Source organism: Corynebacterium sp. HMSC069E04 (assembly GCF_001813175.1).
In the GTDB taxonomy this organism is placed as follows: domain Bacteria; phylum Actinomycetota; class Actinomycetes; order Mycobacteriales; family Mycobacteriaceae; genus Corynebacterium; species Corynebacterium aurimucosum.
Genome location: NZ_KV811696.1, coordinates 173,736 through 230,855 on the forward strand (window position 1 = coordinate 173,736; position 57,120 = coordinate 230,855).

Genomic DNA, 57,120 nt, shown 5'->3' on the forward strand with positions numbered 1-57,120 from the left:
AAGGAAGAGCCCAAGGCTGAGGAGAAGAAGCCTGCTGCTTCCCAGTCCTCCGAGCCGAAGACTTCTGAGACTTCCACCAAGGTCAACAACGGCGATAACGTCCCGTACGTGACCCCGCTGGTGCGCAAGCTGGCTGAGAAGCACGGCGTTGACCTGTCCACCGTCTCCGGCACTGGCGTCGGCGGCCGCATCCGCAAGCAGGACGTCCTGGCCGCTGCTGGCGAGGGCGAGGCACCGGCTTCCTCCGCTAGCGCTTCCTCCAGCAACCCGCGTGCTCGCTGGTCCACCAAGTCCGTGGATCCGGAGAAGCAGGAGCTCATCGGCACCACCCAGAAGGTCAACCGTATCCGCGAGATCACGGCGTCCAAGATGGTTGAGGCCCTCCAGATCTCCGCTCAGCTGACCCACGTCCAGGAAGTCGATATGACCGCCATCTGGGATATGCGCAAGCAGTCCAAGCAGGCGTTCATTGACAAGTACGAGGCCAACCTCTCCTTCCTGCCGTTCATCGTGAAGGCAACCGTCGAGGCTCTGGTCTCCCACCCGAACGTCAACGCGTCCTACAACCCGGAGACCAAGGAGATGACCTACCACGCTGACGTCAACGTGGCCATCGCCGTAGATACTCCGCGCGGCCTGCTGACCCCGGTCATCCACAAGGCTCAGGAGCTGACGCTGCCGGAGATTGCCCAGAAGATCGCCGAGCTGGCTGACAAGGCACGCAACAACAAGCTCAAGCCGAACGATCTGACCGGTGCAACCTTCACCGTGACCAACATCGGCTCCGAGGGCGCCCTGCTGGATACCCCGATTCTGGTTCCGCCGCAGGCCGGCATCCTGGGCACCGCCGCTATTACCAAGCGCGCGGTCGTCGTCACCGAGGACGGCCAGGACGCGATTGCTATCCGCCAGATGTGCTACCTGCCGTTCACCTACGACCACCAGGTGGTCGACGGTGCCGACGCTGGTCGCTTCATCACCACCATCAAGGACCGCCTCGAGACCGCTGATTTCGAAGCCGACCTTGACCTCTAAGTCTTTACAAGGCTCCAACTCTTAAGAGGCTGCTCCCCCGCCACTGCGGCGGGGGAGCTTCGTCGTTGTGCGCGCTGCTTCTCTCCTCCAACGCCGCACAGCGGCCCAGGGCGGCCCAGCGACAAGCGCTCTCATGCCAGCACCCCGCCTACCTGACGAAAGTTGCCGCAGATGCTGCGGCGAGTTCAATAACTTTGGCAGATAGGCGCCTTCCGAGCCCCGCTGCTCCATTTCCATGCCTAACTGTGACTCAGCACACTAGACTGTGGCGCATGGTTTCTCAGAAGTGGTTCCGCGTCGCTTTAGGCATGTTCCTCGTCGCGTGCGGCGCCAATCTTTTCGCCCCTATGGTCGTGGTCTACCAAGTCACCACGGATCTGGGAGTTCTGCAGACGACCTTCCTCTTTGGCATTTATGCCCTCGGCATCATGGTGGCTCTCTTCATTGGCGGCCCGCTTTCGGATTCGCTGGGGCGCCGCGCCGTCATGCGCCCAGCCGTCCTCACCACCACTGCTGGCTCACTGGTCTTCCTCGCTGGCGCAGGCGGCGCCTTCCTCCCCTTGTTGATTGGCCGCCTGTGTGCCGGGGCTGCGGTGGGACTGGCCATGTCTTCCGGCGCTGCGTGGATCAAGGAGCTCAGCACCCACCTCAGCGTGGGCGCCAAGCGTTCATCCGTCGCTCTGTCGGCCGGCTTCGCCTCCGCGCCTGGAGTCGCTGGCATCGCCGCGGAATTCCTTCCCTGGCCCACCGTCCTGCCTTATCTATTACACATCGCACTTGCCCTCGTCGTGGTCCCACTCGTGTGGACGGTGCCCGAAAAGCGAACCAGAACACCGCAGACGCAGCGGCGCGCCTTCATACCGACAAGCCTGATTACTCCTAGCTACCTACCCGTCGTGGCCTACGCGCCGTGGGTCTTCGGCTCCGCCACCACCGCTTTCGTGTTCCTGCCCGCACAGCTCAGTGAGCATCTGCGCCACCCCATTCTCATCGCCGGATTGTGTGCGCTGCTCACCATGGGCAGCGGCGTGGTCATCCAACAGCTGGCGGGACGTATCCGGGTTAACGCCTTCCACGGCATGGTGCTGGCCGCACTAGGCATGGTGCTGTGTCTCATCGTCGTCGTGTCAGCACACCACGGCTGGGCAGTATTCCTCCTGCCTCTCGCAGCCATTATCATGGGTAGCTCCTATGGAATTGGCATGCTCAGCGGGCTCGCAGAAACCCAAGCCATCGCCGACCCAGCGGAGCTCGGGGCAGCAACGGGGGTGTTTTATTCGCTAACTTATCTAGGCTTCTTTGCCCCCTTCATCCTCTCCCTTTTGGGCCCTATCACAGGCTATTCCACCGCCTTCATCATTGGACTCGCGGTCGCGGCGCTGACTGCCGTGCCGCTGCATCTCCGAATCAGGGGTAACCGGGGTTAATGTCATGGCATACGCCTTATACTTGGGGCAGTTTAGGTCACACAAACTAACGCCACGAAGGAGATTCACCATATGGATTTCATCTCTCGTCACCTCGGCCCGGATGCAGCCGAGCGTGAGACGATGCTCAAGGCAGTGGGCTACGACAGCGTGGACGCGCTTGTCGATGCTGCCCTACCGACCTCCATCCGCGCCACCGAGGCGCTCAACCTCCCGGAGGCTTTGAGCGAAGATGATGCGCAGGCGAAGCTACGCGAGTACGCCTCCCAGAACGTCGTGCTGAAGTCCTTCTATGGCCAGGGCTACTCCGATACCCTCACCCCGGCGGTCATTCGCCGCGGCCTGCTGGAGGATGCCGGCTGGTACACCGCCTACACGCCCTACCAGCCGGAGATTTCGCAGGGTCGTCTCGAAGCCCTGCTGAACTTCCAGACCATGATTGAGTCCCTGACCGGCCTTCCTATCGCCAACGCCTCGCTTCTCGACGAAGCCTCTGCCACCGCCGAAGCCGTCGGCCTGATGGCCCGCGCGGTCAAGAAGGGCCGCCGCGTGCTGTTGGATTCGCGCTTGCACCCGCAGGTGCTGGCCGTGGCCGCCGAGCGCGCCCGGGCCATCGAGCTGGAGGTCGAGATTGCTGATGTCCGCGATGGCATCGTCGGCGAAGACCTCGTCGGTGCAGTTCTGGCCTACACGGGAACCGAGGGCGATATCGTCGACCCTCGCGCCGCCATCGAGGAGCTGCACACCCGCGGCGCCCTAGCTGCCGTCGTGGCTGACCCGCTGTCGCTGCTCCTTCTGGAAGCCCCGGGGTCGATGGGGGCAGATGTTGTCCTCGGCTCCTCGCAGCGCTTCGGTGTCCCACTCTTCTTCGGCGGCCCGCACGCAGCCTTCATGTCCGTCACGGATAAGCTCAAGCGCCAGCTGCCGGGCCGCATCGTGGGCGTGTCCAAGGACGCTGCCGGCCGCCCCGCTTACCGCCTGGCGCTGCAGACCCGCGAGCAGCACATCCGCCGCGAGCGCGCCACCTCCAATATCTGTACTGCCCAGGCCCTCCTGGCCAACGTGGCCTCCATGTACGCGGTCTACCATGGCCCGAAGGGGCTGAAGGAAATTGCCCAGCGCGTGCATGACCGCGCTTCTGCTTTCGCCGCGGCAGTCACCGGCGCAGGCAAGGAGATTGTCTCCCGCGACTTCTTCGACACCGTCACCGTCACCGGCGTGGATGCCGCCGCTATCAAGACCCAGCTGCAGGAACAGGGCTACCTGGTGCGCGTCATCGGAGCGGATAATGTTTCTGTTTCCTTCGGCGAGTCCGCCACCCTTGAGGACGTCAACACCTTGGCCGCTGCCTTCGACGCCGCGGACTCCGCTGCGGCGACCGCCGCCTCTTTCGAGATTCCGTCCTCCGTCCAGCGCTCCGAGGAGCCGCTGCAGCACGAGATCTTCAACTCCATCCACTCCGAGACCCAGATGCTGCGCTACCTGCGCACCCTGGCGGATAAGGACTTAGCACTCGACCGCACGATGATCCCGCTGGGCTCGTGCACGATGAAGCTCAACCCCACCTCCGCCATGGAACCCATCTCTTGGCCGGAGTTCGCGGGCATTCACCCCTATGCCCCGGAGGAAACCACCGCTGGCTGGCGCGCGCTGATCGACGAGCTCGAGTCCTGGCTCGCCGAAATCACCGGCTACGCACAGGTTTCCATCCAGCCCAATGCTGGTTCCCAAGGCGAGCTGGCAGGCCTGTTGGCCATCCGCCGCTACCACGTGGCCAACGGCGACCACGGCCGCGATGTCATCCTCATCCCGGCCTCGGCACACGGCACCAACGCCGCGTCGGCGACGTTGGCCAACCTGCGCGTTGTAGTGGTCAAGACCGCTGACGATGGCTCCATTGATGTTGCTGATCTCGATGCCAAGCTCGAGCAGCACGGTGAGCACGTCGCCGGCATCATGATTACCTACCCCTCCACCCACGGCGTCTTCGACCCGGAAGTGCGCGAGGTCTGCGACAAGGTCCACGCGGCAGGCGGCCAGGTCTACATCGACGGCGCGAACATGAACGCGCTGGCCGGTTGGGCCCGTCCGGGTGCTTTCGGTGGCGATGTCTCCCACCTCAACCTGCACAAGACTTTCACCATCCCGCACGGCGGAGGTGGCCCGGGCGTGGGCCCGGTGGGCGTCGCCAAGCACTTGGTACCTTTCCTGCCGACGGATGCCAACGATCCCCAGCTGGACCCCACACAGCCGGCCGCAGAAGGCACCGGCGTGCCGTCCACCGCATCGCGCTACGGCTCGGCCGGCGTGCTGCCGATTTCCTGGTCTTATCTGGCCATGGTGGGCTCGCAAGGACTCACGGAGGCCACGAGCCATGCCATCCTCGGCGCGAACTACCTAGCGCAGAGCCTGAAGGATTCCTTCCCCGTTCTCTACACGGGTAATGCCGGCCTGGTGGCGCATGAATGCATCTTTGACCTGCGCGAGCTGACCGACGCCTCCGGCGTCACCGCCGCTGATGTGGCCAAGCGCCTCGTGGACTACGGCTTCCACGCGCCGACCCTGTCCTTCCCGGTGGCCGGCACCCTCATGGTGGAGCCGACCGAGTCCGAGGACCTAGGTGAGCTGGACCGCTTCATCGAAGCCATGCGTTCCATCCGCGCCGAAATCCAGGAGATCATCGACGGCAAGGTGGCCTACGAGGACTCCGTCATCCACCACGCGCCGTTCAACGCCGAATCCGTCGCTGCCGACGAGTGGAACTATGCCTTTAGCCGCCAGCAGGCTGCCTACCCGGTGACCTCCCTGCGCGCTAATAAGTACTTCCCGCCGGTACGCCGCATCGACGAGGCTTACGGTGACCGCAACCTGGTGTGCACCTGCCCGCCGCCAGAGGCTTTTGACTACTCCGACGACAACCAGGAGGTTTAATCAATGACTGACTACCTGCACTCCCCGTTGCATGCCGAGCACGAGAAGCTCGGCGCTACCTTCACGCCCTTCGGGCCGTGGGAGATGCCGCTGAAGTATGACAACGAGCTTGAGGAGCACCGCGCGGTGCGTAATGCCGCTGGTCTCTTCGACCTCTCCCACATGGGTGAAATCTGGGTCAACGGCCCGGACGCCGCCGATTTCCTCTCCTACTGCTTCATCTCCAACCTCGCCACCCTCAAGGAGGGCAAGGCAAAGTACTCCATGATCTGTGCTGAGGATGGCGGCATCATCGATGACCTCATCACCTACCGTTTGGAGGAAACCAAGTTCCTCGTCGTGCCCAATGCCGGCAACGCCGACACCGTGTGGGAGGCGCTTAACCAGCGCGCAGAGGGCTTCGACGTGGACTTAAAAAACGAGTCCCGCGACGTGGCGATGATTGCTGTCCAGGGGCCGAAGGCGCTGGAGATCCTCGTCCCGTTGGTGGAGGACACCAAGCAGCAGGCCGTGATGGACCTGCCCTACTACGCCGCGATGACCGGCAAGGTGGCCCGTAAGTATGCCTTCATCTGCCGCACCGGCTACACCGGCGAGGATGGTTTCGAGCTCATCGTCTACAACTCCGATGCCCCGGAGCTGTGGGAAGAGCTGCTCAAGGCCGGCGAGGAATACGGCATCAAGCCCTGCGGCTTGGCAGCGCGCGACTCCCTGCGCTTGGAGGCTGGCATGCCGCTCTACGGCAACGAGCTCACCCGCGATGTCACCCCAGTGGAGGCCGGAATGTCCCGTGCCTTTGCCAAGAAGGAGCAGGATTTCGTGGGCGCTGAGGTGCTGCGCCAGCGCGCTGAGGAGGGCCCGCAGGCCGTTATCACCGGACTTGTCTCCTCCCAGCGCCGCGCCGCCCGTGCCGGCTCCGAGGTCTACGTGGGTGAGAACAAGGTGGGCACGGTGACATCTGGCCAGCCCTCCCCCACCCTGGGGCACCCGGTAGCACTCGCGCTCATCGATACCGCCGCTGGACTCGAGCCGGGTGCGGCCGTCGAGGTGGACATCCGCGGCAAGCGCTACCCCTTCGAAGTCTCCGCGCTGCCCTTCTACAAGCGCGATAAGTAAACTCCACTACTGAAGTCAACTACCGAAAGGACACCCCTTCTCATGGCTAATCTTCCTTCCGATTTCTCCTACTCCGAGGACCACGAGTGGATTAACGCCACCGCTGACTCCGTCGTTGGTTCTACCGTCCGTATCGGCATCACCTCCGTGGCCACCGACCGCCTGGGGGAGGTCGTCTTCGCTGAGCTGCCTGCCGTGGGCGATACCGTCGAGCACGGCGAGACCTGCGGCGAGGTCGAGTCCACCAAGTCCGTGTCTGACCTCTACTCCCCGGTCACCGGCACCGTGACCGCCGTCAATGAGGGCGTGCACGATGACTACGCAGTCATCAACAACGATCCCTTCGGTGAGGGCTGGCTCTTCGAGGTCGAGGTCACCGAGGCCGGCGAGCTGATGACCGCCGACGAGTACGCCTCCGCCAACGGCGTCGATTAAAACAACGCTTGAGCAGCGCACACTCAGCCCCTTTCTGGCTGAATCTTCGCGGGGTTTAGGATTGGGTTCATGACTGCTCCCCGCGAACCTTTCTTTCCCGCTGATCGCTCCATCCGCGCGTCCGATAAGCCACTGGAGATCCGCCGCTTGGGCCGCATGGGCTACCAAGAGGCCTGGGATCTGCAGGCCGAGCTCGCGGCGGCGCGGGCGGCGGGTACGCAGGGTGATGTCATCCTCGTGGTGGAGCACCCCAACGTCTACACCGCCGGCAAGCGCACGCAGCCGGAGGATATGCCTGATAATGGCCTACCGGTCATTGATGTAGACCGTGGCGGGCGCATCACCTGGCACGGCGAGGGCCAGTTGGTGGTCTACCCCATTATCAAGCTGGCCGAGCCGGTAGACGTTGTCGATTACGTCCGCCGCCTTGAGGAGGCCATCATCCAAGCCGTCCGCGAACTCGGTGTGAGCACCGCTGGGCGCATCGATGGTCGCTCTGGCGTATGGGTTCCTTCCACCACCCAGGCTGCCGACCCAGCCGCCCCGAAGCGCGACCGTAAGCTCGGTGCGTTGGGTATTCGTGTGACCCGCGGCGTGACCATGCACGGCCTAGCGCTCAACTGCACCAACACCTTGGAGTACTACGAGCACATCGTGGCCTGTGGCATCGATGATGCGGATGTATCCACGCTGTCGCTTGAGCTGGGCCGCCCGGTGTCTATGGAGGAGGCAGAAGCGCCGCTTCTCGACGCCCTCCTCAAAGCCCTCTCCGGCGAACTCACCGTGGCCGACCACACCTTTGCCTCGGCCCCTGATCCCATCAAAGTGGCCAACGAGAAGGCCCGCAAAGCCGCGCAAGAAAAATAGCGGCTACCCTCGGTGGAATAAAGCAACCACCCGCAGGGCTTGTATTAGAAAGAGCTAGTTCAACACCTAAAGTGAGGTTTCGTGACTGTTAAGCCTGAAGGACGCAAGATGCTCCGCATTGAGAAGAAGAATGCGGAGTCTCCCATCGAACAGAAGCCGCGTTGGATCCGCAACCAGGTTCGCACCGGCCCTGGGTATGAGGACATGAAATCTCGCGTGTCTGGTGCTTCCCTGCACACCGTGTGTCAGGAGGCTGGCTGCCCCAATATTCATGAATGCTGGGAATCGCGTGAGGCTACCTTCCTCATCGGCGGCGACAAGTGCACTCGCCGCTGTGATTTCTGCGATATCGCTACTGGCAAGCCGGCGGAATTGGACCGCGACGAGCCGCGTCGTGTGGCAGAGAGCATCCAAGAAATGGATCTCAACTACACCACCATTACGGGTGTTACCCGCGATGATCTGCCTGACGAGGGCGCCTGGCTCTACGCCGAGGTGGTGCGCAAGATTCATGAGCTCAACCCGCACACGGGCGTGGAGAACCTCACCCCGGACTTCTCAGGTAAGCCTGACCTGCTCCAGGAGGTCTTTGAGGCCCGCCCCGAGGTCTTCGCTCACAACCTGGAAACCGTGCCGCGCATCTTCAAGCGCATCCGCCCGGCCTTCCGCTATGAGCGTTCACTCGACGTCATCCGCCAGGCCCACGACTTTGGCTTGATCACCAAGTCCAACCTCATCCTGGGCATGGGCGAAACCGCAGAGGAGATCGAGGAAGCACTGCGCGACCTGCGCTCGGCAGGCTGCGACATCATCACGATTACCCAGTACCTGCGCCCTGGTCCGCGCTTCCACCCGATCGAGCGCTGGGTGCGTCCAGAGGAGTTCGTGGAGCACTCCAAGCTGGCCAAGGAGCTCGGCTTCGGCGGCGTCATGTCTGGCCCGCTGGTCCGCTCCTCCTACCGTGCTGGCCGCCTCTACGTGCAAGCCATGGAGGCACGCGGTCTCGAGCTTCCGGAGAACCTGAAGCACCTGGCGGAGACTTCCCAGGGCGCTACCGCCCAAGAAGCTTCCACTCTGCTGGAGAAGTACGGCCCCTCCGAGGAGACCCCAGTGACGACCCGCATGGTCAAGACCCCAGCCGGTGCAGCGAACCGGAACTCGGCGGCGTCCACCATTCGCTAGTTCGATTCTCTTTTTCACCCTCTGACCTCTAAAGTAGGAGCCATGGCTAACGACGACAAGGCATCGCTCAAGGAAGCGAAGAAGCAAGAGCGGGCAGCCAAGCGCGCCCAGCGCAAGCAGAACTGGTCACAGATGTGGCAAGCGTTCAACATGCAGCGCAAGCAGGACAAGGCTCTCATCCCCATCATGCTGGCTGCATTCTTGGGTGTGGGCTTGCTCTTCTTCCTTATCGGCCTGCTCTTCAACGGCCAGTGGTTCATGCTCATCATCGGCTTGGGCCTTGGCGCAATGCTCGCTATGTTCCTGTTCACTCGCCGCCTCGAGCGCGACATGTACAAGAAGGTGGAGGACCAGCCTGGTGTCGCCGGCTGGGCTTTGGAGCAACAGCTGCGCAACACCGTGGGCGTGGTGTGGAAGGTCAAGCCGGGCGTGGCGGCGACCCGCCAGCAGGATCTGGTGCACCGCGTGATTGGTAACTCGGGCGTCATCTTCGTCGTCGAAGGTGACCGCAAGCGCGTCGCCCCTACTCTCAACCGTTTGAAGAAGCGCGTTGACCGCCTAGCTGGCGGCGTGCCGGTCTACGAGGTCTTCGTGGGCAGCGGTGAGGATGAGGTGCCGGTGTCCAAGCTGCGCACTCACATCATGAAGCTGCCGCGCAACTACAATAAAAACGAGACCTACGAGAACATTCGCCGCATCGAGGCCATGGATGATCTGCCGGGTACTACTCCGGGTCTGCCGAAGGGCCCGATGCCCCGCCAGGCTCAGAACATGGCGGGCATGAACCGCCGCATGCGCCGCATGCAGGAGCGCAAGGGCGGCAAGTAAGCATCCCCGCTCCATGCTAAAGGGGTCCCTTCCGAGATTCTCGGAAGGGACCCCTTTTTTTTTCATTGGCTTTAAGGACGTCCCTGGGCCTTGTTCCCTGCATTGGCCACAGCAGAATCTTCTGCTCAGCAAGCACCTTCTACTTGGCATCTCCCAAACGGCGTCTTTAGCCCTGAAAACGCCATTTGTACAGCCTAAATGGCGTTTTTAATCCTAAAAACGCCATACAACAGATGCCTTTTGCCAGACGCCTTTTACCAGGTGCCATTTGCCAGATACCGTTCGCTGAAAGCCATCTGACCCCATACCCCGCGCGCAGCTTGTAGTGGATACGACCGGCTGGCGCTGAACAAGCTTTAGGCCATGATGACGGCGGTGCCGGTGGCGCGGTCGTGGAGGCCGCGGCCGTCGGCATCGACCATCGCTGCGGGGAAGAGCACAGCAGTCAGCAGCGTGCGGACCGCGGCCCGCCACAAACCGACAGAGGTACCCGGCACGTCGAGGCGGGCCACGCCCATACCCAGCATGGCCATTCCCGGGGTGCGAGCGAAGAGCCATCCGCACACGATGCCCATGACTACCCACACTGCATAACCCAAGAAGGCTGGGCCGCCGAGCGAATCCGTAAAGAGCTCAAGAAGATTGGCAATGATCATCGCCAAGATCCAGTCAATGAGCACGCCAAGAGTGCGCCGCATTACAGAAGCCAGGGCACCTGGCCCCTCCTTGGGCAAGCCCATTGTTTGCCCAGGCCACTGCCCGTGCTCAAAGCCGTCGTTGTTATCTGCCATGTTCACCAATCTAGCCGTCGGCTCCGCGAAGCAGAAAATTTACATCTAGGTGCCCCAGGCACCCCAGTGAAGCAGCCAATACCTGTAAACTAGTCGGGAGTACTACACGTCAACCAACAGGAGACCACCGTGTCCTTTGAGACAATCCAGGACGTCATCACATTCATCAAGGAAGAGGACGTCAAGTTCGTTGACATCCGGTTTACGGACGTCCCCGGCACTGAGCACCACTTCTCTATTCCGGCCGAGGAATTTACTGAGGACGCAGCTGCCGAGGGCCTCGCCTTCGACGGCTCTTCCATCCGCGGATTCACCACCATCGATGAGTCCGATATGACGCTGCTGCCGGATCCGAAGACCGCCTTCGTGGATCCTTTCCGCACCGCGAAGACCCTGAACATCAAGTTCTTCGTCCACGACCCGTTCACCCTGGAGCCTTTCAGCCGCGACCCGCGCAACATCGCGCGCAAGGCTGAGGAGTACCTCGCCTCCACCGGCATCGCGGATACCTGTAACTTCGGCGCCGAGGCTGAGTTCTACATCTTCGACTCGGTTCGCTACGGCACCGACGTACATAATGGCTTCTACGAGGTTGATACCGATGAGGGATGGTGGAACCGCGGTTCTGAGACCAACTTCGACGGCACTCCGAACACCGGCTTTAAGACCCGTGTGAAGGGCGGCTACTTCCCTACGGCACCCGTCGACAAGCACGGCGAGGTCCGCGATGCCATGGTGGAGCAGCTGCAGAAGGCAGGCTTTGTTATCGAGCGCTTCCACCACGAGGTGGGTAGCGGCCAGAACGAGATCAACTACCGCTTCAAATCCCTGCTGCACGCGGCTGATGATATTCAGACCTTCAAGTACATCATCAAGAACACCGCTGAACAGTTCGGTAAGTCCGTAACCTTCATGCCGAAGCCGCTGGCCGGCGATAATGGTTCCGGTATGCACGCCCACATGTCCCTGTGGCAGGACGGCAAGCCGCTCTTCCACGATGAGGCTGGCTACGCCGGTCTGTCTGATATGGCTCGCTACTACATCGGCGGCATCTTGACCCACGCACCGGCTGTGCTGGCGTTCACTAACCCCACTCTGAACTCCTACCACCGTCTGGTTCCGGGCTTTGAGGCACCGATTAACCTGGTGTACTCGCAGCGCAACCGCTCGGCTGCTATCCGTATCCCGATTACCGGTTCTAACCCGAAGGCCAAGCGCATTGAGTTCCGCGCGCCGGATCCGTCGGGCAACCCCTACTTCGGCTTCGCTGCCATGATGATGGCAGGCCTCGACGGCATCAAGAACCGCATTGAGCCGCACGCTCCGGTGGACAAGGACCTCTACGAGCTGCCGCCGGCAGAAGCTGCGTCCATCCCGCAGGCGCCGACCTCCCTGGAGGCCTCCATCGCAGCGCTTGAGGAGGACAACGAGTTCCTCACCGAGGGTGATGTCTTCTCCGAGGACCTCATCGAGACCTACATCAACTACAAGCGCGAGAACGAGATTGCGCCGGTCCGCCTGCGCCCAACGCCGCAGGAATTTGAGATGTACTACGACTGCTAAAGGATTTTTGGGTTTCTGACCTCTTCTTTTAGCACTCAGTACAAAGAAACAACCCACGGTTTCCTTCACGGATTCCGTGGGTTGTGTCATGTTGAGCCCGGCGCGCGGGAGCCCAATGGCGCAGCTTCTGAAACTAGCTAAAGGGGCTACCGGCTACGCAGGCTAATGCAGGCTAATGTTCCACCGACTAATGAAGGCGCCCTAATTCAGCGAAGATACCCGAATTAAAGTTGAAAGCCCGCTCTGCCTCCGAGAGCATAGCTTCACGCTGTTCAACGTTTAGCTCCAGGCTATCCACGCGCTCGCGGTATCCCGTACGATAAGGCGGGATTTTTCCAATCGAAGTGAAGTCATAGAAGTTCAGTGCCTCAGGAGGAACTCCGTAATGGGCTCCCAAACGCGCTGCAATCACCTGCCCACCGGAAATATCACCGAGATAGCGCACGTAGTGATGGGCTACCACTTCTACTGGCTTGCCCACAATTTCTTCTAAGCGCGCGCTATAAGTCCTCGTCGCTGGAAGAATGCGAATCTCCTCACGCCAGGTTTCGCCGACGAGCACCTTTAGATCTACCTCCAGAGCTTGACGACGTTCCAGCCGTGGATCCGCTACCGCACCGGCAATGGGAGTAGTCGCCACGCTGCGAACGGCGTTCTCGAGAGCTCCATATACAAACCACAATTGGCCGGCCAAATCAGCCACGGCTGACTTGTCGAGCTCCCCTGACAACAGGCGCTGCATGAATGCCGAATTCTCCGCATGCTCATGCGCACGCGCAGTCGCCTCACGCAACGCAACGGACAAAGGTTTATTGAGAGTGGTACTCACTGTTCTTCTCCACGGTGTTATTTAAAAACTACAAATCAGTTGAGGTTAGAAAAACTCAAAATCGAAAATTAAGGGGATTAGGCCGACGTGGGTGTGCGGCACCAATTCTTATCGGCACCCCACACCCGTTACGTCGCTCTTGAACTGTCAGCGGTGTGCTTTAGCGCTTATCGCTGAAAGAAGGCACGGGCACTGTCAAAAGCACCGGACTTAACAAATGCTTGCCACAGAATTGCGATCATGCTGCCAATAGCCGCAATGCCTAGGAAGTAGTTCCAGAAGTTGGTGGTCTTCGAGCTAGAAGAGGAGCTCTCACCCGAGCTAAGGTTCTTATCTTCCGAAGGCGTCTGGGGCTTCGGCTTCTCCCCCTCGGACGGATCCTTGCCATTGTCCTTCTTCTGGCCACAGCCCGGGGCGAGCTTGAGGGTCAGCTGCGCGCTATCCACCTCGGGGTTGTAGTCATGGCTGTACATACCCATGAACAGGAAGTCAACGCCCTCGACGTCACCAGAATCGTTCGTTCCGGGCTGCCGCTCGTACATAACGTCGGAAGCCGAAAGCGTGAGAGTATCCCCGTCCTTGTTCCACTGTGCCTTACCGTGACCGAATGCCCCTTCACCTGTGCGCTTGTTGGCCTCAACGCGGTCCTCCGGGGTGTACTGCGTCATGTGCTTGCCTTCAACAAAGTAGGCCTCGTAGCCGGAGCCGAGCTGGGCCTTATCGCCTTCGGTCTGCACGAATGGGTTGGTCATCTTGGAGTACAGTGCTCCGTGGTGGCCAGTGAACGTAATCGAAGAATCTTTAGCCTTGATCTTCGATGCAGTCACATTTCCTGCCTCGTCCACCGAGACTGTGGACGCTTCCGGATCGACTTCGAAACCGAAGGTGAAATCACCGCCCGTAGGGTCTCCGTTTTCCTTCACCGCTCCGGTCGTCTCCCAGCCACCGTTAGCAATTCGTCCCTTGATGTAGGAGCGCCAGGAGTGCTTGACACCCCAATTGAAATTGCCGGATTCGATGGTGCAGGATTCTGCTTCTGCCGCGGTAGCCTGCGGCACGGTAATCGCCGTCGCTGCGATAGCGGTCACCAGGATTTTTTTAAACATGGAAGTCCTCCAGTTGATGCGAGAAAAGTGGATTGATTGTGGGCGTGGCGCGCTGCGGTTGCACCTGCAGCTCGTTGACGGAGATTGGCCAGCCGTACACCTCAGACAAGGTGGCGCCGGTAAAAACCTCCGCCACGCGCCCTTGAGCTGCGATCCCCCCGCATGAGACGCACACGATGTGATCGCAATATGCAGCTGCCGCGTTCAGGTCATGGAGCACCACAACTGCGGTTACTCCTGCCTCACGGGACAGGGCTTTTACAGAGCCCAGGAGCTGTTCTTGGTGGCGGATGTCGAGGGCCGCTGTCGGTTCATCCAACAGAACTATCGGTGCATTCTGCGCAAGGACACGTGCAAAGGCCACCCGCGCGCGTTCACCACCGGAAAGCGTGCTGATATCTCTTCCTGCAAGATGAGCAACGCCCGCTGTTTCGAGGGCGGCTTCGATAAACTGATCGTCGAGTTTGGCCTGGGGCGTTCCGCCCCACGGGCGTCGCCCCATCGCTACGACATCGCGTACCAGAAATTCGAAGGACACCGCGACATCCTGAAGCATCACCGCACGTTGACGTGCAAGCTCACGGGGTGGGGCTTTAGGCGACAGACCACCGATGCGAATTTCACCGGAGAAGTCGATATCACCCGCGACCGCACCGAGGACCGTTGACTTCCCTGCACCATTCGGGCCAATCAGACCGGTAACCTCGCCTGGTTGGGCTTTAAAGGTCACGCTGTCAACGAGGGTATGTCCATCCACGTGGACAGTGAGGTTGTCTACGCTCAGCATCAGTGCACCCCCTTTCGCATCATGCGCCGCAACAAGACAAAGAAGGTCGGTCCACCAACGAGAGCGGTAAAAATACCGATTGGGAGGTCTGCAAAGGGAATCAAGGTTCGTGCTGCCACATCCGCAAAGCCGATGAGCACCGCGCCGCCTAGGGCGGATGCAGGAATAAGGATATGGTTTTGCGGTCCCACGATGCTGCGCAACAAATGGGGAACGATGAGCCCGACAAAGCCGATGAGACCAGCGAAGGAGACAGCCGCTGCGGTAAGCACTGCGGATGTCACAATTGCCACTATGCGCAACATAGGCACATCTACTCCAGTGTGTGCAGCGGCGCGTTCGCCCAGCGCAAGAATGTCAAGCTGCCTTCCTAAACACAGGGCTACCGCAAGACCAACGAGGACGACGGGAAGAACTACCCATACGTGCTTCCACTGGGAGCCGTTGAAGGAACCCATCTGCCAGAAAATGATGGCTTCCCGGTTGGCGGTCGGTGCTAGATACACCATGAAGGAGATGATGGCATTGCACACGGCATTAATGGCGATACCCGTGAGGATCAGGTTAACCACCGTGACGCGGCCATTGTGGCGTGCAAGCTGGTAGATGATGAAGGTAACTAGTAACGCACTTAAGAAAGCCAACGCTGGCGCAGTGAAAGTTCCCGCGAAGGTGAGGTTGAAGACGATCGCTACAGCCGCCCCCACACCTGCACCGGAGGTCACACCGATGATGGATGGCTCCGCCAAAGGATTGGCAAAGATGGCTTGCATCAATGTGCCCGCGACGCCTAGAGCAGCACCTACGAGTAGCCCCAGAACTAACCGCGGTAGGCGAATACTCCAGACCACGCTGGCTGTGAGGGACTCTTGGCTCGGCCCAAAAGCGAGAATCGGGAACAGATCAGAAAGTGCAATGTAGTACTGTCCGAGGACGATCGAGATGAGCCCTGCTAGAACAGCAAGCACTGCTAAAAGTATGAAAACTGATATCCGCTGAGTACGGCGCCGTGTGAAGACGTCGCTATGCATTATCTGGGTCATAGACAGCCTTTGCGAGTTTGACCAACGTCTGACCGGTCATAGGGCCGAAGGCCAAGGATTGACCGTCGGGGATGGTGACGATGCGCTGCTTTTGGCCAGCGATGGTCTGAGCCACACCAGGGCGTTCCAGCAGACCGTCAATTCCCCCTGTGGATTTCAATCCATCGGTCATCATGATGATGACCTCCGGGTTGATGCGGGCCAGCGCTTCTGCATTAGCAGGTTCGGCATAAGAAAGGTTGTTCTCCGCAGCGAGGTCGACGCCCCCAATTCCTTCGATGAGGTCTTGGGCGCCGGTGCCCTCCCCCATGATGAAGAACACGCCACCGTTCCCACGGGCGTAGAGGAAGGCCATACGCATTGGTTCCTCAGGGGCAATGGTCTTAATGGCTTCCTTCGACTCATCAATTTCCTTGATGGAGCGCTCCGCCAGCTTGCGTGCTTCATCTGGGAGCCCCAGGGTGTCACCCAGCGTGATGATGTCTTCGCCCACCGAGTCAATGGTCCGCTGCGGTTCCATGACCACAGTTGTCACACCTGCTTCACGGATCTGATCGATCGCATCACGGGGCCCAATGGAGTGGTCCACGATAACGAGCGTCGGATTAAGCTCTAGAACTGCTTCAACATTGATATTGTGGCCGCCTTCAGTCACGACGGGACGGTCCGCCAGATTCGGCTCAGTGGAAGAGACGGTGCGACCAACGATATTGTCCGCGAGCCCCAAACCGCTCAGCGTTTTGGTATAGGTCCCGTAAATATCCAGCGCTAGAATCCGCGAGACGTCCGTGACGGTGACGTCATAACCATCGGCGTCAGTAAGTTCCACTGGAAGTGCAGGCTGGACTTTAGAGCTTACGGGCTCGATATCGGCGAAGTCACTGACCTCGGTAACACCTTCGAAGGAGCGCGGGTCGGAGAGGTCCTGCGGGTCCGGTAGCTGGTCTGTATAGCTTCCTTGCACGCCACAGGCAGTCAAGCCCACGATGCACAGAAGCGGGATAAGGAAACGTAGGAGTAGTTTCACGGCCATCTTTCTAGGAGTTGTTCATAATGAGGCGGCTGGTGGAGCCTCCGGCGATAATGAGCCCGGCGATGAACAGGAGGAGGTAGGTAACTGGGTCATCTGTGGTGCCGTTCGCGGAGCTCGCGGACTTGATCTGGAATTTCTTTGAGCCATCTTCATAGCCCTGCGAGGAGTCACTGGCTAGTGCGTTTTCCACAGCGTCGGAGTTGACGCCACCGTTGCTCTTCGCCCCAGAGCCGGCACTATCTCCCGCGCTGGACGAGCCTCCGCTGCTAGTGCTGCCGTTAGCGTCGTTGCAATCAGCGTTTCCGCCCAGGCTGGCGTTGAAACTTAGCGGATCGAGCTGGGTTCCAGGCTCATAGAATTCGGCGAATGCCTTGGAGCCAACGTCAGTCAGGGATACTGTTGCTTCACCCGATACGGCATCTGTTCCCACATCCAGAGACGTGAAATTCAAGTCGGCGATGGCGGTGCGTCCGAAGTCCTTCTTCTCGCCTTCCATGTTGGAGGAGCGCACGTCGCCGATTAGTTTTCCGGTTTTACCGTTGAAGGAGATTTCTAGGTTCGCAATATTGAGGTCGAGCTTGCCGTGGTGGCCGGTGAACTGGATGCTTCCGCCGTAGCGCACGGAACCCGCGCCGTCCTTAACTGCGCCTGAGTTGCCGGAAAACTGGAATCTACTATTGCTGTATCCGACTCCCGAGAGTTCCCATTTTCCTTGCGCAATGGAGCCGGTGATATAGGACTGGAATGACTTCTTCACTCCCCACTGCGCCGTAGCTTGGGTCACACCGGTGGCTTGGCAGGTTTCGTTGGCTGCACCGGATGCTCCAGACGAAGAGTCCGCCGAGCCCGTCGCACCCGTAGCGCCGGAGTTCGACGCGCCAGCTGTTGATGCTCCACTACTGTTTCCGCTGCCAGCTGCCACTGTTTCTGGAAGGTCGTTGCCGCTGAGGCCCGAAGTAGTGGTGCTACCAGTGGTGGAGGTTCCAGATGATGCGCTAGCCGACGCTCCGGAAGCCGCCGAGTTGGTGTCGCCCCGCTTCTTGAATGAGTCCAACTCATCCAAGAAAGCCTGAGTATTGCCCATAAACGTGGTGATACCGTTCATGGTGTCATTGGTTTCGGACAAAATAGCCATGGCTTCCTTGTTGAAGCCCGTAAAGGTGCCGGTAATAGAGTTCAGCTTCCGTTTCGAGCCAGATCCATTGCCGCCTGAGCCGCCAGAACCAGAGCAGGATCCATCCAACGCAATGGTGCCTGAGGAAGGATCGAGTTTTTCACCCTGCTCATAGAAGCCCGTGAAAAGCTTGACTCCCCCGGCACTAAGGGACGTGGTTCCTGCCAGGTTCACTGCCGAGCCGTTGTCTTTGACAGGCTCCTGCAGATTAATGGTGGCGATGACCTCATCGTCGCCTTGAATCTGGGCCCCGCGGGTGTAGTTGCTTCGGTTCAGTTCATAAGAAACGTAATCAACCGTCACTTTTGCTTGGTCACCGGAAGCAATGACCTTGAAGTCCGACAATGTCATGTCGAGAACCCCGTCATGTCCTGTGAAGTTCAGCGTGCCTTGGAACGGGATGGTGACTGTACCGCCAGAGGACGTGGGCGCGCTTGCTTGGAACACAAAAGCACCGTTGCCTTTTTCATCACCGCTAAAGCCGATACCGCTGGCTCCCCAGCCGCCGCGGGCGATATTGCCCTTGATGTAGCTTCGGAAGGATTGCTTGATCCCCCAGTTCCACGTGCAGGAAGTCTCTGCGTGGGCTACTGGGACAGTGTTAAAAAATGGAACGGCACCGAGAGCGAGGGGAGCTGCGATTATCACACCGCATGCTGAGCGCCAGAGATTGCGAATCATGTTGAGAACCTTGTTTCATCCAGATAAAGCTATAGGCTAGGCTTACCTTGGTTAGGTAATCCTGGCCTAAAGTAACAGGTTTGTCAACAAATCAACCAAACGGGAGAAAACAGCATGCACAGCCACCCCCACACAGCTATCTTCAGGAGCATCTACCCAGACGTAGATCCGACCCAAAAGTTCCCCCCTACCTTGTCGGAACGCGTGGCTTTAGCATTCGCCGTCGGCGTTTTCATGTTCGGCGGAGTGAAGGGAGACCTACTCATCGCTGGCGCAGGGCTGGTGTTTGTTGTCGGCTGCGTTTGGGCGCTTTCCCGAAAAACTCCCCGGCGCATCCGTACCGAAGCGCGTAGCCGGTTCCCCCAAGAACCATGGGCGGAAAACCCTAGCCCCCTTATCCCCGCTTTATGGCTCGTGCTCGGTGTACTCGCTGTAACCGCATGGTGGTTTACCCCAGATGAGTTTCTCACATGGAGCGCTTCCACAGTGGCTATCCTGGCAGCCGCTGTAACGTGGTACATGCCGGCTATACAGGCCCGACGCGCGGATGTGCCTGAAGGACCTGACTCAAACCTATAACAAACCCAAGCTTCCGTAACCCCGCGAGCCCGATCCTCAAAGCTAGCAGGCATATACGGGCAGGTTGCCCACCCCACAAGAGACCGATTCCGCAAAGTTCAGCACAGCAATAGGACAGTAGTTGGTGGATGCAGCTACCATGCCAGCTGTGACTGAGAAATTCCGCCAACTGCCACCGCCCGGCCCCGCGTGGGGCGGCAGCCTCATGGGCACCTCCATCGTCTCCCGGCTGCTCGTTGAGGAAGGCATGCTGACAGGTTCTACTATCTTCGCAGCACTGTCCTGCGTCATCCTCCTCATGCTGACAGTAGGTTTCGCGGTCTACCGCCAGCCCAGCTTTGCCCGGACCTCCATGGCGGAATGGTCCATGTACTTCATCGGCATCCTGGCGCTCGGCGCAGCACTGTCGGGTTTGACGGATATCGGAACCTTCCGCCTAGTCGGCTTTTGGATAGGCGGCCCCGTCACCGCCATCACCTGGGCTATTCAGCTCACCCGCTTCGACGGCCAGCCGCGGTTTACCTGGGGCCTGCCGCTGGTTGGCCCCATGATTTCCTCCTCCGTAGCCGGCTTCCTCGCCTTGGACTATGGCCATGCATACCACGTCATGGGCACGGTTCTTTTTGTCATGTCGCTTTCTACGGCGGTCCCCATCTTCATCCGCGTGTACTGGGCCGCCTGGCAGGGCAAGGTCAATCTCACCGGCGCCAACTCCGCGACGGCCTGGGTTCCGCTGGGCGTGGTGGGCCAATCCACTACCGCGATGCAGATCCTCTATCCCGGTAGCTTCTCTGTCTATTACGGGCTGACCGCCATGGTGATCGCCATTCCCCTCGCGTTCTATGCCATGGTCACCTTCTATCCCAATGTTGCTCGCTGGGTGGACTACTCGCCCGCGTGGTGGGCGTGCACCTTCCCACCGGGAACAATCAGCATGGGCGGGCACCAGGTAGCGCTGGTGAATGGCTCTGAGCTCCTAGACCTCATCGCGCTCAGCATCCCGGTACTCCTCATCACGCACTGGTCTGCCTGCTCCTGCCGCTTCATTAGCTGGCTCATCGAAGGCCGGCGCGCACAGCGAAGCGGGGCCAGCCCAGTCTCGGACTAGCCCCGCCACGCGAAAATCTGGATGCTTAGGAAGCCTTAGTTCTCGGTCTTCTCAAACTGAATGACCTGGCCCTGGCTGCCCAGCGCAAAGGTATTGCCCTCTACGGGGATGACCACTGGCTTGGCGGAGAGGATGGCGTTGAGCGCATCGGCATCAGCCATCTCATCCGGGCCGCAGGCACGCATCGTAGAATTCAGGTTCTCCACCACGATGGCATCGGTCTGATCCAGCGTGTAGCTACCACCACCGGAATTGCAGCCATCGTTGAAGTTCAGCGTGCCATCCTCATTGAAGGTCACGGAGATATCCGGGTTCTTCTTTGCGGTGAAAGTACCGTTGAGAACCTTCTGGGCCTCGTCAGCCGGCAGCTTCTCCTGCAGGCCGTCAACGTCTTCGTACTTCTCAATCAAGCCAGAGCCTTCCGGTGCTTCCGAATCCTTGGAGGAGGAGAAGGAGTCACCGAACAGACGCGAGCTCAGCTCCTGAATCTGGCTGTTCTTCACGGAGTCGACGGAGGACATCTCTTGCGCACCGGCGGTACCGGCACCCAGGACGCCGCCGGCGAGAGCGACGAACGCGGTTGCAGTGGTTACTTTCTTCAGTGTGCGTGAAATCATGGCTCCGAAGCTATCGAGCATCACCGGCAGCATCAACCCATATCATGCGTTTCTGATGATATTTTACGGCAACTCCAACACTCTAAACCCACAGGCAAGCTCCTCAGAAAACGGCACTGCGCTGGAGTTTAAGTGCGCTTAACGTAGCCCATCCGCGGGCGGAAGCCCTGCGGGTGCTTCATCTGCGCCACTGCATCCCCGATGATCATGCGGTGGCGGGCGCTGACGGACGTCGGCATCTGCGCCACGGAGAACCACTGCGCGGCAAGGTTTTCTTCGTCGGAGATGACCGGCTCTGCATCATCCGGCACGGAAACGCGAATGGCGGTATCCATGAACATGCAATTGTCCCCATTGGGGTAAGTCACTGGGCCCACCTGCCCCACCCCAAGAAGCGCTTCGATGCGCCCGTCAAGACCAATCTCTTCTTTAACTTCACGCAGTGCGGTCGCCGTAATCTCCTCACCCGGCTCACAGATACCGGAGATAGGACCCCACGCACCAGTATCGGCACGCTGAGCAAGCAGGACCGATGGCAGCTCCCAGATCGCGGAGCCGGTAGGCACGGCCCGCACAATAACCGCGGTCACGCCGGGTAAAAAGAGCTGCTCGTGGCCGATTTTCTCACGCAGGGACACAATATAATCAGGAGTGGGCATGGGCTTTATCTTAGCGTCTTAGAGCTGCGCCAGAATCTCCGGCAGGAGCGCCTCAATGTCAGAGGCGGGAGTAAAAGACATCTCTGCCTCCGAGCCGTGCACGCACCCCTCGCTACCCGCGGCCGCTTCCGTCGTACCGGACAGAACTCCCACAATCACGCCTTCATAGGGGCTGCCCGGCGCGCCAAAGACCGGTGCGCCGGAATCACCGTGTGTGGAGCAGACGTGGGCGCGCGCAGAGATAGTATCCACAGTGCGCTCACCAAACTGGAGTTTCCCGTTCCCCTCTCCGTGTGTGAGCGGGCCGCAGGTCTCACCAGTGATGCGCCCCAGCTTGCACACCTCATCGGGAAGTTCCTCCTGCTCGGCCGCGACCACGCTGGTGGGCATGTCCTGGGGAACATAGAACTCAGCCTGCCGCGTTATCTCCACCAAGGCGAAATCAAGCTGGTGCGTGTCCGGTGCGCTGAGGTCGGAGTAGATGATGCTGCCAACGGGCTCGGCCGGGTATATAAATTCCCCGTCCGCGGCACCCGCCCACACCGTATCCCCGGGCTCACCGCAGTGGGAGGCGGTAACGGCGATGGTGCGGCCGTCGTCAAGCACAAAGCTCCACGCCACTGTGCAGAGGTTGAAGTCGAAGGCTTCGCCGGGAACGGGCTGCATGCTAGAGATATCCAATGCTGCCCCCGGCGGCACCGGAGACGCACCCGGAGTGTGTGTTTGCGGCGGGGGCGGCTCAATAGTGGCGTTCTCGGAGGTGTTCGAGGCGGCCTCGGGAACGGGCTCAACGCCCGTGTGCACCGTGCACCCAGCCGTCGCCAGAGCTGCTGTGCTGAATGCCCCAAGCAGGAGAAACCTAGGCATCCTCTTCTGGTGCAGCCTCACCCGCGTTCGCCTTATTCTCCTTATTTTCCTTCTCCATCTCCGCGACCTGCTTCATGTCACGGATGAACTTTTCTGGGTCAAATTCGGTAAAGTACTCTGGGCCCGAGAACTGTTCCTGTGCCATTGGCTTAAACCTCCGTGCTCTTAATGTACTGCGTAATGTAATCCTTCACCGCCGCGGCATCGTTTGGCAGGTCGGTGACGTGACGCTCGGCTTCAAGGATTTCGGCGAAACGCTCCGGCACCTCCGGCTCGCTGCCAATGGCTTCCTTGATGGTCTCCGCAAACTTCACCGGCAGGGCGGTCTCCAGACAGATGATTGGGGTATCGACCCCATACTCTTCCTGTACCGCGCGGGCAACCTTGATGCCGTCGGCCGTGTGCGGATCCACCAGCACGTCGTAGCGCTCGTGGACATCCTTAATGGTGGCGAGGCGGTCCGCGTGGGTGGAGGAACCGGACAGGAAACCGTACTCCGCGTGGGCGGCGTCAAGTGCCTGCTTGTCGACGTTAAACCCGCCTTCCTTCACCTTTGTCCCGAAAAGCTCCTTAATCTGTGTGGCATCGCGGCCTAGCAGATCAAAAGCGAAGCGCTCAAAGTTGGAGGCGCGGGAAATATCCATCGACGGCGAGGAGGTTTTGTACGTCTGCTCCGAGGAACGCGGGCGGTAGCTGCCGGTGCGGAAGAACTCATCGAGCACGTCGTTTTCATTGGTCGCGACGATGAGTTTGTCGATGGGCAGGCCCATCTGGCGGGCGATGTGGCCGGCGCAGATATCCCCAAAGTTGCCAGTCGGGACGCTGAAGGAGACCTTCTCGGTGTTTTCCGTGGTGATCTTGAGGTAGCAATTGATGTAGTAGACCACCTGCGCCATGAGGCGAGCCCAGTTAATGGAGTTGACCGCGCCGATGCGGTTCTCTGCCTTGAAATTAGCGTCGGCCGAAACCGCCTTGACCACGTCCTGGCAATCATCAAACACGCCATCGAGGGCGATATTGCAGATATTCGGGTCATCCAGCCCGAACATCTGGGCCTGCTGGAAGGGAGTCATGCGCCCAGCCGGGGTCAGCATGAAGACACGGATGCCCTTGCGCCCGCGCATGGCGTACTCCGCCGAGGAACCGGTATCGCCAGAGGTAGCGCCCAGAATATTGAGGGTTTCGCCGCGACGGGCCAGCTCGTATTCGAAGAGCTCGCCCAACATCTGCATGGCCATGTCCTTGAAGGCGGCCGTCGGCCCCTCAGAGAGGTGGCCAATGTAAAGGCCCTCCCCCAGTTCGCTGACGGGGACGATCTCCTCGTGGTCAAACTTGGGGTAAGTGTAGGCGCGCTGGGCAATTCCTTCGAGGTCTTCGGCGGGAATATCATCCACAAAAAGCTTGAGCACTTCGGCGGCCAAGGCCGCGTAGCCACCCTCCGCCAAGGTCTGGCGCCAGTTAGTCAGAGTGGCGTCATCGATGTGGGGGTAGGTGTCCGGCAGGTAGAGGCCGCCATCGGGGGCCAGACCTCCGAGGAGGATATCCGTAAAGGAGGCGGGCTGGCGGTCGGTATCGCGGGTCGAAATGTACTTCACCCCCTGCATCTTAGTTGGTGCCGCGTAAAGTATCAGCCATGTCGGTCCCTCATCCTCGCAATGTAATTACCACTAAGGCTCTCTCCGTGTGGGTAGCTGCGGTGTTGGTCTACATCGTGGCAATTACCGGCCGCACATCTTTTGGCGTAGCGGGGCTTGAAGCCATCGATCGCTTCGACGTCGATGCCTCCCGCATTGCTGTTTTCACCTCTGTACAACTGGGTATTTATTCACTGGCACAGATCCCTACGGGCATGCTCATTGATAGGTTCGGACCCCGCCGCCTGCTGGTCATTGGCTCCATCATCATGGGCATAGGCCAGGTGGTCCTCGGTTTCACCAGTAATTATTGGGTAGCCATCGCCGCCCGCCTGCTCATCGGCGCGGGCGATGCCACCGCCTTCCTCTCCGTGATGCGCATCCTGCCCTATTGGTTCCCGCTGCACCGCACCCCCATGTTCACCCAGGTCACCTCGTCGCTGGGGCAGCTGGGTCAGTTCATGTCCGCCTTGCCTTTTGCCATTCTGCTGGGCTGGGGCGGGTGGACCATGGCCTTCGTTACCTTGGGTGCGGTGGGCATTCTCATCGCCGTTGCGGCCGCGGTGGCGGTTGCGGATTCCCCAGAATCACTCGGCATCGTGCCCAAACCAAAGGAAAAACCGAACGCGAAGCCGGAGAGCACTGCCGCACTGTTATCCACCGTTTTCCTCTCCCCCGTAGCGTGGCAGGCATTCTTCATTCACTGGATTGGTCTGGGGGCCACCAACGTGTTTGTCATGCTGTGGGGAGTGCCCCTGATGACCGCGGGCATGGATTTTTCTAAGACTAGCGCCGGCTGGGTCCTGACGTGGTTTAGCGTGTGCATGGTGCTGGTTGGTCCCTTGCACGGCCGGTTATCCTCCCGAGCTAGGGGTTTCCGTCCCTGGCTGGCCTTAGGGTTTGTGGCTATCCACTGCGCGGTGTGGGTCCTGTTCTTCTTCTTTGGCGGCAGCTACCTCTCACTGTTCATCCTCATCAGCGTGGTGTCCCTGTGCACACCGGTGGCAAATTATGGATTCGACATTGTCCGTGAAAACCTGGATCGCCGCGTCGTCGCGACGGCGACGGGTCTGGGAAACATGGGCGGCTTCATTGCCACGGTCATCGGCGCCCAGCTCGTCGGCATGGTTCTCGATCACTTGGGCAATGGGCCGGACTATCCCTACCATGACTTCCGGCTTGCTGCCTGGGCTGTCTTTGGCGTGTGGTGCATTGGCATCGTGGGTGTTCTCATCACCCACATCCTGCGCAGCCGGGGCGGGGAGGAAGGGCCGCACGCCAGAATCGTGCAAGTGGGTTAGTAAAGGGCTGAATTACTGAAAGGCCAAGGCGCTCAACGGCGCCTCAAGGGGCAGCCCATTGGCCACTTCAAAGACCCCGATCCCGCCGCCGATGGGGACGAGAACGGCGATGCTCACCCCCACTGCGGTCCTGAGCAGCTCGCGTAATTTTCGTCGTTTCTCCACCTCAACGCACCAACCTTTATCGTTTCGTTATCTGTGCGTGTGAGCTTAAGAGCTACGGCTGCAAGGCGAATCCTCATTGACTGCGCATCACCTGCCAGTCCCTGTGGGCTCCATGGCAGCGCACTCAACGAAAGTGGCGGGCAGACTTATTCTGCGGGGGTCGACTCTACGTAGATCGGACCTTCCACCGGGGCGACAACACCGGCATCGAAGGCGGCGAGGACACCTTTCGCATCATCTTTCGTGATGGCGCCTGCCTCGACGGCCTTCTCCAAATCAGCCTCAAGCATCTGACGGGAGCGGTACCTATCCGACGCCACCGACAGAAGTCCGCGTGGCACTGACTCCGATGGAATCCCCAGTGCTTCCGCCAGCGAGACAATGCGATCCTTTTCAGCCGGGTCAAGCTCGGCGCCTACCGACGGATCTTGTGGGACGCCGCCGTCGACCACCTGCTCCACCGTCAATGCCCCCTCCGGCACTTGGTACCGCTCCGTAGCCCACCAGCCCGCGCCGACGGCGGTGATGACTGCCACCACCACGAGGACCCATACGGCGATAATCTGCTTGGACTTCACGGCCACAATTTTAGACTTCTCTCACATTTGCGGCTTAATCCGCGCGGGGGCCAAAGGTGCCAAAAGAATTTCCATGCGGCGGGTGTGGCGAATCGAGGCGCTCGGACAGCGCATCGATGATGGAGCGGATGGTGGACTCCGCCACGGAGCGATCCAGGCTGTTGCGGCGCGGGGACTCAGGCTTCGGCTCAGTCGGCACAACGCGCGGCTTGTCGACGTCCAACCTCATCACCGTCCCCTCCACGCTCAGCGCAGCGGCGGGGTCGCACCCAGCCGCGCGGGCAGCGGAGAGGAAGGCGTCGAGATCAGCAAGAGTGGCATCGTTGAGGTCGAGGGACAGGTTCAGGCTCATGGTGTGCTCCTTTGTGCGGCGCGGGGATAATGACTGTTCACTGCCACCTAAGGCTATCGGCTGATCACCTGATAGAACAGGGGCTTGCTCCAAAGTCAGGGAAAGATCCGGGTGAGCTCAGGGTGCGGGTCAGGGGCGGAGCAACTGCCTTCTGCTAGTCATGCTCGAAGGATTCTGCTTCACCCCAGAACACCTCATCCACTATCTTCCGCGCGTGCCTGGTCACTTTGAGGTAATGCTCCAGGAATTGCTGATTACGCTCGGGCTCCCACCCGGCCGCGCCGGCCACCTGCGCCAGCTGCGGGCCCGGTGCCGGAAGCTGGTCCACGCGCTTGCCGCGCACCAGCACGAGCGCATTGCGGGCATCGGTGGCCAAGAGCCAAGCCTCCCGCAACTCCTGCACTTGCTCGACAGGGATAACCTCATTGTCCTCGAGGGCATCGAGCACCCGCAGGGTGGACGGATCATGCAGCGCCGGAACCTCGTGGGCGTGCATCATCTGGAGCAGCTGAACGGTCCATTCGATATCCGTTAGCCCACCGCGCCCCAGCTTGGTGTGGGTATTGCGGTCAGCGCCGCGCGGGAGGCGTTCGTTATCAACGCGCGCCTTCATTCGGCGGATATCACGAATCGTCTTCTCACTCACGCCCTTCGGCGGATAGCGGAAGGCATCCACCATGGTGAGGAAACGTGTACCGACCTCCTCATCTCCTGCCACGAAGGCCGCGCGGAGCAAAGCCTGCATCTCCCAAGGCTCGCCCCACTGCGAGTAATAGCGCTCATAGGATTCGATCGAGCGCACGACCGTTCCCGAGCGCCCCTCTGGCCGCAGGCCCAAGTCCACGTCCAAGGGCGGATCCCCGGAAGGCTTTGCCAGACGGCGGCGCAGTTTCTCAATGATGCCGATGGCCCATGGCAGAGCTTCTTCTTCGGCATTATCTCCTGTTGGCTCCGCCACCACGATGACATCGGCATCTGAACCAAAGCCCAGCTCCATACCGCCGAGCCGCCCCATGCCAATCACGGCGATGCGGGCGGGTGGTTCGGCATCATCGTGGCTCAGCCTCCACGCCCTGACCTCGGCGCGCAGCGCGGCTTCCAGCACAGCATTCCAGATGGTGGACAGTTCAAAACACACTTGTTGAACCGGCAAGAAGCCCAATAAATCAGCAGCGGCAATCCGCGCTAGCTCTGCGCGGCGGAGGGATCTGGCAACCGATACTGCCTTGTCTGGGTCCGCGTGGCGCTTGGTGGAATTAATCAAGGCGGAAGACACTTGCTCGGGCTTGGTTTCCAACAGCTTGGGCCCTGCCGCGCCATCGGAGAGCTGCTTGACGACGTCCGGGGCGCGAATAATGAGCTCCGCCGTGAAGGGCGAGGTGCCCAGAATCTTCATGAGGCGTTGGCCGACAACGCCTTCGTCACGAAGCATGCGCAAGAACCACGTCCGGTCATAAGCTGCCTCAGAAAGCTTGCGGTAATTCAGCAGGCCCATATCCGGGTCAGCGGTATTGGAGAGCCACTCCATCAACGTCGGCAGCAGAATGGCCTGGATGCGCGCCTTGCGCGATTGCCCCGCGGCGAGGGAGGTGAGGTGCTCAAAAGCACGGTCCGGGTGGCGATAGCCCAGTGCCGCTAGCTGCAAGAGCGCGGCTTCGCGGGAGAGCTTGAGTTCATCCGCCGACATCGAGGCCACGGAATTGAGCAGCGGGCGGTAGAACAAGCGCGAGTGGAGCTCAGAGATAAGCAGGCGAACCTTCCGCAGCTGGGTATTCATCTGGTCCGCTGCCGACTGATGCCCCTGTGGGTGAAAGCCTGAATTGATGGCCAGCCACGTGAGCGCCTTGTTGTCGTCCTTCTCCGGCAAGGTGTGGGTACGGCGGAAACGCTCCAGCTGAAGGCGGTGCTCAAGCAAACGCAGAAACTCGTAGGCCTCGATGAGCTGGGTGCCGTCTTCACGCCCGACATACCCGGCGCGCACGAGCGCTGCCAGTGCATCAACCGTGGCGAGTGTGCGCAGCGATTCATCCGAGCGCCCATGCACCAACTGCAGCAACTGGACGGCGAACTCCACGTCACGCAGGCCGCCCTCCCCCAGCTTGAGCTCTCGAAGACGCATCTCCTCGGGGACATTATCCAGCACGCGGCGGCGCATAGCTTGAACGTCTTCCACGAAGGACTCCCGCTGCGAGGCCGTCCACACCATCGGCCCGATCTGTTCCAGGTAGTCCGTGCCTAAGGGCAGATAGCCGGTTTGCGGCCGTGCCTTCAGCAGCGCTTGAAACTCCCAGGTTTCTGCCCACCGCTTGTAATAGGCAACGTGCGAATCCAGCGTTCGAACCAAGGCACCGGATTTGCCTTCCGGACGCAGGTTGGCGTCAACCTCGAAGAAGCAGGCCGAGCCAATCCGGTTGAACTCCGACGCTAGGCGGGTGATCCGTGGTGTCGCCTCGGAGCCTACGAAGACCACGTCCACGTCGGAGATGTAGTTCAATTCGCCCGCGCCGCACTTGCCCATCGCGATGACGGCCAGCTGCGCATCGAGTGCTTCATCCCCATAGACCACCCGGACCGCACCGGCGAGTGCTGCCGTCAAGGCGGCATCTGCGAGGGCTGTGGTCAGCCTAGTGACCTCCCGGAAACCAACTCGCGGCTGGGGGCGTGACTGGCCCTTGCGCGAGTGAAATGTACCTGCGAGGTCATGGGCGGCAATGCGCATCATCAGCGTTCGGTAGGCCACTTTGAGTGATGCTTTGTGGTCCCCCGGTGCTGCCCGGTAGGTGCCGGGAGACGTCAGGTCGGGGCTCGCGGTGTCAGGCTGGTCTGGTTGCTCAACGTATGTCGCAGGTTCCGCCCCGACCTCTGTGAGCAGCGTGTGCAGCATTTCGGTAGGAGTCGGCAGCGCCCGCTGCAGCTCGTGCCAGGTTTCTGGGTGTGCAGCGAGATGATCACCGAATGCCGAAGAGCCGCCCAGCAGGGCGATGAGTCGCACCCGGAATGTTTCGTCCTCGCGCATCGCCGGGCCAATCTCAGGCGCCCCCTCGACGATCCTCATCAACGTGTTGAGGGCCATATCGGGATCGCCTGCTCCGGCCAGTGTCCACAACAGTTCTAGGGACTCCGGATTATCCCACCCGAGGCGGGATAGATCCTCCGCAGCAGTTGGCCGGGTCAGACCAAGAGTAGCTGGGGACGGTACTGATGCTGGACGCATACTTCTCCTAGAAATTCAGGTTGTTGCGCAATTCGAATGCGGTGATCTGCTGCTGGTATTCGTGCCACTCATCCCACTTTGAGCGCAGGAAGTACTCAAAGACGTGTTCACCGAGGACCTCCGCCATAAACTCGGAGCGTTCAAATTCTCGGAGGGCTTGGTCCAGGCTGCTCGGCAGATCCTTGTACCCCATCGCACGGCGCTCGCGGTGGGTCAGCTGGTGGACGTCATCCTCGGCCGGATCCCCTAGCTCATAGCCTTCTCTGATTCCGCGCAAACCAGCGGCAAGGAGCACCGCGTAACCCAGGTAAGGGTTCATCGCTGAATCCAGCGAGCGGATTTCAACTCGGCGCGACATTTCCTTGGAAAGGCGGTAGGTGGGAACTCGCACCAGCGCAGAACGATTAGAGATTCCCCACGTCACTGACCCTGGAGCCTCGCTGCCAAACATCAGGCGCTTATAGGAGTTGGTCCACTGGTTGGTGATCGCTGTCATCTCCACTGCGTGTTCAAGAATGCCGGCGATGAACTGCCGTCCTGTGCTGGACAGCGAAATCTCATCATCGGGGTCATGGAAGGCGTTGGAATCTCCCTCGAAAAGGCTCAAGTGAGTATGCATGCCCGAGCCTGAGCGGTCCTCGAAAGGCTTGGGCATGAACGTCGCGTGCACTCCTTGCTGGGAGGCAACCTCTTTGATGAGGTAGCGGAAGGTCATGATGTGGTCCGCCATCGACAATACGTCAGCATGGCGGAGGTCGATCTCCTGCTGGCCAGGTGAGGTCTCATGGTGGCTGAACTCCGTGGCGATGCCCATTGATTCCAACGCGTACATTGACCGGCGCCGGAAGCTCGGGGCGTTATCATGCGTGGCTTGGTCGAAATAGCCGCCGTTATCGGTGGCAACAAGCCTGTTGATATCGCGCGCGTCCTCAAGGAGATAAAACTCAATCTCAGGAGACGCCTTGCACGTGAATCCCTCATTGGCCGCCTCGGTTACCTGACGGCGCAGGATGTGGCGCGGGTCCACCAACGAAGGTTGCCCATCGGGCTGAGTAATGTCACAGAACATGCGCGCCGAGAGAAGCTCGGGTTCTTCCTTGTCAAAGGGCATGATCTGAAAGGTTGAAGGGTCCGGCATTGCGATGGTGTCGGCCTCCGAAATGCGGGAGAACCCTTCCACTGAAGAGCCGTCGAAGCCAACACCTTCCTCGAAGGCGGATTCCAACTCTGAGGGGCTCATTACCACCGATTTCAGCGCCCCCAAGATGTCAGTGAACCAGAGACGAATGAAGCGGATATCGCGTTCTTCAACTGTACGAAGGACGAATTCGTGTTGGCTGTTCATGCTTTAAACCCTACCGCCGCGCACCGAAGCCACGGAGAAAGTTTCTTCTTTTGCCCCCGCACCGACATTTATTAACCCAGTTGACAAGAGTATCTCGGGGGCAAATTCTTTCGACTCCCCTGACCCCTGTCGGCTTCACATGCTTGAATGGCCACACAACCGAACAGATGTACCCATAAAGAAGGATGAGGAACAGCCATGAACGCACAACACGCAACCCTGAGCCAGCGAGGAATCGAGCTCATTGGCCAAGCAGCCCAGCAAGGATGGTCGCCTAAAGACCTGCTCCATGTCCTGGGTAATTTTTGCCACCCACTCATTTATCGCGCCGCCCCTCATGTTCCCGCACAGATTAGTTCCCCTGCGCTGCGCAAGGAATGGTTGAGCATTACCCCGCCTGCCTCGATGACCATGCCGACCGAAGACCTTATGCGACTTATTGAAGCAATCACTTTCCTGCCACCCCTTCGGGACGTTGAAGTGCTAGCGGCCCAACGAACCGACTCTCGGGCATCCCGCGACAGCAAGGAAGATAGGATCCGCGCCAAAATCTCTCATCTTTTGCGAAAAGCAGAATCCACTCCCTATGAAGAAGAAGCCAGCGCGCTCATCGCCAAAGCGCAGAGCCTGCAACAACAGCACCGCCTCGAGAAGACACTGACTAGTTCCTCGGACACGGTGGTATCCACACGCATCCATATCAGCGCTCCCTATATCAACCACAAAACCACTCTGCTCAGCGTCATTGCGGATCGGAACGGATGCACCGCCCTCCGGCTGCACCCCAAAGGGATTGTCACCGTCATTGGCGCTGAAGAGGACGTTCACCACGTCACTGATCTTTTCGCCTCACTTCTACGGCAATGTGAATGGCATATGCACCACGGCGAGCACGCCAAGAGTGCGCGTCAGCTTGGCAATGTGGCGACCTTTCGCCGAAGCTTCATCCTGTCTTATGCCACCCGTATCGGTGAGTTATTGGAGGAAGCAAATTCAAAGCTGGACTCCCACGACGTAGAAGGGACCGGTTCGGCATCAAACGGCCCCAGCACTCGGCAAGACGAAATTACCCTGGCTCAGCAATCACTATCGGCAGTCGAAGAACGCCGCCGCAACGCCGAAGCAGTGACTGATCGAATCTTCCCCAATGCGCGCACCGTGTCCCTGGCGGTGAGAAGTCACGCAGGAGTATCCGCCGGCACATCAGCTGCAGAAAAATCCCACTTGGGAGGTGATTCCTCGGGGCTTAACGGACGCCGCCAACTCACCCGCTAAGGACGATTAATGGCAGGCACATTTGTGTTACTAGCCAGGTAACCTAGAAGGCGGTACCGAGGTTTGATGCCTCCTTTTTATCAATTCGCTCCCCGACGAAGGTGTGTACATGTCTCCAAAGACGTTCCTTGAAATCGAAGCCAAGTTCGCCGTGGATGAGACCACCCCCATGCCGGATCTCCCCCACCTCGATGAGGTTTCCCGTGTTGCAGAAACCCGCCACCACTCGTTGTCCGCGATTTACTACGACACCGAGGACCTCCGCCTTACCCACGCGAAGATCACGCTGCGACGTCGCACCGGCGGAAATGATGATGGCTGGCACATCAAGATTCCCGGTGCGGAAGGTCGCACTGAGATCCGCGCGGAACTCGGTGAGCCCATCGACGGCAAATACGAGGTTCCGGACGAGTTGCTCCACCAAGTCCGATCGGTCGTGCGCAACCAGCCTCTTGAGCCGATCGCACAGGTGGATAACAACCGCACCGAGTTGCTCCTCGTTGACGCAGACGAGCAACCAGTTGCTGAGTTCTGCGATGACCATGTCACCGCGTTCTCCTTCCTGCCGGGTGGTTCGCAGAGCACATGGCGCGAGTGGGAGGTAGAGCTCGCCGGGGACCTGCCAGGAAGCAAAGCAGGCAGCAAACTGCTGCGGCACGCCACTTCCCTATTGATCGGTTCTGGAGCTCGGGTTTCCTCCTCGCCGTCCAAGCTGAAGTCTGCATTGGGAGACTCCATCAACAACGTCGAGCTGCCTCCGGCCCTCGCCGCGTCCACTGTGGAGCCGGGCTCCCCCGCGGCGGCAGTCGTGGAGGCGCTGAAGGCTAATCGGGACAAGCTCGTCGAATTCGATCCGCGGGTTCGCCGGGATGAGTGGGATTCGGTGCACCAAATGCGTGTGGCTACCCGTGAATTGCGCAGCCACTTGCAGACCTTCCACGGCATTGTGGTGGGCCCTGAGATCAAGCGCATCGAGTCAGATCTCAAGGAGCTTGCGGCCATGCTGGGCGTTGCCCGTGATGCCGAGGTCGTGGAAGAACGTTGGCAGAATCTTCTCGCTTCCGAGGACTCCGATGTTCTCGATGACGCTACCCGCGAGCACATTGCGCATGACATGGGCCGTGCCTACCGCCGTGCGCATCGCCGAGTCATCGCCGCGCTCGATTCGGACCAATACCTGGCTCTGCTCGATGCACTGGACGCTTTCCTCGCCAACCCGCCGGTTGCCGGGGAAGACACCTCCGCTGACTCAGACAGCTCATCCGCGGATAGCGGAGCGGAAGACTCTGAAAGCGCCGAGTCGGCATCCACTGATTCCGCTCAGGAACAAGAAGCAGCACAAGACTACGAGCCGAAGCACGCCAAGTCTGATGAGGAAGCCGAGCCCCACGATCTCGACACGGTGATGGCCCTGCACCTCAAGCAGGCTTATGACAAGCTGGTCAAACGCCACAAGAAAGCCGTCTCCAACTGGGATAACACCGAGCTGACGCTGCACGAGCGTGAGGAGTACTTCCACGATATGCGCAAGGCAGCGAAGAAGCTGCGCTATGCCGCGGAAGCTGCTGGGTCCGCTACCACGCTGAAGACGAAGAACCTCTACAAGGCCTGCAAGCAGATGCAATCTGTCTTGGGAGACTTCCAGGATTCGGTGACCTCCCGCGATAAGCTGCTCGAGTTGGCAGAAAGCGCACGCCGCCGTGGTGAGGACACCTTCGGCTATGGCCTTCTCTACCAGCGTGAGCGCATCATCGGATTGGAGGCACTCAACGCCTACTCGGATAGCTTCAAGGCCATCAAGTCTGCCTTCAAGCCGCTGCGCAAGAAGCTGCGCTAGCCGGCGGGGCTTTCCTCCGCTAGTCTTCCTGCGCTGCGAGGCAACAAGCAGAAGCGGCCCACACCTTCGCTCCCGTGCGGTGGTGTGGGCCGCTTCTGTTGAGCGGACGTCTTAAGTGGGTTTCTTAATCAGCCGTGCCGTTCTCGGCGGTGTGGTGCTTTAGTAATCGTCCTCGGCGGCGTCCTCAGCATCAGCTGCAGCGGTGCGTGCTTGCGCGATTTCGATGGCGTGCTCAGCCTCCTCACGGGAATCATAAGGTCCCATGCGGTTCTCCCAACCGGACACCTTGCCCTGGGATACCTCACCGGTGGACGGGTCATAGAACCACTTGTTATCGGCCTCAGCCATAATTTTCTCCATTCTCTTCATCTCTCACTCAGTGCACCCCACACTACAGACCGCCTACGTACCATGCCCGTTAGAATAGATAGGTCACTTAGTCCTGCTGCTACTTCTTTGGCAGGATATCGCCACCAGCAAAGGAGAACCTTCCCGATGCCCCTGTGGACTGCCCCTTCGACCCCGGCCGTCGACCGCGTTCGCGCCGCACACCGCGAGAACGTGGGCGCTGAATCAGCACACGTCGCCAGCGCCCCCGCCACTTGGGCACTCATTGGCGAGCACATCGACCACTACGGCGGCATTGCCATCATGGGGCTTGCAGATATCCGCGCGGCAGCAGCTGTCAGCCCCCGCAGCGACGGACTCGTCAAGGTTCACCTCGAGCACACCAATGGAGAGACCGTTAAAGACGAGATCTCCCTCGAACAGGTTTCTGCCCTCGCTGCACAACAGCAACCCGGCGTGGATTCTGAAGGCCAGCCCATCGAGCCCCCAGCACCCGAAGGCGCTATCGCGGCGCGCCTCGGCGGCATCATCTACACCATGATCAACCGCCAGCTTCTTACCCGCGAGACCGCTGGTGCCGATATCACCGTGGTCAACGACATCCCCGATTCAACTGGACTCGGCGCCGCAGCAGCCATCGACATCGCCACCGCTTTGGCGTTGCTCGGCACGGCGGATGATCTGCATGACGCCCCGCTGCGCGCCCGTATCGCAGAAGTCTGTTCCCAAGCGGTTGGCACCTTCGCGCGATTCCCTGCACTGCGCGCTCGTCACTCCGCTGCCCTGCGCGGCGCAGGTGATTCCATCACCATCATCGACTACGCCGATGGCTCCGTGACCCAGGCACCCCACATGATCAACAAGGACATTGCAGCCTTCGCCTTGGCCGTGCCCGGAAACGTGGATTCCGCTGAGGCCGTGACGGAGATTCGCGCCCGCGAGCGGTTCATCGACGCCGCCTGCCGCGCCTTCGGCACGCCGTCGCTGCGCTTGTTGCCGGATGCGCCCCAGCGCGTCCTTGAGTGGCTGGCCGCGGTCCACAAGGTGCACGGCACCGAGAACCAGCCGACCATCGCCCAAGCCACGGCTTGGCTGACCTTCTACTCGGAGGAAACTGAGCGCGCCGAAGGCATTGCTCGTGCTTTGCGCTCCCGCCGCGGCACCGAGCTCTTCCCGCTGCTCACACAGTCGCAGTCTGCCTTGGCCACCGTCTATGGTTTCAACTCCGCAGAAAAACTCGCGCAGCTGGCCACCGCCCGCGGTGCCGTCGCCTCACGCTCTGCTCACGCCGGCACATCCTCCGCCGTCATCGCCTACGTGCCGAGCGCTAAGGCCACAAACTTCGCGGCCGACTTGGCCGAGGACGGCCTGCTGGTCATTCCGCTTACTGCCGGAAGCCCTGCCATCACCGAGGACTAATCCGCCGGCCAGGCAAAGAGCACATCGCGCGCCGCCACGTCGGCCTTCACCAAGGACACCATCGTTTCCTTGCCGGTCTCTGGGTGGCCTACGGCCTGCCCAATCACCGGTGGGTCCAGCACGAAGAGCCGTGCTTTCTCGCGCTTTGGCCCACCATCAACCACGACGGCCTCGAAGTTGGTGCCAACCCACGGCGCCAAGACGGTCGCCTCCGTGAGGTTCAAGCACGCCTTATCCACCTGGGAGGCCAACTGCGATGTTGAGCGCATCGTGGACATGACATCCCCGGCGCGCTCGCGCACCCACTGCGGAACCTCGTAGCCACCGCTCAGCGCCAAGCAGACCTCCGTGGCGAAGCGGTCGACAAGCCTCCGCAGCGGGGCGGTCACGTGCGCATAGTAGCCGCCGATTCCCGCGTGCACGTCCGCTTGGCCATCTTCGAGCCACACGTAGTCCGCACCCCGCAAAAGCCGCTGGGCCTCACGCATCACCGCCATCCCGCGCGGTGAATCCGCATCCACGGAATGGAGGAATTCCGAGATGCTGCGCTCCCCCAGCTCGAAGCCCAGCGCCTCCGCTTCCGAGCGAAAAGTTTCCTCGGCCTCCGGGGTGGCCGCAGATAGGGTGCGCAGGAAACCAACTCCGTGTTCTTCCATCAACCGCCCCGCACACATTCCGGTAAGCAAGGAAATCTCCGAGTTATAGTCCATCACCTCGTGACGCGGCTCCATCACCAGCTCGTAGTGCCCTTCTTCCCCATCGCTGCTTTCAGATACGCGCTGCGAAGGAAGGCGCAGGTTGATCGCCTCGCGGCGCAGCGAGGAGGCCTGGCGTAGCTTTCCTACTTCCGGCAGCAAGGCGATGGAGGAATGCAGCGCACCATTCTCCAAGTCCTTATGGACCTGGTCATAGTCCAGCCGCGCGCGGCTGCGCACGAGCGCGCGCTCCACCGAGAAGTCCTCCACCTCACCCGCAGTGTCAAGGTCGAAGGTCCAGAGGACGGCGGGGCGGTCGACGTCGGCAAGCAGCGAAGCCCTATCTTCGGAGAGCTCCGGCGGGTGCAGCCGCGCCGGTTCATCGGGCAGGTAGATGGTTTGGCCGCGCTTGAGGGACTCGGTCTCCAGCGCGGAGCCCGGCTCGATGAAAGCGGCGACATCCGCGATGGCATAGAGCACACGGTAGCCGCCATCTCGGGCCTCAATAAACACGGCCTGGTCCAGGTCCTTGGAGCCGGCTGGGTCGATGGTCACCAACGGGATCTCCCGGGCGTCGCGGCGCTGCTCGGCATAGCGGTCCTGCGCGGACGCGGCTTGGGCGGTGGCCTCCTCTGGGAAGGTGGTCGGAACAGAAAACTCCTCAGCGATGGGCCGAAAGTCCAAGGGCGCGGCATACAGTTTCATGCCGCCCCATTGTTCCAAAAAATAAAAGTGTAGGGCGCGAATGAGCCAACCTATAAGCCGGATTCTGTGCCGCGCGCCAAGGCGCGGTGGCAAACATCCATCCAGGCCAACCGTTACCAGTTGGCTCAAGCAGCTACCTTCAGGCTTCGGCGAGCAACCTACTAACGCCTGATCGGGCCCGCTAGCGTGGCGGGCCGTGATGCCTTGCTCCCAGTGGGGTTTACCCAGCCACCGCCATCGCTGACGGTGCTGGTGCGCTCTTACCGCACCCTTTCACCCTTACCGCTTACCCCACGCCGCGCCGGAGCGAAGCGAAGGGCGCGGCGGTCTACTTTCTGTTGCACTTTCCCGCGGGTCACCCCGGGTTGCTGTTAGCAACCACCGTGCTCTGTGGAGTCCGGACTTTCCTCGGCCCGCGCCTAGTCCCATAACGGAACCGGTTCGACGGAACGCGTTTGCCCGGTCGGCTCATTCGCGCCTGTTAGTTTATCGCAGCGCGCCCAGATGCCCCACATCGTTGAAACGGTGCAGGGTGCTGCCGCCGTCGAAGAATTCAACCTCACTCACAGAAGCCAGCTCTAAGAAGAGGTGGTTGGGTGTTTGCGGTCCGGAATCAAGCGCCTGGCGCACGAAGGACTTGATGGGGTTGACGTGGGAAACCACGAGAACGGTCTGCCCCGCGTAGCGCTGCTGCAACTTACGGCGCGCAGCACTGACGCGGCGGTGCACGGCGCGCAGGGACTCCCCGCCCGGGCAGGCCACGGACGTATCCTTCAGCCAGCGCGCGTGAAGCTCGGGGTCGGCGGCGTCGGCTTCAGCAAAGGTCTTGCCCTCCCAGCGTCCAAAGTCCACCTCAATGAGGTCCTCGACGGTTTCCACACGCAGGTCACGGCCCGTAACCACGGCCGCGGCCGTCTGCTGGCAGCGGCGCAACGGCGAGCACACCACGACATCGATGTGGGTATCGGCCAAGGCTTGGGCAGCGGCGAGCGCTTGCTTCTTGCCCAACTCAGTCAACTCGGGGTTCGCGCGCCCGGAGTATTGCTTGGCGGCGGACATCGCCGTCTGCCCGTGGCGCAGCAGGATGAAGCGGGTGGCCGGGCCACACTCGGGGCGCCAGTCAGCCGCGGTTGAGGACGCCGTGCTTGGCGACGTCTCCCCTGCCTCCCCACTGCCCGCAGCATCGAGAGCAGCGTCCGCTTCAATGGCGTCGCCGGCACCCATATCGAGGATGCCCACGGGCTCGCCCTTCGCGGCGGCATCCATGGCGACGTTGGACAGCTCATCGGCCACCGAGTTCTTGGCGCGCGGTACCCACTCGAGGCTGAAGCGCGGAATCTGGTTGAGCAGGCGGCGCGCCTCGATGGCGAGCTTTTGCATGTCCGGGTGCTTGATCTTCCAGCGCCCGTTCATCTGCTCCACCACGAGCTTGGAGTCCATATAGAACTCCACCTCGTCGGCCCCCAGCTCCACCGCGGCCTCAAGGCCACGCAGCAGCCCGTGGTATTCGGCCACGTTATTGGTGGACTTCTGGCCCACGACGTAGGCGATTTCCCTGAGCAGCTGCGAGCGGTCCTCGTTGTACACCGCCGTGCCAGAACCGGCTATCCCGGGGTTTCCGCGGGAGCCGCCATCAGCAAAGATGACTAGCTTCATGAGGCTGGGCGCACCAGGTAGGAGCCGCAATCGGAGCACTGCGGAACCTCGTCGGCAGCAGCGTTGCGCACCGCGTTCTGCTCGGCCGGCGGCAACACGATGAAGCAGCCGCCGCAAGCGCGGCCGGTGAAGGCCGCGGCCCCCACACCGTTTTCTTCGCGCACGGTCTCGTACTCCTCCAGGACATCCGCGGGCAGCTGCTCGCGCAGCTCGCCGATGCGCACCTGTGGGTCGGGGCGGTTCGCCGCAGCCTCCTGGGCGGCCTCGGCCGCGCGCTTGAGTACTTCGAGCTTGCGCTCCGAATCGGAGACCTTTGCGCCGTGGACGTCCAGGTTGGCACGCAGGGCGTGGATTTCGTTGTGGGCTTCCTGCAGCTCGCTCATGAGATCCGCGATACGGGACTTGGCCGCGTAGAGATCGTGCTCCAGATCCTTGCGGGTCTCCGGGTCGGTCGCGGCGCCGAGCTGTGCCTTGTCATCGCGCTCGCGCTGGCGCAGCTTGCGCTCATCAGCCTGGATGCGCAGGATCTCCATCTCCATGTCATCAACGGCGAGCTGGGCGGAGCCGGAGGCGTCGACAAGCCGGGCGTGTGCGGCCTGCGCCTTCTCGTATTCCTCTTGCTCCGGGATGGTGGGAGTTCCACCGTGCGCCTGGGAGCGCTCGAGGGTGGCCAGCTCCAGCAGGATGTTCTGCAGGTCCTGTGGCAGTTTCATTTAGTTCTCCTTATGCGCAGAAATCGTCCATGGGTCGGTGCGGACATCGATGATCTCGGTGTTCACGCGCAATGCGCCCTCCACAATATCGCGCGCCTGGGTAGTCCAGGGAAACTCGCTGGCCCAGTGAGCAGTATCCACCACGGCTGGGCCCTCCGGCTCCGCCAAGTGCGCGGCGCGCAGGTGCTCATCCACCGGGTGGTGGCGCAAATCGGAGGTGACGTAGACGTCCACGCCGAGCGCGGCCGCCTGGTCCAGGAAGGAGTCCCCCGAGCCGCTGGAGACGGCCACGCGCTTGACCATCCGCTCCGGGTCACCAGCCGCGCGCACTCCCCATTCAGTTTCCGGGAGGGCATCGGCCACGCGCTGGGTGAATTCGCGCAGAGTCACCGGCTCCTCCAACTCGCCCACGCGCCCCAACCCTAAGGCCTCGTCGAGGTTCTCATAGGGCTCCACCGGGACGATGGGGCGCCCAGGCTTGATACCGACGAGCTCAGCCAGCTTGTCGTTGACACCCGGGCGTGCTTTATCCGCGTTGGTATGCGCGGCCAACAGGGCCACGCCGTTGCGGATGAGAGTGTGAATGATCTTGCCCTTCGGGGTATCCGCCGCCACCGAGGTCACCCCGCGCAGAAGCAGCGGGTGATGCACCACGAGCATCTGCGCGCCGAGTTCCACAGCTTTGTCTGCCACCTCCTGGGTGCAGTCCAGAGCGAAAGCCACGGTGCTCACCTCATCCGTGGGGTCGCCGCATACCAGGCCAACGGCATCCCAGGGCTCGGCCAGCTGCGGCGGGTAGGCCTCGTGGATAACGCGGCGGATCTCGCCAACGGTCGTGTGTTCTGCCATCTCCTATGCTCCTTATACGGCTTCAGGTTTCACGTCAGTCGCGTCGCTGCTATATCCTAGCTTTCGTTCGCCAGCGCACCCCTCTAGCTTAAGGAGCCTTTGCATGACGCCTCCGGAGAACTCCAACCAGCTCCACATCGTCTTCGTATGCACGGGCAATATTTGCCGCTCACCAATGGCGGAAATCATTACCCGCGATGCCATGGAGACCGACATGCTCGATCTCCTCGCGCGCGTAGATTCCTGCGGCCTCGGCGGCTGGCACGTGGGCCAGGGCGCGGATGAGCGCGCCGTTGCTGAACTGCGCCGCGGCGGCCACGATGGTGCCGGCCACCAGGCTGCCCAGCTGGGCGAAGAGCACATGGACGCGGATCTCTTCGTGGCCATGGACACCGGCCACCGCGATGCCCTCCTAGATCGCGGCATCCCACAGGAGAAGGTGCGCCTCATGCGCAGCTTCGATCCGAATTCCCCGGAGGATGCCAGCGTAGAGGATCCTTTCTACGGCACGGAGGAGGATTTCGCCCGCACCCGCGAGGAGATTGATGCCGCCGTTCCCGGCCTACTCGAGTGGATTAAGACGAACCACGGCTAGATAATTCTTTGCGGCTACTAGACTGATCATCATGCTCAAGACATTCCTCAAGCCTGGGTGGGTGCTCTTTCTCATCTTCGTCGTCGCCTTTTCCTATTTCTCTTTCACGGTGCTGGCACCGTGGCAGCTAAATAAGGACGATCAGATTGTGGAGCGCAACCACCTCATTGAGGAGGCCTATGAGGCCGACCCCCAACCGGTCACCGAGGTTTTTTCGGCGGATGGTTCCTTGCACAAGGAGTGGGAGCGCGCGGAGCTAACTGGCCACTACCTCCCGGAGGATGAGGTTCTCCTGCGCTTGCGCCCGGTGGAGTCCGCTCCGGGCTTCCAGTCACTGGTCCCCTTTGAAACCGAATCCGGCGAGACCTTCTTGGTCAACCGCGGGTGGGTGCCTACGGATGAGGGCAATTCTGTGCCCCACATCGATCCGGCCCCGGAGGGCGAGGTCACCATCGTGGGCATGGCGCGCTACAACGAGCGCGAGCACTCCTCCGCCCCCATTGAGGAGCAGGGCTACACGCAGGTCTACTCCATCAATACGGAACAGATAGCAGAGCTTGTCGACGTCCCCCTCGCCCACGACTACCTCCAACTCTCCCCCGAGCAACCAGGTGAGCTGAATGCACTGCCGGTGCCGAAGTTGGATCGCGGCAATCACCTCTCCTATGGCTACCAATGGATTGCCTTCGGCATCATGGCGCCGTTGGGCTTTGCGTATTTCGTGTGGTCCGAGATTCGGGAGCGCCGACGCGCCCGCGAGGAGGAAGCCCTGATGGCCGAGGCCACCGCGGCCGCCACCAGTGCTGGCTCCCCCGATGCGTCCGCAGACGTCGATATCTCCGAGCACGAGGAGCCTGCGAGCGAGCACCCCGAAGCCACAGCGCCTTCTGCCTCAGGACCAAGACCGGCGGCTGGAACGCAGCCTTCCCGCCGCTCCCGCTCGCGCTATGGCTCCGCCAAGCCGGACTTCTACGAGAAGATCCGCGAGCGCGGTCAGGAACGCTTCTAGCCTCGGCCCCCAAAGGGGACGATCATGAACGCGATTGCGTGGACGTGAGAAGCGACCGAAACCGAGATTTCCGAGATTGCCGGCTTTCTAAACATGGAGATTGCCGACAGTATTCTTGAAGCCGCTGGCTGCACCGCTGAGAACTGCATTCCCAACTGGGGCGAAGACATGGGCCTGACCCCGGAAAGTAGACACGTCGGGGGTTAGGCCCGATCGACACTCCCCACTAGAGCAAAAAGCATCTTTCACCCAAGCGCAAAGGCTTCCTTCTCATTCACGCGCGACCCTACTAAATATGGGTCAATGCGGATACCGATGCACCTTCCTGTGCTCGAACCAGGCCCAAATCAAAGAAGCCAAGAACAACAGTGGCGTAACCCACGCCAGACGATGCCACCAATGTGCTCCAAAGTATGATTCATCAGCACTTAGTCCTGCTAGATAATTGATTACAAGCGTTGCGATGAACAGCACTACAACGACAGTAACGCTCGACCAGTAGGCTGCGCTTTTCTGTTTACACGTCAATGCCATCCTCCTCAATACATGTTTGCTGTTTTAGCGCGGGTTTGTGTGGTTAGTAGTCTCCCCCACCCGGATTACATCGTTCGGCCATTGTTCTAGGAAGCTTCACATTTGAGGTATACCCTAACCGAACACTAATTCCGGAACCATACCAAGTGTTCGCTAGGGTTAAACCCTGACCAAACCCCCGAACGCCAACACACCCAACTCAAAGCAGCCGGAGCAGTCCGCATCTACGCCGACCGCCAAAGCGGCCTTCGCCCTAGAGCACCCGCGGGCAACCGCCGAGCACGACGAAACCCCTCTCCGACTTAACGGAAAGGGGTTTCATTTGGTGCGGCCTGAGGGGATCGAACCCCCGACCTACTGGGTGTAAACCAGTTGCTCTTCCAGCTGAGCTAAAGCCGCAGTACACTTGGTGTGCTCGAACAAGATTAGCCCATAGGCACCCGCAGCAACAAATCAGGGTGTGATTCGACGCCGCGAATGCCGCCTGAGCAGGTATATCCTGCGGTTATTCTTTAGGGCTTCTTGGTGTAGCCGCGGGCCACGAGGCAGGAACCCTGCCACTCGCCGAGGCGCTCAGCCTTGGTCTGTACGAGGCCGGCCAGCTGTGCGGATTCGGAGATCTCACCCGGCTCCAGGTTGCCCGGCTTTCCAGCACCCGGGGTCAGCAGCCAGATGCGGCCGGAATCGCCCAGGGGACGGGTGGCATCCACCAGCCCATCGACCAAGTCGCCGTCCTCCGCGCGCCACCACAGCAGCACGAGGTCACACAGCTCGTCGGTCTCCTCCTCGAGGAAGTCCTCCCCCAACACGTCCTCGATGGACTCAGAAATCGTGCAGTCACAGTCCTCGTCCCAGCCAAGTTCTAGGGCAATCTGGCCCTCCTCGATACCGAGCTTGGCTGCAAATCCCGTCACTCGCTGAGTTCCTTCCGATGAAGTAGTTGATGTCATGCAGAGTATTTTAACGTCTACGGTGCACTTTTTCGCGTCGAACCGCCCCCGATCTCGCCCAGAGGTGGACATTTTCCCTCATAAAACCACCCGTGGGGGCCTCCGAGTGCCCCACCGCGAAAGAGGCGCGTATCCTAGAGCAAGATCTGTGTACTACGACCCAGGAGGATTTAATGGCCGACTTGGACGCCCACAACGGCGACTCCAACTTTCCCATCGTTCGCGATGGCGTGGCAGCATACCTGCATGACTCCGACCCGGAGGAGACCCGCGAGTGGATGGACTCCCTCGATGGTCTTCTAGATTCTTCCGATCCGGAGCGCGCCCGCTACCTCATGCTGCGTCTTCTTGAGCGCGCTACCGCTAAGCGCGTGCCGTTGCCGTCCCTGACGTCCTCGGATTTTGTTAACACCATCCCCACCTCCCTCGAGCCGGAGTTCCCGGGCGATGAGGAGTTGGAGAAGCGCTACCGCCGCTGGATCCGCTGGAACGCGGCCATCATGGTACACCGCGCGCAGCGCCCAGGCATTGGCGTCGGCGGACACATCTCGACCTACGCTGGCGCTGCCCCGCTGTATGAGGTGGGTCTGAACCACTTCTTCAAGGGCAAGGACGATCCCTCCGGCGGTGACCAAGTTTTCTTCCAGGGTCACGCTTCCCCGGGTGTCTACGCCCGCGCCTTCATGGAGGGCCGCCTGAGCGAGGAGGACCTCGACGGCTTCCGCCAGGAGCACTCCCGCGGCGAGGGCAATGGCCTGCCTTCTTACCCGCACCCGCGCCTGATGCCGGACTTCTGGGAATTCCCCACTGTGTCCATGGGCCTTGGCCCGATCAACGCCATTTACCAGGCACGCTTCAACAAGTACCTGGAGAAGCGCGGCATTAAGGACACTTCCAAGCAGCACGTCTGGGCCTTCCTGGGTGACGGCGAGATGGATGAGCCGGAGTCCCGCGGTCTGCTGCAGATGGCTTCCCTCTATGAGCTGGATAACCTGACCTTCGTGGTCAACTGCAACCTGCAGCGTCTCGATGGTCCGGTGCGCGGTAACACCCAGATCATTCAGGAGCTGGAGTCCTTCTTCCGCGGTGCCGGCTGGTCCGTCATCAAGATTGTCTGGGGCCGTGGCTGGGACAAGCTGCTAGAAGCCGATAAGGACGGCGCCCTGGTCAACATCATGAACACCACCTCCGATGGTGACTACCAGACCTTCAAGGCGAACGACGGTGCCTACGTGCGCGAGCACTTCTTCGGCCGCGATGAGCGCACGCTCAAGCTGGTGGAGGACATGTCCGATGATGAGATTTGGGCACTACGCCGCGGTGGCCACGACTACCGCAAGATCTACGCTGCATACGACAAGGCGTTGAGCTACGCGGGCACCGGCCGCCCGACGGTCATCCTGGCCCACACCATTAAGGGCTACGGTCTGGGCCACAACTTCGAGGGCCGCAATGCGACCCACCAGATGAAGAAGCTGACGCTGGAGGATCTGAAGCTCTTCCGCGATAAGCAGGGCATCCCGATCAGCGATGAGCAGCTCGAGGCCGATCCGTACCTGCCGCCGTACTACCACCCGGGCAAAGATGCTCCGGAGATCAAGTACATGCTGGAGCGTCGTAAAGAGCTGGGCGGCTTCCTGCCGGAGCGCCGTGAGAACTTCGAGACTCTGTCAACCCCAGACCTGTCCAAGCTGCGCTCGGTACGCAAGGGTTCCGGCAAGCAGGACGTGGCCACGACCATGGCGCTGGTACGTACCTTCAAGGAGCTCATGCGCGACAAGGAGCTGGGCAAGCGCGTCGTGCCGATCATCCCGGATGAGGCCCGCACCTTCGGTATGGACTCGTGGTTCCCCACCCTGAAGATCTGGAACCCGCGCGGCCAGAACTACGTTCCGGTGGACCACGACCTCATGCTCTCCTACCGCGAGGCCACGGACGGCCAGATTCTGCACGAGGGCATTTCTGAGGCCGGTGCCGCAGCGTCCTTCACTGCGGCGGCTACTTCCTACGCCACCCAGGGCGAGGCGATGATCCCGCTGTACATCTTCTACTCGATGTTCGGCTTCCAGCGCACCGGTGATGCCTTCTGGGCTGCTGGCGACCAGCTGGGCCGCGGCTTCATCATCGGCGCTACCGCCGGCCGCACCACCCTGACCGGTGAGGGCCTGCAGCACATGGACGGCCACTCCCCAATCTTGGCGTCGACCAACCCGGCTGTGGAGGTCTACGACCCAGCCTTCGGCTACGAGATTGCGCACTTGGTCCCCCGCGGTATCGAGCGCATGTACGGCGAGGACAACGAGCCAATCATGTACTACATCACCGTGTACAACGAGCCGGTCAAGCAGCCTGCCGAGCCGGAGAACCTCGATGTCGAGGGCCTGCACAAGGGCATCTACCACTACAACACCGCTGAGTCCGGCTCCATCCCTGCCAACATCCTGGCCTCCGGTGTGGGTATGTACGAGGCTCTGCGCGCCCAGGAGATCCTGGCTGAGAACTACGACGTCAAGGCTTCGCTGTTCTCCGTCACGTCCTGGGTCAAGCTGGCTCGCGACGGTGCTGCCCGCAACCAGGAGGCGCTGCGCAAGGGCACGGAGCCGACCGAGGCATTCGCTACCTCCCAGCTCAAGGGCTTCGAGGGACCGTTCGTCGGTGTCTCCGACTTTGCCACGGACCTGCAGGAGCAGATTCGCCCCTACGTCCCGGGTGAGTACATCGTCCTGGGCGCAGACGGCTTCGGCTTCTCCGACACCCGTGAGGGTGCTCGCCGCTACTTCAACATCGACGCCGAGTCCATCGTCGTCGGCGTCCTCGAGGGCCTCGCCCGCGAGGGCAAGGTGGAGCGCAGCACCGTAGAGAAGGCGGCCCGCGAGCTAAAGCTCGACGACCCGACCGCCACCGTCTCCACGTCCTCCGATGAGGACTAAGCCTTAAGGCTTTTCAGCTCTAGCCCCTTCTGCCTGAGCAGGAGGGGCTTTCTCATGCTCAACTCATGTTCCAGCCCAGGGGCAACTGCCCTAGTTGCCAAAGTTCTGGCCAGATCTTGAATCAGAGGCTATAACTTTGGCAGAACGGGCAGTTCGACCACCACAGGAGGCTCAGCCAACGCCGATAAAAGGCTCAGCAGCCATCAGCGGCGAGGACTAGTTGCCGAGCACGCGATCGAGGACCCTGCCCAAAGCCTTAGAGACCTCGCTAGGCTCTTCCAGGATGACCATGTGGCCGGCGCCATCGATGACGGTCAGGGTAGAGTCCGGCCAGTGGCGGGCAATGACCTCCGATTGGCGGCGCGGGGTCACAATGTCATGCTGGCCCACCACGATTTCCCCCGGCACGCTGCGCAGCCGCGCCGTTGCGCCGTACTCGGAGTGCTCCACCAAATCATCGAAGAAGCCCGCGTAGCTCGACATCGGGGTATCCAGCAGCATCGCCACGTGGAATTGCAGCTTGTCCATCTGCGGGAAGCCCTGCAACAGTGCCGCAAACACCGGGGCGATGAGTGCTGCTGCCTCGAAGCGCACGCGGTTGAGCCGGTTCGGCAGCTTCAGGCAAGCGCGGTAGACCATGCCCAGCGTCTTCGATTCCAAGATGCGAGCCACGCCAGCGGCGGCAAAACGCTGCATCGAGGTGGCCACCAGCGCCATTCCTTCGACGCGATCAAAAACATCCCGCGGGGCGCGGCGCAATAAATTCAGCGCGATCATCCCGCCCATGGAATGCCCGAGGAGGACCAAGGGCCCCTCGGTGGCGCGCTCGGAAATCACGGCCAGCACGTCATCGGCCGCGCCCCGCACCGTGCACTGCGCGGGGGCGACGTGGGTGGATTGGCCGTGGCCGCGGACGTCGACAAGCAGGCAGCGCACCGTGGGATAGTTACGGCGCACGTCGTTGACCTGGGAGTAGAAGCTCTCAGCAGACAGGCAATAGCCGTGGATGAAAACCGCGGTGACCTCCGCATCCTCAGGGCCCACCTCATACCAGGCCACGCGCACGCCGTCGTTATCCACGAAGCCCGAGTCGCTCACTCCTGTCAGCCCTGGCTTTGTTGTGAGATCATGCAGATCGTTGTGGACGGTGTGCTCGACGGAGCGCATGCGGGGGCGGACCCGGCGCGACCAGCTGCGGGCGATGGCGAAGGAACGTGCTCGAATAACCATGACATTTCAATACTAGACTGGGCCCCATGGCTAATGACCTTTCAGCGCAACTCCAAGCCCGCTTCGGCTCCGCACCGGCAGAAGAGAAAGATTCTGCACCCGCCGGCGACGCCTATAGTGAGCTCACCCGCCTCATCACAAAGGTGACCGGCGTGGAGGAAGGCCTGGAGCGCGAAGCGAAGTTGGAGGACCTGGGGGTTGAGTCGCTCGAGCGCATCGAATTAGCCGTGCGCCTCGAGGAAGCCTGCGGGGTCCGCCTTAATGAAGAAACCATGCTCTCCGTGACCACGGTGGGCGAACTTGCTGAGTATGTGGAGGAACACTCGTGATTTCTTATCTTTCGGACATGGACGGCGTCCTCATCAAGGAAGGGGAGATGATTCCCGGCGCGGATAAATTCATCCAAGCGCTGAAGGATAACAACATCGAGTACATGGTTCTGACTAATAACTCGATGTCCACCCCGCGGGACCTGTCAGCACGTCTTCAGAACACAGGCCTGGATATCCCGGCGGAGCGCATCTGGACCTCCGCGACGGCCACGGCGGCTTTCCTCTCCAACCAGGCGGGGCTGTCCACGGCTTATGTCGTGGGCGAGTCTGGTCTGACCACCGCCCTGCACGAGGCCGGCTGGATTCTCAATGACCGGGAGGCGGACTTCGTGGTCTTGGGTGAGACCCGCACGTATTCTTTTGAAGCCATCACCACGGCAATCAATCTCATCCGCAACGGCGCGCGGTTCATCGCCACCAACCCGGATGTTACGGGCCCGGCCCCGCAGGGCGTGCTGCCAGCCACGGGTGCTGTGGCCGCACTCATCACCGCGGCGACCAACCGCGAGCCTTATTACGTGGGCAAGCCCAACCCGGTCATGATGCGCAGCGCGTTGAATAACATTGGCGCGCACTCGGAGAACACCGTGATGATCGGTGACCGCATGGATACCGACGTCAAGTCTGGCCTGGAGGCCGGCATGCGCAGCATCCTGGTGCGCTCCGGTATCAGCGATGACCGCATCATCGAGCGCTATCCTTTCCGCCCAACACGCATCATTGATTCCGTGGCGGACCTGCCGGAGCGCATCCTCGATCCCTTCGCGGACTAGGGCTTAGACCGCGCGCTTGACGACGCCCCGGAAACCGTACTCCCCTGCCAGCATCTCCACCGCGCGGCCCAGCGCTTCCAATTCGCTGGGCGTTCCGGTGAGCACTTGCTGGCAGCCGATTCCGGTGCAACCTGCGTTGGCGGCTTCCCGGTTAGCTGCGTTGTCAGTTTCCCCTTTAGCTACGTTGTCGGCTTTAATGCCGACAACGTCCCACAGCGGATCGCGCCGCCAGCGGGTGCACCACTGGGCGGTGAGCGGGTCATCGCCGGGCACGATGAATTCGCTTTCGCTGCGGATGCAGCGCGCCATGGCGCGCTCGATGGCAGGGCGCAAGCTGCGCGGCATGCCTGAGATCTCCAGCACGGCTGTGCAGACCTCACCGCAGGCGCGGTTGGGCCAACTATCCGCTGGGCTGCCAAGTGGGCTGGCTGAAGCAGCCGGTGCAGCGGCACCGGCTAGCTGCGGGTGAACGCGTTGATTCACTCCTTAGACTCCTTTGACGTGCGAGTGATGGCACGCCGGCATACGCCGACGCAAGACGAGCTTCGTCTTCCCCTACGAACTTGTCTTCATCACGCCACTCGCGCCGAGGCGCGAACATCACGTCGTGCGGCCAGGTTTTAAGGCCCCGTGATGTGTCGTTGTGTGCCCACAATTTTCCCCCGCCGTTTGGGCCACAACAACCCTCAACCTGCACTTAAGCCCCCACGGCCTCAACAAGAACTTGAGACTTCCACCCGGAAATTCGCCCCACCAATCACTTGCGTCACACAACTAAACGCACGCAACACGCGCGCGATGCCGCCACAGCCACCCCTGCTACCCCCGTTGCCACATGCGTCCGCGGGCACGCCGAGCTTCAACGTCGCCACACAATCGTGACTAGCGCGCCTGGCACTCCTCCCAGATGGCCGTGTTGGCCTCGGCCCACAGCGGCTTACACCACTCGCCGAAGTCACGGTCAGTGAGCGCAACCATGGCCCAGTCACCCGCCACCCACAGGTAGGTACCGCTCATGCCGAAGTGCCCCACGGCATCGGCAGGCAAGCCGCCCATCCACTGCTGCTTCTCGCCGTGGATTTCAAAGCCCAGCCCCCACGTGCAGTCCTTGAAGCTGCCATAGCCGGGCACAATACCCCGCAGCCCAGGGAATTGAACGCTGCGCATCTCCTCGACCGTCGAAGGATCGAGAAGGCGCGGCGAATAGACCTCGCCAGCAAAGGCAGAAAGGTCCTCCACGCTGGAGACCAGTCCATGTCCGGCTGAACCCTCCAGGGCAGTGGCCCGCATCCCCAGCGGGGCGCACACGCCTTCAGCAAGGTACTCGGCAAAGGGAATCTCGGTGGCCTTCTCCACCTCTTCGGCGGCCCACTCATAGCCGGCCGAGGAGTAGATGCGGCGCTCCCCTACGGGTTTCTGCGGCTCGCGAGAATCAAAGCCCACACCCGAGGCATGAGCCAGAAGGTGGCGCAGCGTGGAGCCTTCCGGGCCCGCCGGCTGATCCAGCTCCACCGCCCCTTCTTCCACGGCCACCATCACCCCATAGGCGGCCACCAGCTTGGTCACGGATGCCACTGGGAAGCGGCGGGAGGTATCTCCCAGCTGCTCTACCACCTCGCCGCGGTGCAGCAGGGCGGCAGCAACGGTATCGACTGGCCAGGACTCAAGAGAAGAAAAAGCGCTCATGCGCTCCAGCTTAACGAGGATCGCGCTCGCAGCCTACGCCATCACCATCGCGGTCGAACTTGGAGCGGAAACCCGGCTCACCCGCATAGATCGGGCGGCCGAGCGCGTTCCACACATCAGCACAACGAGTGAAGTATGCCGGAGCCGGCTTCGGTGCCGGGGCGGGAGCGGGCTTGGCCGCAGGCTTCGGAGCAGGAGCTGGTGCGGGTGCGGGAGCCGGCGCAGGCTGCAGGGCCGGAGCAGGTGCCGGTGCGGGCTGCGGTGCCGGCGGCGAGGGAATCACGCCCGGAAGCGGATTCGGGATGATGCGCTGCTGCACGGCCCAGTACACGCCACCCGCAATAGCTGCGAGGATGGCTGCGGAAATGCCCACGCCAAGAGCAATCTTTTCGCCCTGGGAAGACTGCTGGAATTCGGCATCATCGTCCGCGCTGGAAGAGTCAGAGCTCTGATCAGAGGACTCAGCATCCTGGATTGAGGATGCAGCGTCCTGCTCGGAAGAGAGATCGGCACCAGTATCAGCGGCGGAGGAGTCAGCGGCAGGAGCCTCGACTCCCTGACCAGCAGTCTCCGCCTGAGCAGGAACAACAGCGGATAAACAAAGAGAAACAGAGACAGAGGCGGCGAGAACCGCACGAGAGAACTTAGTCATAAAGATAAGTTATAGCCCGTGGTTCTTCCCCACAGGAAATTACGCAATGAGCTGGGGCTGGATTGCCCCCGACACACGCTTCGTTAACGAATGACCCCGCCTTGGCGATACATAAGGTGTAGCGCATTGCGCCGCTGCACTTCCCTATCACTCATATCTCTGGTGCGGCCTCTCCAAGCGTTTCCCGGCAGCACCTCTCGGTGCTGCCCCCTGAGTGCTGTACGGTGTTGCTGTCTCTCGGCGACGCTCTTCCAACCCTGTTGGGCTTTCTACAGGACCTACATCGCGCTGGAAGGCTCCGTGGCGTTCACGGTGGGCTGCTCATTAGCTGTTGGTGCAGCTGTTTCGGAGTATTGCTCCGCTGGGGTCTGCGTTGCAGGGGCCTGCGGATCCGCCGGGACATACGTGGCCTCGCTGTCCGGGGCGCTATCAGTCGGCGTCGCCGGCTGGCCTGCATCCGTCGGTTCTTGGCCCGTGGAATCAGTAACCGGCGCATCCTGCGGCGTGGTATTCGGTGCGGCCGAAGGCTCAGACGGTTCCGCGGACTCAGAAGCTGCTTCTGAGTCCCCCATCCATCGCGAAGGCGATAGCCATCCGGCATCCACCCCATCCGGGTTGGCGGAGAAAAGGAGCAGCAGGCCCACCACGCCGAGCGAGGCGAAGAGTCCCATAGTGGAGGCGCGCACGCGCCCGCCCAGCGTCCAGAAATACTGCCACTTAGTCTCCGGCTTATCGGCGCGCCAGATGCCGCCCTTGTAGTCGTCCTCTTCCTCGTCGTCGGATTCATCGGAGAACGCCGGGCGGCCTGGGCCGTCATCCATGTTCTCCTTAGGTTCCTCGGCGGCATCCGCCACAACTTCCGTAGCGATGACCTCCGTCTGCTCCTCAGCCGCGCTATCCGACGTCGCGCTGTGCTGCGAAAGCTCAGCAGTATCTGCCGCCGGCATGACGGTGGTGGGGGTGGTGATATCGGAGGCGTCGCCAAGCACCTGCAGGGCATCGCCCGGCAAGCCCTCCGCCGTGGGCAGCTTGTAGAGATCCCAGAAGGAGGACAGCAGGGCTGAGCGAATAGCGCGCTCCACCGCCCACTGGCGGGCGGGGTTTACCTGCACCAAGACGCGATACTGTACCTGCCAGGGCTGGCCAGCCGCAGTGGGTGCGGTAAGCCCGGTAGCGGGCAGGACGTCGAGCTCGCCAGCCACATCCCCGCGGATTTCCGGGGCATCGAGGGCGTGCTGAGAAATCTTTTCCACCTGCTCGGTGATCTCCGGCAAAGAATCGCCCTCATGAACCGGGATGGCAATATCCACCACCGCACGGGACCACTCTTGGGAGAAATTCGTGACCACGCCCGCAGAGCCATTGGGCACCATGACGACCTCGCCGGTGGGCGTGCGCACCGTCGTCGTACGCAAAGTCAGCGACACTACGGTTCCTTCCACGCCCGTCACACCGTCGAAACTGACGTAGTCACCCACACCGAACTGCTTTTCCGACAGGATGAAGAAGCCCGCGAGGAAATCACCGATGATGGACTGCGCACCGAAACCGACGGCAGCCGAGACGACGGTCGCCGGAATCGCCGCGCCGAGGGGTGGCACCCCAAGATTGGACAGCGCAGCCAGCACGAGCAGGAAGTACACCACCGCCTGCGCCACATAGACCAGCGCCCCGGCGAGTGCTAGGCGCGCTTTGGTGGATTCTTGGTTCTCATCCAAACGGGACTCAATCACCCGCACGGCCAGCCGGCCGATACGCGGGATGAGAATGCCCAACAGAAGCATTCCCAACAGCGGCAAACCATGGTCCACGATGGCCTGCCAGATGGCGAACATGTAGTACTTCAGCATTTCGCCGAGATTACTCTTTCAGCCTGACAGAACCCTTGGAACTTTAAGCGCGGTGGATGAGATAGTAATTCGGGGTGGGCTTCCACGTGAAGCCGGCGGGGACGATATCTGCGCCGTAAGCGGTATAGGACTTTGTCGTCCACAGCGGGATGGCCGGCATCTTTTCCAGCAGCAAGCTCTGCGCTTCGGTGTAGTACTTCTGGGCTTCCTCGTGGTCTTGTGCCTTACCTGCCTTTTCCAGCAACTTATCGTATTCACGGCTGCTAAAGCCGGACTCGTTCTCTGAGGAGTAGGAGGCATACAAGGGAACCAAGAAGGTCGATTCCTCTGGAAACTCCGCCTGCCAGATCGTGCGGAAGGCCCCGGTGATGTGGCGGGCAGTAACCTCTTTGCGCAGGTCCTTCAAAGTCCCAAACTCTTGGCCCTCCGAGGGAACGCCGAGGGTATCCGTCAACTGTTTCGCCACCGCGTCAATCCACGTCTTATGGCCGCCATCGACGTTATAGCCAATGCTAAATGTGCCCTCGAAGGGCTCCAGCTTTTCTGCTTCTTCCCACAACTCGCGGGCCTTGTCCGGCTGGTAGGTCAGCACGTCGGCTCCTTCCGGGGCGGGCGGGGTGGAGCCAAAGAGGGGCGCGACGAAACTGGTGGCCGGAACCACCATGTCGTGGAAGACTTCTTGAGCAATTTTTTCGCGGTCCACCGCCATGGACATAGCGCGGCGGCGCAAGCGCCCAGCCTCACCGCGGAAATTCGCGTCATTGGCGGGGATGGTGATTTCCATGATGGAGCCACCTGGCTTAGTCAGCGCACGCTCACCCAGGTCCTTTTCGAAGCTGCCGAGTCTCTCCGACGGGATGCGCGTGAGCACGTCCAACCGGCCTTCGACGAGATCCTGGTAGGCCTTCTCTTCCGAGGAGTAGACAACGAACGTGATTCCCTCGTTTTGTGGCTTGCGCGGACCGTTATAGCGCGGGTTCGGCACGAGGGTTATTGCCTTCTCACGCTCCCAAGAGGCCAGCATGTACGGTCCGCTGCCGATGGGTTCCATTCCGCGCTCGCTCAACTTGTCTTGGTCTTCGGAACGCATGGGGAAAAAGACCGAATAGCCCAGCCTCTCCAGGAATCCCGCCGTGGGACGTGAGAGCTGAATGCGGAAGGACTTCTGCCCCGTGACCGTCAGGCCACGCATAGTCTTGCCGCCCTCGTGGAAACCTAGGATCGGTTCAAAATGGTGCGCAGACAGCAGCGACTGGTTTACCGCGGTATTCCACGTATCGACGAAGTCCTCAGCAGTAACGTTCGAGCCATCGGAGAACTCTGCGTCCTCACGAATCACCACGTCATAGGTCGTGTCATCGACCTGTGTGATGGATTCCGCCATGTCATAGTGGGTATCACCATCTTCATCCAGATACATCAATCCGGAATACACCAAGTTGATGATGGTCTGCCCCGGCACATCGTTGGAATCAGCCGGGATGAGGGTGCGCTGCGGCTCTGAAATATCAGTGGTGATGAGGTCTAAGCCTGAGGTATCAATGCGGTCCGGTTCCGAAGCGCAGCCCACCACCTTGGGTGCCACTGCCCCCGACACTGCCAGCACCCCCAGCAGGCCCAGAAAAGAACGCCTCGACGTCACGCGCTCATCACCTCACTTTCACCCATACTTTAAAGCATCTAATCATCCCTCTTTTCATAGCGACGCATGAGCCTTTCCACCAGTTCATCGGTGAGCTGATCATCAGCCAAAATGCGGTCCAGAAGCTCGCGCGGTGAGGGCTCATCGGCGCTCGGGGTCTCATAGGAGTCACCGCTTAGATCCACACCGAAGTCGGAGGTTTCTGCCTCCGCAGTGGCAGGCTCAATCATCTCTGACATCTCCGCGACTTCCTCATTGAAAGAATCGAGGAACTCGTTGGCGTCGATAGCCGCTTCCGCACGTCGCTTGCCTGCTCGCACCTCGCGCTCAATACGGCGCTGCAGTGCCTTTTCCATTTGGTTGTGGCGCCAGGAGCGGAGTTTGCTGGGCTCTAGACGACGCCCCACGGCCCTACCCTTACTCTCCGCCTTGCGCGCCATCACCATAACGTAGGCCGCGGTGTCATTGACTGGCGCCCACTCTTGGCGGGCAGGTACGCGCCACCCGGCCCAAATACCCAGCATCGTCATCACAAAGGAGACAATGGGGCCCAGGATGATTCCCCAGGCCAGGTAGCCGGCCGAATCCGCGCCCAGCACCACCAGGGCACAAGCCACCGCGGGAATCACGGTGGGGGTGTTATCCCCGAAGACGGCCGGCTCGCGGCCCATGGCGATATCACGAATCATGGATCCGCCCGTGGCCGTGAACACACCCATCATGATGCAGGGAATCAGCGGCAGGCCATAGGCAATAGCCTTGAGCGCGCCTGTCGACGCCCACAGCGCCGAGACCACCGCATCACCATGCGACTGCACATAGTCCCACGTCTTGCCTTTGAAGTAGACGAAGCGGGCGATGATGGCTCCGGTAAACGCCAGGTAGAGGTACTCCGGCTGGCTCATCGCGGCGACGGTTCCGCGGTTGATGAGCACGTCACGGATCATGCCGCCGCCGAGGGAAGAGAACATCGCGATGAAGAAGAAGCCCACGATGTCATAGCCGCGCTGCCGCGCCATCGTTCCGCCAATCATGCCCATGAGGAGGACACCAATGATGTCGGACCAGTAGTACAGCGACTCGATCAATGGGTCCATCTCGACAACGCTCATAGTGGTCATCGTAACGGGTAGCGAGCGGATTCTCGCATTAAGGAGCTATTCCTTGGAATGCTCCGCCTAAATGCTGACCTACGAGGGCTCAGAACAGGAGCTAATGCTCGTAGAGCTCGTTGTAGGCTTTCTCAATCCAAATGACGTAAAACACTTCCCCGTCTTTCCAGCCCGCAAAAGGGAGATTCCCTTTATGGCGGTAAACCCGGAATCTCTCGACATCCTGAAACTGCCGAGGAATCTGAGGAATAATCGCGCTTGCCGGAATAAACTCTGAGCCGAGTCCGTGCTTGGGATGCTGTGCCAGCTCTTTCCATGAAAGCACTGACCGTTTGTGCCATTTTTCTAGAAACTCTGCGCGCATCGAATCATCTAGTTCTTCGAATCCCCACCCCTTCTGCAGGAATCGCGTTGACAGGAGCGGATAGTCAGCCCGCGAGCTACGAAGAGCATCCACGACGCTTGAGGCTGGGGCGCTCCTCACCCCTCTGGTTGGCCTACTCCCCCGTCGTTTACTTTTCTTGCTCACAGCTAGCAGAAATAGTTCTTCAGATCGGCATCCGTTATTTCCAACCCGCGTTTGCCTTCGACGAAGTTCTTCTTCCAAGGAGATTCGGTGTGGGTTTTATTCCGCAATGCCCATGCGGAATAAGGACCATATTTGTCCCACACTTCAATCAAATCCTGCTCAACGTCGCGGTAATCATCCCAGTTGAAATCATCCGAGATGAACTCATCGGGGTCGATGGGAAGCTTTCCGTAGTGCTTAACGTCATGGTAGACATCTACGACTACTGGGCCATGTGCCCATGCTTCCATTCGTTCAGGAAAAAGCGGCAGACCATCAGAATTGCGCATATGCAGCCCCTTGGCGTAGTAAAGAAGCTTTTGAAGCTTGAGCTGCGTAATTTCTGCATCGTCAGTTTCATCAGCCCACGCCACGAACCATTCAGCTATTTGCCGCGCCGTATATTGTTCCATGTCTGCCCTCCTTCCAGTTCCTGCCAAGAGTACAACAGGCCCGAGACACGGCACCATCCCAACGCTCGAAAATGTAAAACGCCCTCAAAAAAGGACAGTC

The 57,120-nt window shown here is 60.8% G+C and carries 50 protein-coding genes, 1 tRNA gene and 1 other RNA gene; 19 read left to right on the top strand and 33 right to left on the bottom strand.

Annotated elements, in window-relative coordinates:
* The 8 genes from sucB to HMPREF2896_RS10820 form a co-directional block, all read left to right on the top strand.
* A partial coding sequence (sucB, locus tag HMPREF2896_RS10785; RefSeq protein WP_141754785.1) for a 2-oxoglutarate dehydrogenase, E2 component, dihydrolipoamide succinyltransferase occupies window positions 1-1,035 on the top strand: 1,035 nt, incomplete at its 5' end.
* 272 nt (window positions 1,036-1,307) lie between these two features.
* Window positions 1,308-2,462: an MFS transporter gene (locus HMPREF2896_RS10790; protein ID WP_070711478.1), complete on the top strand. Its 1,155-nt coding sequence runs from the start codon at window positions 1,308-1,310 to the stop codon at window positions 2,460-2,462.
* Between the two features lie 72 nt (window positions 2,463-2,534).
* The gene (gene gcvP / locus HMPREF2896_RS10795) at window positions 2,535-5,393 is read left to right on the top strand and encodes an aminomethyl-transferring glycine dehydrogenase (protein WP_070719503.1); all 2,859 of its coding nucleotides are present in this window, start codon (window positions 2,535-2,537) and stop codon (window positions 5,391-5,393) included.
* Between the two features lie 3 nt (window positions 5,394-5,396).
* Window positions 5,397-6,509, top strand: coding sequence for a glycine cleavage system aminomethyltransferase GcvT (gene gcvT, locus HMPREF2896_RS10800; RefSeq protein ID WP_070719504.1), 1,113 nt, complete (start codon window positions 5,397-5,399; stop codon window positions 6,507-6,509).
* Window positions 6,510-6,551: 42 nt separating this feature from the next.
* Entirely contained in the window at window positions 6,552-6,944 is a 393-nt protein-coding gene (gene gcvH / locus HMPREF2896_RS10805) for a glycine cleavage system protein GcvH (RefSeq protein WP_010190598.1), read from the top strand.
* A 69-nt stretch (window positions 6,945-7,013) separates the two neighbouring features.
* Window positions 7,014-7,811, top strand: a complete 798-nt coding sequence (gene lipB, locus HMPREF2896_RS10810; protein ID WP_070719505.1) for a lipoyl(octanoyl) transferase LipB — start codon at window positions 7,014-7,016, stop codon at window positions 7,809-7,811.
* Window positions 7,812-7,919: 108 nt separating this feature from the next.
* On the top strand, window positions 7,920-8,993 hold the full coding sequence (lipA, locus tag HMPREF2896_RS10815; RefSeq protein WP_070447403.1) for a lipoyl synthase: 1,074 nt from the start codon (window positions 7,920-7,922) through the stop codon (window positions 8,991-8,993).
* 42 nt (window positions 8,994-9,035) lie between these two features.
* Entirely contained in the window at window positions 9,036-9,821 is a 786-nt protein-coding gene (locus HMPREF2896_RS10820; protein WP_070643921.1) for a DUF4191 domain-containing protein, read from the top strand.
* A 356-nt stretch (window positions 9,822-10,177) separates the two neighbouring features.
* Here HMPREF2896_RS10820 and HMPREF2896_RS10825 read toward each other — a convergent pair whose 3' ends face one another.
* Window positions 10,178-10,612 carry an RDD family protein gene (locus HMPREF2896_RS10825; protein ID WP_070447409.1) on the bottom strand — a complete coding sequence of 145 codons (435 nt, stop codon included), beginning with the start codon at window positions 10,610-10,612 and terminating at the stop codon, window positions 10,178-10,180.
* A 129-nt stretch (window positions 10,613-10,741) separates the two neighbouring features.
* On the opposite strand from HMPREF2896_RS10825, the gene glnA reads away from it, so the two are divergent.
* Complete coding sequence (glnA, locus tag HMPREF2896_RS10830) at window positions 10,742-12,175, top strand: type I glutamate--ammonia ligase (RefSeq protein ID WP_070719506.1); 1,434 nt, start codon at window positions 10,742-10,744, stop codon at window positions 12,173-12,175.
* A 187-nt stretch (window positions 12,176-12,362) separates the two neighbouring features.
* On the opposite strand, the gene HMPREF2896_RS10835 is transcribed toward glnA, so the two are convergent.
* From HMPREF2896_RS10835 to HMPREF2896_RS10860, 6 genes are all read right to left on the bottom strand, one after another.
* Window positions 12,363-13,004, bottom strand: coding sequence for a biliverdin-producing heme oxygenase (locus HMPREF2896_RS10835; protein WP_070719507.1), 642 nt, complete (start codon window positions 13,002-13,004; stop codon window positions 12,363-12,365).
* Window positions 13,005-13,171: 167 nt separating this feature from the next.
* Window positions 13,172-14,110 (bottom strand): HtaA domain-containing protein, encoded by a 939-nt coding sequence (locus HMPREF2896_RS10840; RefSeq protein WP_070719508.1) that lies wholly within the window; start codon window positions 14,108-14,110, stop codon window positions 13,172-13,174.
* Window positions 14,103-14,897 carry an ABC transporter ATP-binding protein gene (locus tag HMPREF2896_RS10845; RefSeq protein ID WP_070447420.1) on the bottom strand — a complete coding sequence of 265 codons (795 nt, stop codon included), beginning with the start codon at window positions 14,895-14,897 and terminating at the stop codon, window positions 14,103-14,105. Before HMPREF2896_RS10845 ends, HMPREF2896_RS10840 begins: the two co-directional genes overlap by 8 nt.
* Complete coding sequence (locus tag HMPREF2896_RS10850) at window positions 14,897-15,940, bottom strand: FecCD family ABC transporter permease (RefSeq protein WP_070719509.1); 1,044 nt, start codon at window positions 15,938-15,940, stop codon at window positions 14,897-14,899. Before HMPREF2896_RS10850 ends, HMPREF2896_RS10845 begins: the two co-directional genes overlap by 1 nt.
* Complete coding sequence (locus tag HMPREF2896_RS10855) at window positions 15,921-16,967, bottom strand: heme/hemin ABC transporter substrate-binding protein (RefSeq protein ID WP_070719540.1); 1,047 nt, start codon at window positions 16,965-16,967, stop codon at window positions 15,921-15,923. Before HMPREF2896_RS10855 ends, HMPREF2896_RS10850 begins: the two co-directional genes overlap by 20 nt.
* A 10-nt stretch (window positions 16,968-16,977) precedes the next feature.
* Window positions 16,978-18,828 carry an HtaA domain-containing protein gene (locus HMPREF2896_RS10860; RefSeq protein WP_070719510.1) on the bottom strand — a complete coding sequence of 617 codons (1,851 nt, stop codon included), beginning with the start codon at window positions 18,826-18,828 and terminating at the stop codon, window positions 16,978-16,980.
* A 718-nt stretch (window positions 18,829-19,546) separates the two neighbouring features.
* Between HMPREF2896_RS10860 and HMPREF2896_RS10870 the strand changes: the two genes are divergently transcribed.
* Window positions 19,547-20,515, top strand: coding sequence for a TDT family transporter (locus HMPREF2896_RS10870; RefSeq protein ID WP_083311492.1), 969 nt, complete (start codon window positions 19,547-19,549; stop codon window positions 20,513-20,515).
* Window positions 20,516-20,550: 35 nt separating this feature from the next.
* On the opposite strand, the gene HMPREF2896_RS10875 is transcribed toward HMPREF2896_RS10870, so the two are convergent.
* From HMPREF2896_RS10875 to thrC, 5 genes are all read right to left on the bottom strand, one after another.
* A complete protein-coding gene (locus HMPREF2896_RS10875; protein ID WP_246815776.1) occupies window positions 20,551-21,132 on the bottom strand; it encodes an META domain-containing protein in 582 nt (193 codons plus the stop codon).
* Between the two features lie 128 nt (window positions 21,133-21,260).
* On the bottom strand, window positions 21,261-21,791 hold the full coding sequence (locus HMPREF2896_RS10880) for an NUDIX hydrolase (protein ID WP_070643931.1): 531 nt from the start codon (window positions 21,789-21,791) through the stop codon (window positions 21,261-21,263).
* An 18-nt stretch (window positions 21,792-21,809) separates the two neighbouring features.
* Complete coding sequence (locus tag HMPREF2896_RS10885; RefSeq protein ID WP_246822965.1) at window positions 21,810-22,658, bottom strand: S1 family peptidase; 849 nt, start codon at window positions 22,656-22,658, stop codon at window positions 21,810-21,812.
* Window positions 22,651-22,803: a hypothetical protein gene (locus HMPREF2896_RS12885; RefSeq protein ID WP_168160911.1), complete on the bottom strand. Its 153-nt coding sequence runs from the start codon at window positions 22,801-22,803 to the stop codon at window positions 22,651-22,653. The genes HMPREF2896_RS10885 and HMPREF2896_RS12885 overlap by 8 nt, the downstream gene beginning before the upstream one ends.
* A 4-nt stretch (window positions 22,804-22,807) precedes the next feature.
* Window positions 22,808-24,253, bottom strand: a complete 1,446-nt coding sequence (gene thrC, locus HMPREF2896_RS10890; protein WP_070719511.1) for a threonine synthase — start codon at window positions 24,251-24,253, stop codon at window positions 22,808-22,810.
* Between the two features lie 38 nt (window positions 24,254-24,291).
* Between thrC and HMPREF2896_RS10895 the strand changes: the two genes are divergently transcribed.
* Window positions 24,292-25,593 carry an MFS transporter gene (locus HMPREF2896_RS10895; RefSeq protein WP_070719512.1) on the top strand — a complete coding sequence of 434 codons (1,302 nt, stop codon included), beginning with the start codon at window positions 24,292-24,294 and terminating at the stop codon, window positions 25,591-25,593.
* Between the two features lie 311 nt (window positions 25,594-25,904).
* On the opposite strand, the gene HMPREF2896_RS10900 is transcribed toward HMPREF2896_RS10895, so the two are convergent.
* From HMPREF2896_RS10900 to HMPREF2896_RS10915, 4 genes are all read right to left on the bottom strand, one after another.
* A complete protein-coding gene (locus HMPREF2896_RS10900; RefSeq protein WP_236659246.1) occupies window positions 25,905-26,336 on the bottom strand; it encodes a hypothetical protein in 432 nt (143 codons plus the stop codon).
* 34 nt (window positions 26,337-26,370) lie between these two features.
* On the bottom strand, window positions 26,371-26,688 hold the full coding sequence (locus tag HMPREF2896_RS10905) for a hypothetical protein (protein ID WP_070719513.1): 318 nt from the start codon (window positions 26,686-26,688) through the stop codon (window positions 26,371-26,373).
* Window positions 26,689-26,842: 154 nt separating this feature from the next.
* Window positions 26,843-29,902 carry a bifunctional [glutamine synthetase] adenylyltransferase/[glutamine synthetase]-adenylyl-L-tyrosine phosphorylase gene (locus HMPREF2896_RS10910; RefSeq protein WP_070719514.1) on the bottom strand — a complete coding sequence of 1,020 codons (3,060 nt, stop codon included), beginning with the start codon at window positions 29,900-29,902 and terminating at the stop codon, window positions 26,843-26,845.
* Window positions 29,903-29,909: 7 nt separating this feature from the next.
* Window positions 29,910-31,247, bottom strand: coding sequence for a glutamine synthetase family protein (locus HMPREF2896_RS10915; protein ID WP_070719515.1), 1,338 nt, complete (start codon window positions 31,245-31,247; stop codon window positions 29,910-29,912).
* Window positions 31,248-31,445: 198 nt separating this feature from the next.
* On the opposite strand from HMPREF2896_RS10915, the gene HMPREF2896_RS10920 reads away from it, so the two are divergent.
* Entirely contained in the window at window positions 31,446-32,522 is a 1,077-nt protein-coding gene (locus HMPREF2896_RS10920; RefSeq protein WP_070719516.1) for a DUF2786 domain-containing protein, read from the top strand.
* A gap of 109 nt (window positions 32,523-32,631) precedes the next feature.
* A complete protein-coding gene (locus HMPREF2896_RS10925; protein WP_070719517.1) occupies window positions 32,632-34,359 on the top strand; it encodes a CYTH and CHAD domain-containing protein in 1,728 nt (575 codons plus the stop codon).
* A gap of 159 nt (window positions 34,360-34,518) precedes the next feature.
* On the opposite strand, the gene HMPREF2896_RS10930 is transcribed toward HMPREF2896_RS10925, so the two are convergent.
* Window positions 34,519-34,707 (bottom strand): hypothetical protein, encoded by a 189-nt coding sequence (locus tag HMPREF2896_RS10930; protein WP_070447463.1) that lies wholly within the window; start codon window positions 34,705-34,707, stop codon window positions 34,519-34,521.
* 147 nt (window positions 34,708-34,854) lie between these two features.
* Between HMPREF2896_RS10930 and HMPREF2896_RS10935 the strand changes: the two genes are divergently transcribed.
* The gene (locus HMPREF2896_RS10935; protein WP_070719518.1) at window positions 34,855-36,126 is read left to right on the top strand and encodes a galactokinase family protein; all 1,272 of its coding nucleotides are present in this window, start codon (window positions 34,855-34,857) and stop codon (window positions 36,124-36,126) included.
* Here HMPREF2896_RS10935 and HMPREF2896_RS10940 read toward each other — a convergent pair.
* From HMPREF2896_RS10940 to HMPREF2896_RS10960, 5 genes are all read right to left on the bottom strand, one after another.
* Window positions 36,123-37,526 carry an RNB domain-containing ribonuclease gene (locus HMPREF2896_RS10940; protein WP_070719519.1) on the bottom strand — a complete coding sequence of 468 codons (1,404 nt, stop codon included), beginning with the start codon at window positions 37,524-37,526 and terminating at the stop codon, window positions 36,123-36,125. The genes HMPREF2896_RS10935 and HMPREF2896_RS10940 overlap by 4 nt on opposite strands.
* 37 nt (window positions 37,527-37,563) lie before the next feature.
* An RNA gene (gene rnpB, locus HMPREF2896_RS10945) (RNase P RNA component class A) lies at window positions 37,564-37,997 on the bottom strand.
* Window positions 37,998-38,012: 15 nt separating this feature from the next.
* Window positions 38,013-39,182: a bifunctional RNase H/acid phosphatase gene (locus HMPREF2896_RS10950; protein WP_070719520.1), complete on the bottom strand. Its 1,170-nt coding sequence runs from the start codon at window positions 39,180-39,182 to the stop codon at window positions 38,013-38,015.
* Window positions 39,179-39,895 carry a zinc ribbon domain-containing protein gene (locus HMPREF2896_RS10955; protein WP_070719521.1) on the bottom strand — a complete coding sequence of 239 codons (717 nt, stop codon included), beginning with the start codon at window positions 39,893-39,895 and terminating at the stop codon, window positions 39,179-39,181. The genes HMPREF2896_RS10950 and HMPREF2896_RS10955 overlap by 4 nt, the downstream gene beginning before the upstream one ends.
* Entirely contained in the window at window positions 39,896-40,744 is an 849-nt protein-coding gene (locus HMPREF2896_RS10960; protein WP_070719522.1) for a Nif3-like dinuclear metal center hexameric protein, read from the bottom strand.
* A 103-nt stretch (window positions 40,745-40,847) separates the two neighbouring features.
* On the opposite strand from HMPREF2896_RS10960, the gene HMPREF2896_RS10965 reads away from it, so the two are divergent.
* Both HMPREF2896_RS10965 and HMPREF2896_RS10970 read left to right on the top strand, forming a co-directional pair.
* On the top strand, window positions 40,848-41,339 hold the full coding sequence (locus HMPREF2896_RS10965; protein WP_070719523.1) for a low molecular weight protein-tyrosine-phosphatase: 492 nt from the start codon (window positions 40,848-40,850) through the stop codon (window positions 41,337-41,339).
* Between the two features lie 31 nt (window positions 41,340-41,370).
* The gene (locus tag HMPREF2896_RS10970) at window positions 41,371-42,348 is read left to right on the top strand and encodes an SURF1 family cytochrome oxidase biogenesis protein (RefSeq protein ID WP_070719524.1); all 978 of its coding nucleotides are present in this window, start codon (window positions 41,371-41,373) and stop codon (window positions 42,346-42,348) included.
* A gap of 857 nt (window positions 42,349-43,205) precedes the next feature.
* Here HMPREF2896_RS10970 and HMPREF2896_RS10975 read toward each other — a convergent pair.
* Both HMPREF2896_RS10975 and HMPREF2896_RS10980 read right to left on the bottom strand, forming a co-directional pair.
* Window positions 43,206-43,281 (bottom strand) — tRNA-Val (locus tag HMPREF2896_RS10975).
* Between the two features lie 113 nt (window positions 43,282-43,394).
* The gene (locus tag HMPREF2896_RS10980; RefSeq protein WP_070719525.1) at window positions 43,395-43,832 is read right to left on the bottom strand and encodes a DUF3052 domain-containing protein; all 438 of its coding nucleotides are present in this window, start codon (window positions 43,830-43,832) and stop codon (window positions 43,395-43,397) included.
* A gap of 173 nt (window positions 43,833-44,005) precedes the next feature.
* Here HMPREF2896_RS10980 and aceE point away from each other — a divergent pair, with 173 nt between their 5' ends.
* Window positions 44,006-46,762, top strand: a complete 2,757-nt coding sequence (gene aceE, locus HMPREF2896_RS10985) for a pyruvate dehydrogenase (acetyl-transferring), homodimeric type (RefSeq protein ID WP_070643973.1) — start codon at window positions 44,006-44,008, stop codon at window positions 46,760-46,762.
* Window positions 46,763-46,978: 216 nt separating this feature from the next.
* Here aceE and HMPREF2896_RS10990 read toward each other — a convergent pair whose 3' ends face one another.
* The gene (locus tag HMPREF2896_RS10990; protein WP_070719526.1) at window positions 46,979-47,992 is read right to left on the bottom strand and encodes an alpha/beta fold hydrolase; all 1,014 of its coding nucleotides are present in this window, start codon (window positions 47,990-47,992) and stop codon (window positions 46,979-46,981) included.
* 26 nt (window positions 47,993-48,018) lie between these two features.
* Between HMPREF2896_RS10990 and HMPREF2896_RS10995 the strand changes: the two genes are divergently transcribed.
* Together HMPREF2896_RS10995 and HMPREF2896_RS11000 are read left to right on the top strand one after the other, a co-directional pair.
* On the top strand, window positions 48,019-48,321 hold the full coding sequence (locus HMPREF2896_RS10995) for an acyl carrier protein (RefSeq protein ID WP_070719527.1): 303 nt from the start codon (window positions 48,019-48,021) through the stop codon (window positions 48,319-48,321).
* Window positions 48,318-49,097 carry an HAD-IIA family hydrolase gene (locus tag HMPREF2896_RS11000; RefSeq protein ID WP_070719528.1) on the top strand — a complete coding sequence of 260 codons (780 nt, stop codon included), beginning with the start codon at window positions 48,318-48,320 and terminating at the stop codon, window positions 49,095-49,097. Before HMPREF2896_RS10995 ends, HMPREF2896_RS11000 begins: the two co-directional genes overlap by 4 nt.
* A 3-nt stretch (window positions 49,098-49,100) precedes the next feature.
* Here the strand turns inward: HMPREF2896_RS11000 and HMPREF2896_RS11005 are convergent, their stop codons facing one another.
* From HMPREF2896_RS11005 to HMPREF2896_RS11040, 8 genes are all read right to left on the bottom strand, one after another.
* Complete coding sequence (locus tag HMPREF2896_RS11005) at window positions 49,101-49,580, bottom strand: hypothetical protein (RefSeq protein ID WP_070719529.1); 480 nt, start codon at window positions 49,578-49,580, stop codon at window positions 49,101-49,103.
* A gap of 399 nt (window positions 49,581-49,979) precedes the next feature.
* Window positions 49,980-50,783, bottom strand: coding sequence for a serine hydrolase domain-containing protein (locus HMPREF2896_RS11010; RefSeq protein ID WP_070719530.1), 804 nt, complete (start codon window positions 50,781-50,783; stop codon window positions 49,980-49,982).
* A 10-nt stretch (window positions 50,784-50,793) separates the two neighbouring features.
* The gene (locus tag HMPREF2896_RS11015) at window positions 50,794-51,435 is read right to left on the bottom strand and encodes an excalibur calcium-binding domain-containing protein (protein ID WP_070719531.1); all 642 of its coding nucleotides are present in this window, start codon (window positions 51,433-51,435) and stop codon (window positions 50,794-50,796) included.
* 278 nt (window positions 51,436-51,713) lie between these two features.
* Entirely contained in the window at window positions 51,714-53,285 is a 1,572-nt protein-coding gene (locus HMPREF2896_RS11020) for a mechanosensitive ion channel domain-containing protein (protein WP_070719532.1), read from the bottom strand.
* Window positions 53,286-53,328: 43 nt separating this feature from the next.
* Window positions 53,329-54,927, bottom strand: coding sequence for an ABC transporter substrate-binding protein (locus tag HMPREF2896_RS11025; RefSeq protein ID WP_070719533.1), 1,599 nt, complete (start codon window positions 54,925-54,927; stop codon window positions 53,329-53,331).
* Window positions 54,928-54,965: 38 nt separating this feature from the next.
* Window positions 54,966-56,039, bottom strand: a complete 1,074-nt coding sequence (locus tag HMPREF2896_RS11030; RefSeq protein WP_070719543.1) for a trimeric intracellular cation channel family protein — start codon at window positions 56,037-56,039, stop codon at window positions 54,966-54,968.
* A gap of 100 nt (window positions 56,040-56,139) precedes the next feature.
* Complete coding sequence (locus HMPREF2896_RS11035; protein ID WP_083311489.1) at window positions 56,140-56,496, bottom strand: hypothetical protein; 357 nt, start codon at window positions 56,494-56,496, stop codon at window positions 56,140-56,142.
* 74 nt (window positions 56,497-56,570) lie between these two features.
* The gene (locus HMPREF2896_RS11040; protein WP_070711510.1) at window positions 56,571-57,020 is read right to left on the bottom strand and encodes a Panacea domain-containing protein; all 450 of its coding nucleotides are present in this window, start codon (window positions 57,018-57,020) and stop codon (window positions 56,571-56,573) included.
* Between the last annotated feature and the right edge of the window lie 100 nt (window positions 57,021-57,120).

Excerpts from the sequence above, each read along its gene's own strand:
- HMPREF2896_RS10910 (WP_070719514.1), bottom strand. The coding sequence starts at position 29,902 with ATGCGTCCAGCATCAGTACCGTCCCCAGCTACTCTTGGTCTGACCCGG.
- HMPREF2896_RS10915 (WP_070719515.1), bottom strand. The coding sequence starts at position 31,247 with ATGAACAGCCAACACGAATTCGTCCTTCGTACAGTTGAAGAACGCGAT.
- HMPREF2896_RS10965 (WP_070719523.1), top strand. The coding sequence starts at position 40,848 with ATGACGCCTCCGGAGAACTCCAACCAGCTCCACATCGTCTTCGTATGC.
- HMPREF2896_RS11015 (WP_070719531.1), bottom strand. The coding sequence starts at position 51,435 with ATGACTAAGTTCTCTCGTGCGGTTCTCGCCGCCTCTGTCTCTGTTTCT.
- HMPREF2896_RS10860 (WP_070719510.1), bottom strand. The coding sequence starts at position 18,828 with ATGATTCGCAATCTCTGGCGCTCAGCATGCGGTGTGATAATCGCAGCT.
- HMPREF2896_RS10970 (WP_070719524.1), top strand. The coding sequence starts at position 41,371 with ATGCTCAAGACATTCCTCAAGCCTGGGTGGGTGCTCTTTCTCATCTTC.
- HMPREF2896_RS10940 (WP_070719519.1), bottom strand. The coding sequence starts at position 37,526 with ATGAAACTGTATGCCGCGCCCTTGGACTTTCGGCCCATCGCTGAGGAG.
- HMPREF2896_RS10990 (WP_070719526.1), bottom strand. The coding sequence starts at position 47,992 with ATGGTTATTCGAGCACGTTCCTTCGCCATCGCCCGCAGCTGGTCGCGC.
- HMPREF2896_RS10850 (WP_070719509.1), bottom strand. The coding sequence starts at position 15,940 with ATGACCCAGATAATGCATAGCGACGTCTTCACACGGCGCCGTACTCAG.
- HMPREF2896_RS10870 (WP_083311492.1), top strand. The coding sequence starts at position 19,547 with ATGCCAGCTGTGACTGAGAAATTCCGCCAACTGCCACCGCCCGGCCCC.
- lipB (WP_070719505.1), top strand. The coding sequence starts at position 7,014 with ATGACTGCTCCCCGCGAACCTTTCTTTCCCGCTGATCGCTCCATCCGC.
- HMPREF2896_RS10905 (WP_070719513.1), bottom strand. The coding sequence starts at position 26,688 with ATGAGCCTGAACCTGTCCCTCGACCTCAACGATGCCACTCTTGCTGAT.
- HMPREF2896_RS11010 (WP_070719530.1), bottom strand. The coding sequence starts at position 50,783 with ATGAGCGCTTTTTCTTCTCTTGAGTCCTGGCCAGTCGATACCGTTGCT.
- aceE (WP_070643973.1), top strand. The coding sequence starts at position 44,006 with ATGGCCGACTTGGACGCCCACAACGGCGACTCCAACTTTCCCATCGTT.
- HMPREF2896_RS10955 (WP_070719521.1), bottom strand. The coding sequence starts at position 39,895 with ATGAAACTGCCACAGGACCTGCAGAACATCCTGCTGGAGCTGGCCACC.
- HMPREF2896_RS10880 (WP_070643931.1), bottom strand. The coding sequence starts at position 21,791 with ATGCCCACTCCTGATTATATTGTGTCCCTGCGTGAGAAAATCGGCCAC.
- HMPREF2896_RS10885 (WP_246822965.1), bottom strand. The coding sequence starts at position 22,658 with ATGCCTAGGTTTCTCCTGCTTGGGGCATTCAGCACAGCAGCTCTGGCG.
- gcvP (WP_070719503.1), top strand. The coding sequence starts at position 2,535 with ATGGATTTCATCTCTCGTCACCTCGGCCCGGATGCAGCCGAGCGTGAG.
- lipA (WP_070447403.1), top strand. The coding sequence starts at position 7,920 with ATGCTCCGCATTGAGAAGAAGAATGCGGAGTCTCCCATCGAACAGAAG.
- HMPREF2896_RS10980 (WP_070719525.1), bottom strand. The coding sequence starts at position 43,832 with ATGACATCAACTACTTCATCGGAAGGAACTCAGCGAGTGACGGGATTT.
- HMPREF2896_RS10920 (WP_070719516.1), top strand. The coding sequence starts at position 31,446 with ATGAACGCACAACACGCAACCCTGAGCCAGCGAGGAATCGAGCTCATT.
- HMPREF2896_RS11020 (WP_070719532.1), bottom strand. The coding sequence starts at position 53,285 with ATGCTGAAGTACTACATGTTCGCCATCTGGCAGGCCATCGTGGACCAT.
- gcvT (WP_070719504.1), top strand. The coding sequence starts at position 5,397 with ATGACTGACTACCTGCACTCCCCGTTGCATGCCGAGCACGAGAAGCTC.
- HMPREF2896_RS10925 (WP_070719517.1), top strand. The coding sequence starts at position 32,632 with ATGTCTCCAAAGACGTTCCTTGAAATCGAAGCCAAGTTCGCCGTGGAT.
- HMPREF2896_RS10825 (WP_070447409.1), bottom strand. The coding sequence starts at position 10,612 with ATGGCAGATAACAACGACGGCTTTGAGCACGGGCAGTGGCCTGGGCAA.
- HMPREF2896_RS10935 (WP_070719518.1), top strand. The coding sequence starts at position 34,855 with ATGCCCCTGTGGACTGCCCCTTCGACCCCGGCCGTCGACCGCGTTCGC.
- HMPREF2896_RS11040 (WP_070711510.1), bottom strand. The coding sequence starts at position 57,020 with ATGGAACAATATACGGCGCGGCAAATAGCTGAATGGTTCGTGGCGTGG.
- HMPREF2896_RS10950 (WP_070719520.1), bottom strand. The coding sequence starts at position 39,182 with ATGAAGCTAGTCATCTTTGCTGATGGCGGCTCCCGCGGAAACCCCGGG.
- HMPREF2896_RS10960 (WP_070719522.1), bottom strand. The coding sequence starts at position 40,744 with ATGGCAGAACACACGACCGTTGGCGAGATCCGCCGCGTTATCCACGAG.
- HMPREF2896_RS10840 (WP_070719508.1), bottom strand. The coding sequence starts at position 14,110 with ATGTTTAAAAAAATCCTGGTGACCGCTATCGCAGCGACGGCGATTACC.
- gcvH (WP_010190598.1), top strand. The coding sequence starts at position 6,552 with ATGGCTAATCTTCCTTCCGATTTCTCCTACTCCGAGGACCACGAGTGG.
- HMPREF2896_RS10845 (WP_070447420.1), bottom strand. The coding sequence starts at position 14,897 with ATGCTGAGCGTAGACAACCTCACTGTCCACGTGGATGGACATACCCTC.
- HMPREF2896_RS11030 (WP_070719543.1), bottom strand. The coding sequence starts at position 56,039 with ATGAGCGTTGTCGAGATGGACCCATTGATCGAGTCGCTGTACTACTGG.
- HMPREF2896_RS12885 (WP_168160911.1), bottom strand. The coding sequence starts at position 22,803 with ATGGCACAGGAACAGTTCTCGGGCCCAGAGTACTTTACCGAATTTGAC.
- HMPREF2896_RS10895 (WP_070719512.1), top strand. The coding sequence starts at position 24,292 with ATGTCGGTCCCTCATCCTCGCAATGTAATTACCACTAAGGCTCTCTCC.
- HMPREF2896_RS10875 (WP_246815776.1), bottom strand. The coding sequence starts at position 21,132 with ATGATTTCACGCACACTGAAGAAAGTAACCACTGCAACCGCGTTCGTC.
- HMPREF2896_RS10820 (WP_070643921.1), top strand. The coding sequence starts at position 9,036 with ATGGCTAACGACGACAAGGCATCGCTCAAGGAAGCGAAGAAGCAAGAG.
- HMPREF2896_RS10930 (WP_070447463.1), bottom strand. The coding sequence starts at position 34,707 with ATGGCTGAGGCCGATAACAAGTGGTTCTATGACCCGTCCACCGGTGAG.
- HMPREF2896_RS10790 (WP_070711478.1), top strand. The coding sequence starts at position 1,308 with ATGGTTTCTCAGAAGTGGTTCCGCGTCGCTTTAGGCATGTTCCTCGTC.
- HMPREF2896_RS10995 (WP_070719527.1), top strand. The coding sequence starts at position 48,019 with ATGGCTAATGACCTTTCAGCGCAACTCCAAGCCCGCTTCGGCTCCGCA.